This window comes from Planctomycetota bacterium, from assembly GCA_016125255.1.
Lineage (GTDB): Bacteria > Planctomycetota > Phycisphaerae > Phycisphaerales > Zrk34 > RI-421.
The window spans coordinates 57,672-113,812 of the sequence record WGMD01000005.1; the positions used below are offsets into that span (position 1 = coordinate 57,672).

General features: G+C 63.5%; 57 protein-coding genes (1 of these 57 only partly in view). 29 read left to right on the plus strand and 28 right to left on the minus strand.

The window, feature by feature from the left end:
* The 5 genes in view from GC162_06445 to GC162_06465 are tightly spaced (at most 52 nt apart) and all read left to right on the plus strand, a layout consistent with a single transcriptional unit that may run on beyond the window.
* A protein-coding gene (locus GC162_06445; GenBank protein MBI1368276.1) for a hypothetical protein crosses the window boundary here: on the plus strand, nucleotides 1-647 show its 3' end. It extends 652 nt beyond the left edge of the window; the window shows 647 of its 1,299 coding nt (coding positions 653-1,299); the start codon falls outside the window, past its left edge; its stop codon occupies nucleotides 645-647.
* A gap of 45 nt (nucleotides 648-692) precedes the next feature.
* Nucleotides 693-1,994 (plus strand): hypothetical protein, encoded by a 1,302-nt coding sequence (locus GC162_06450; GenBank protein MBI1368277.1) that lies wholly within the window; start codon nucleotides 693-695, stop codon nucleotides 1,992-1,994.
* A 52-nt stretch (nucleotides 1,995-2,046) separates the two neighbouring features.
* On the plus strand, nucleotides 2,047-2,619 hold the full coding sequence (locus tag GC162_06455; protein ID MBI1368278.1) for a BMC domain-containing protein: 573 nt from the start codon (nucleotides 2,047-2,049) through the stop codon (nucleotides 2,617-2,619).
* 21 nt (nucleotides 2,620-2,640) lie between these two features.
* A complete protein-coding gene (locus tag GC162_06460; protein MBI1368279.1) occupies nucleotides 2,641-3,321 on the plus strand; it encodes a metal-dependent hydrolase in 681 nt (226 codons plus the stop codon).
* Nucleotides 3,322-4,050, plus strand: coding sequence for an HAD-IA family hydrolase (locus GC162_06465; protein ID MBI1368280.1), 729 nt, complete (start codon nucleotides 3,322-3,324; stop codon nucleotides 4,048-4,050). It abuts the gene before it with no gap.
* Nucleotides 4,051-4,094: 44 nt separating this feature from the next.
* Here the strand turns inward: GC162_06465 and GC162_06470 are convergent, their stop codons facing one another.
* From GC162_06470 to serS, 3 genes are all read right to left on the minus strand, one after another.
* Nucleotides 4,095-5,075, minus strand: a complete 981-nt coding sequence (locus GC162_06470; protein ID MBI1368281.1) for a hypothetical protein — start codon at nucleotides 5,073-5,075, stop codon at nucleotides 4,095-4,097.
* Between the two features lie 18 nt (nucleotides 5,076-5,093).
* A complete protein-coding gene (locus tag GC162_06475) occupies nucleotides 5,094-8,129 on the minus strand; it encodes a c-type cytochrome (protein MBI1368282.1) in 3,036 nt (1,011 codons plus the stop codon).
* A gap of 147 nt (nucleotides 8,130-8,276) precedes the next feature.
* Nucleotides 8,277-9,629 (minus strand): serine--tRNA ligase, encoded by a 1,353-nt coding sequence (gene serS, locus GC162_06480; GenBank protein ID MBI1368283.1) that lies wholly within the window; start codon nucleotides 9,627-9,629, stop codon nucleotides 8,277-8,279.
* A gap of 162 nt (nucleotides 9,630-9,791) precedes the next feature.
* Here serS and GC162_06485 point away from each other — a divergent pair, with 162 nt between their 5' ends.
* From GC162_06485 to queF, 6 genes are all read left to right on the plus strand, one after another.
* Nucleotides 9,792-10,412, plus strand: coding sequence for a siroheme synthase (locus GC162_06485; GenBank protein MBI1368284.1), 621 nt, complete (start codon nucleotides 9,792-9,794; stop codon nucleotides 10,410-10,412).
* Nucleotides 10,409-11,308: a hypothetical protein gene (locus GC162_06490; protein ID MBI1368285.1), complete on the plus strand. Its 900-nt coding sequence runs from the start codon at nucleotides 10,409-10,411 to the stop codon at nucleotides 11,306-11,308. The genes GC162_06485 and GC162_06490 overlap by 4 nt, the downstream gene beginning before the upstream one ends.
* Nucleotides 11,308-12,618 carry a glutamyl-tRNA reductase gene (locus GC162_06495; GenBank protein MBI1368286.1) on the plus strand — a complete coding sequence of 437 codons (1,311 nt, stop codon included), beginning with the start codon at nucleotides 11,308-11,310 and terminating at the stop codon, nucleotides 12,616-12,618. The genes GC162_06490 and GC162_06495 overlap by 1 nt, the downstream gene beginning before the upstream one ends.
* Nucleotides 12,619-12,753: 135 nt before the next feature.
* The gene (locus tag GC162_06500; GenBank protein MBI1368287.1) at nucleotides 12,754-14,751 is read left to right on the plus strand and encodes a hypothetical protein; all 1,998 of its coding nucleotides are present in this window, start codon (nucleotides 12,754-12,756) and stop codon (nucleotides 14,749-14,751) included.
* A gap of 21 nt (nucleotides 14,752-14,772) precedes the next feature.
* Nucleotides 14,773-15,798 carry a tetratricopeptide repeat protein gene (locus tag GC162_06505; protein MBI1368288.1) on the plus strand — a complete coding sequence of 342 codons (1,026 nt, stop codon included), beginning with the start codon at nucleotides 14,773-14,775 and terminating at the stop codon, nucleotides 15,796-15,798.
* A 100-nt stretch (nucleotides 15,799-15,898) separates the two neighbouring features.
* Entirely contained in the window at nucleotides 15,899-16,255 is a 357-nt protein-coding gene (gene queF / locus GC162_06510; protein ID MBI1368289.1) for an NADPH-dependent 7-cyano-7-deazaguanine reductase QueF, read from the plus strand.
* A 7-nt stretch (nucleotides 16,256-16,262) separates the two neighbouring features.
* On the opposite strand, the gene GC162_06515 is transcribed toward queF, so the two are convergent.
* Together GC162_06515 and GC162_06520 are read right to left on the minus strand one after the other, a co-directional pair.
* The gene (locus GC162_06515; GenBank protein MBI1368290.1) at nucleotides 16,263-17,675 is read right to left on the minus strand and encodes a sulfatase-like hydrolase/transferase; all 1,413 of its coding nucleotides are present in this window, start codon (nucleotides 17,673-17,675) and stop codon (nucleotides 16,263-16,265) included.
* A gap of 92 nt (nucleotides 17,676-17,767) precedes the next feature.
* The gene (locus tag GC162_06520; GenBank protein ID MBI1368291.1) at nucleotides 17,768-18,574 is read right to left on the minus strand and encodes a DUF1080 domain-containing protein; all 807 of its coding nucleotides are present in this window, start codon (nucleotides 18,572-18,574) and stop codon (nucleotides 17,768-17,770) included.
* Between GC162_06520 and GC162_06525 the strand changes: the two genes are divergently transcribed.
* The 3 genes from GC162_06525 (at nucleotide 18,540) to gor (ending at nucleotide 22,289) form a co-directional block, all read left to right on the plus strand.
* Nucleotides 18,540-20,108, plus strand: coding sequence for a hypothetical protein (locus GC162_06525; GenBank protein MBI1368292.1), 1,569 nt, complete (start codon nucleotides 18,540-18,542; stop codon nucleotides 20,106-20,108). The two genes, GC162_06520 and GC162_06525, sit on opposite strands and share 35 nt — an antisense overlap.
* A 47-nt stretch (nucleotides 20,109-20,155) precedes the next feature.
* Nucleotides 20,156-20,842, plus strand: a complete 687-nt coding sequence (locus tag GC162_06530; protein ID MBI1368293.1) for a methyltransferase domain-containing protein — start codon at nucleotides 20,156-20,158, stop codon at nucleotides 20,840-20,842.
* Between the two features lie 94 nt (nucleotides 20,843-20,936).
* Nucleotides 20,937-22,289 (plus strand): glutathione-disulfide reductase, encoded by a 1,353-nt coding sequence (gor, locus tag GC162_06535; GenBank protein ID MBI1368294.1) that lies wholly within the window; start codon nucleotides 20,937-20,939, stop codon nucleotides 22,287-22,289.
* Between the two features lie 12 nt (nucleotides 22,290-22,301).
* On the opposite strand, the gene GC162_06540 is transcribed toward gor, so the two are convergent.
* From GC162_06540 to GC162_06570, 7 genes are all read right to left on the minus strand, one after another.
* Entirely contained in the window at nucleotides 22,302-22,868 is a 567-nt protein-coding gene (locus tag GC162_06540) for a hypothetical protein (protein ID MBI1368295.1), read from the minus strand.
* A 250-nt stretch (nucleotides 22,869-23,118) separates the two neighbouring features.
* Complete coding sequence (locus GC162_06545) at nucleotides 23,119-23,412, minus strand: hypothetical protein (protein MBI1368296.1); 294 nt, start codon at nucleotides 23,410-23,412, stop codon at nucleotides 23,119-23,121.
* Nucleotides 23,413-23,604: 192 nt separating this feature from the next.
* Complete coding sequence (locus tag GC162_06550) at nucleotides 23,605-23,880, minus strand: hypothetical protein (GenBank protein ID MBI1368297.1); 276 nt, start codon at nucleotides 23,878-23,880, stop codon at nucleotides 23,605-23,607.
* Nucleotides 23,881-23,903: 23 nt separating this feature from the next.
* Nucleotides 23,904-24,710: an rRNA methyltransferase gene (locus tag GC162_06555; GenBank protein MBI1368298.1), complete on the minus strand. Its 807-nt coding sequence runs from the start codon at nucleotides 24,708-24,710 to the stop codon at nucleotides 23,904-23,906.
* Between the two features lie 18 nt (nucleotides 24,711-24,728).
* A complete protein-coding gene (locus tag GC162_06560) occupies nucleotides 24,729-25,397 on the minus strand; it encodes an RluA family pseudouridine synthase (GenBank protein MBI1368299.1) in 669 nt (222 codons plus the stop codon).
* Nucleotides 25,357-25,623, minus strand: coding sequence for a glutaredoxin (locus GC162_06565; GenBank protein MBI1368300.1), 267 nt, complete (start codon nucleotides 25,621-25,623; stop codon nucleotides 25,357-25,359). The genes GC162_06560 and GC162_06565 overlap by 41 nt, the downstream gene beginning before the upstream one ends.
* Before the next feature lie 7 nt (nucleotides 25,624-25,630).
* A complete protein-coding gene (locus GC162_06570) occupies nucleotides 25,631-25,837 on the minus strand; it encodes a hypothetical protein (protein ID MBI1368301.1) in 207 nt (68 codons plus the stop codon).
* 383 nt (nucleotides 25,838-26,220) lie between these two features.
* Between GC162_06570 and GC162_06575 the strand changes: the two genes are divergently transcribed.
* Complete coding sequence (locus tag GC162_06575; protein MBI1368302.1) at nucleotides 26,221-26,871, plus strand: hypothetical protein; 651 nt, start codon at nucleotides 26,221-26,223, stop codon at nucleotides 26,869-26,871.
* A gap of 150 nt (nucleotides 26,872-27,021) precedes the next feature.
* Here the strand turns inward: GC162_06575 and GC162_06580 are convergent, their stop codons facing one another.
* The 3 genes from GC162_06580 to GC162_06590 form a co-directional block, all read right to left on the minus strand.
* Entirely contained in the window at nucleotides 27,022-27,564 is a 543-nt protein-coding gene (locus GC162_06580; GenBank protein MBI1368303.1) for a carboxymuconolactone decarboxylase family protein, read from the minus strand.
* 188 nt (nucleotides 27,565-27,752) lie between these two features.
* Entirely contained in the window at nucleotides 27,753-28,109 is a 357-nt protein-coding gene (locus GC162_06585; GenBank protein MBI1368304.1) for a hypothetical protein, read from the minus strand.
* 107 nt (nucleotides 28,110-28,216) lie between these two features.
* A complete protein-coding gene (locus GC162_06590) occupies nucleotides 28,217-28,420 on the minus strand; it encodes a hypothetical protein (GenBank protein MBI1368305.1) in 204 nt (67 codons plus the stop codon).
* Between the two features lie 117 nt (nucleotides 28,421-28,537).
* Here GC162_06590 and GC162_06595 point away from each other — a divergent pair, with 117 nt between their 5' ends.
* The gene (locus GC162_06595; protein ID MBI1368306.1) at nucleotides 28,538-28,855 is read left to right on the plus strand and encodes a hypothetical protein; all 318 of its coding nucleotides are present in this window, start codon (nucleotides 28,538-28,540) and stop codon (nucleotides 28,853-28,855) included.
* 15 nt (nucleotides 28,856-28,870) lie between these two features.
* Here GC162_06595 and trpS read toward each other — a convergent pair whose 3' ends face one another.
* Entirely contained in the window at nucleotides 28,871-29,935 is a 1,065-nt protein-coding gene (gene trpS, locus GC162_06600; GenBank protein MBI1368307.1) for a tryptophan--tRNA ligase, read from the minus strand.
* Between trpS and GC162_06605 the strand changes: the two genes are divergently transcribed.
* The 3 genes from GC162_06605 to GC162_06615 all read left to right on the plus strand — a co-directional run bounded on the left by GC162_06605 (nucleotide 29,934) and on the right by GC162_06615 (nucleotide 34,401).
* A complete protein-coding gene (locus tag GC162_06605) occupies nucleotides 29,934-31,055 on the plus strand; it encodes a methyltransferase domain-containing protein (GenBank protein MBI1368308.1) in 1,122 nt (373 codons plus the stop codon). The two genes, trpS and GC162_06605, sit on opposite strands and share 2 nt — an antisense overlap.
* Nucleotides 31,052-32,518, plus strand: coding sequence for a hypothetical protein (locus tag GC162_06610; protein MBI1368309.1), 1,467 nt, complete (start codon nucleotides 31,052-31,054; stop codon nucleotides 32,516-32,518). Before GC162_06605 ends, GC162_06610 begins: the two co-directional genes overlap by 4 nt.
* 389 nt (nucleotides 32,519-32,907) lie before the next feature.
* Entirely contained in the window at nucleotides 32,908-34,401 is a 1,494-nt protein-coding gene (locus GC162_06615) for a hypothetical protein (protein MBI1368310.1), read from the plus strand.
* Between the two features lie 28 nt (nucleotides 34,402-34,429).
* Here the strand turns inward: GC162_06615 and GC162_06620 are convergent, their stop codons facing one another.
* Together GC162_06620 and GC162_06625 are read right to left on the minus strand one after the other, a co-directional pair.
* Nucleotides 34,430-35,050, minus strand: coding sequence for a hypothetical protein (locus tag GC162_06620; protein MBI1368311.1), 621 nt, complete (start codon nucleotides 35,048-35,050; stop codon nucleotides 34,430-34,432).
* Nucleotides 35,051-35,102: 52 nt separating this feature from the next.
* On the minus strand, nucleotides 35,103-36,413 hold the full coding sequence (locus tag GC162_06625; GenBank protein MBI1368312.1) for a PQQ-binding-like beta-propeller repeat protein: 1,311 nt from the start codon (nucleotides 36,411-36,413) through the stop codon (nucleotides 35,103-35,105).
* A gap of 150 nt (nucleotides 36,414-36,563) precedes the next feature.
* Between GC162_06625 and GC162_06630 the strand changes: the two genes are divergently transcribed.
* Entirely contained in the window at nucleotides 36,564-37,064 is a 501-nt protein-coding gene (locus tag GC162_06630; protein MBI1368313.1) for a CDP-paratose 2-epimerase, read from the plus strand.
* A gap of 5 nt (nucleotides 37,065-37,069) precedes the next feature.
* On the opposite strand, the gene GC162_06635 is transcribed toward GC162_06630, so the two are convergent.
* Nucleotides 37,070-37,462, minus strand: coding sequence for a Dabb family protein (locus GC162_06635; protein ID MBI1368314.1), 393 nt, complete (start codon nucleotides 37,460-37,462; stop codon nucleotides 37,070-37,072).
* Nucleotides 37,463-38,117: 655 nt separating this feature from the next.
* On the opposite strand from GC162_06635, the gene GC162_06640 reads away from it, so the two are divergent.
* Nucleotides 38,118-38,729 carry an inorganic pyrophosphatase gene (locus tag GC162_06640; protein MBI1368315.1) on the plus strand — a complete coding sequence of 204 codons (612 nt, stop codon included), beginning with the start codon at nucleotides 38,118-38,120 and terminating at the stop codon, nucleotides 38,727-38,729.
* The gene (locus GC162_06645; protein MBI1368316.1) at nucleotides 38,713-39,333 is read left to right on the plus strand and encodes a hypothetical protein; all 621 of its coding nucleotides are present in this window, start codon (nucleotides 38,713-38,715) and stop codon (nucleotides 39,331-39,333) included. Before GC162_06640 ends, GC162_06645 begins: the two co-directional genes overlap by 17 nt.
* Nucleotides 39,334-39,382: 49 nt before the next feature.
* Here the strand turns inward: GC162_06645 and GC162_06650 are convergent, their stop codons facing one another.
* A complete protein-coding gene (locus tag GC162_06650) occupies nucleotides 39,383-39,976 on the minus strand; it encodes a hypothetical protein (GenBank protein ID MBI1368317.1) in 594 nt (197 codons plus the stop codon).
* Nucleotides 39,977-40,093: 117 nt separating this feature from the next.
* On the opposite strand from GC162_06650, the gene GC162_06655 reads away from it, so the two are divergent.
* Nucleotides 40,094-40,990: a leucine-rich repeat domain-containing protein gene (locus GC162_06655; GenBank protein MBI1368318.1), complete on the plus strand. Its 897-nt coding sequence runs from the start codon at nucleotides 40,094-40,096 to the stop codon at nucleotides 40,988-40,990.
* Here GC162_06655 and GC162_06660 read toward each other — a convergent pair.
* The 4 genes from GC162_06660 to GC162_06675 form a co-directional block, all read right to left on the minus strand.
* The gene (locus GC162_06660; GenBank protein ID MBI1368319.1) at nucleotides 40,926-41,741 is read right to left on the minus strand and encodes a DNA methylase; all 816 of its coding nucleotides are present in this window, start codon (nucleotides 41,739-41,741) and stop codon (nucleotides 40,926-40,928) included. The genes GC162_06655 and GC162_06660 overlap by 65 nt on opposite strands.
* Before the next feature lie 123 nt (nucleotides 41,742-41,864).
* A complete protein-coding gene (locus GC162_06665; GenBank protein MBI1368320.1) occupies nucleotides 41,865-42,665 on the minus strand; it encodes a tryptophan synthase subunit alpha in 801 nt (266 codons plus the stop codon).
* 89 nt (nucleotides 42,666-42,754) lie between these two features.
* Nucleotides 42,755-43,762, minus strand: a complete 1,008-nt coding sequence (locus GC162_06670; protein ID MBI1368321.1) for a glycosyltransferase — start codon at nucleotides 43,760-43,762, stop codon at nucleotides 42,755-42,757.
* 180 nt (nucleotides 43,763-43,942) lie between these two features.
* Nucleotides 43,943-46,444, minus strand: a complete 2,502-nt coding sequence (locus GC162_06675) for a glycosyltransferase (GenBank protein ID MBI1368322.1) — start codon at nucleotides 46,442-46,444, stop codon at nucleotides 43,943-43,945.
* Here GC162_06675 and GC162_06680 point away from each other — a divergent pair.
* From GC162_06680 to GC162_06690, 3 genes are all read left to right on the plus strand, one after another.
* Nucleotides 46,443-47,078, plus strand: a complete 636-nt coding sequence (locus GC162_06680; protein MBI1368323.1) for an AAA family ATPase — start codon at nucleotides 46,443-46,445, stop codon at nucleotides 47,076-47,078. The genes GC162_06675 and GC162_06680 overlap by 2 nt on opposite strands.
* A gap of 170 nt (nucleotides 47,079-47,248) precedes the next feature.
* The gene (locus GC162_06685; GenBank protein ID MBI1368324.1) at nucleotides 47,249-48,769 is read left to right on the plus strand and encodes an NAD-dependent epimerase/dehydratase family protein; all 1,521 of its coding nucleotides are present in this window, start codon (nucleotides 47,249-47,251) and stop codon (nucleotides 48,767-48,769) included.
* A gap of 34 nt (nucleotides 48,770-48,803) precedes the next feature.
* A complete protein-coding gene (locus GC162_06690) occupies nucleotides 48,804-49,082 on the plus strand; it encodes a hypothetical protein (GenBank protein ID MBI1368325.1) in 279 nt (92 codons plus the stop codon).
* 152 nt (nucleotides 49,083-49,234) lie between these two features.
* Here the strand turns inward: GC162_06690 and GC162_06695 are convergent, their stop codons facing one another.
* The 3 genes from GC162_06695 to GC162_06705 form a co-directional block, all read right to left on the minus strand.
* Complete coding sequence (locus GC162_06695) at nucleotides 49,235-49,561, minus strand: DNA-binding protein (GenBank protein MBI1368326.1); 327 nt, start codon at nucleotides 49,559-49,561, stop codon at nucleotides 49,235-49,237.
* Nucleotides 49,562-49,716: 155 nt separating this feature from the next.
* Complete coding sequence (plsY, locus tag GC162_06700) at nucleotides 49,717-50,373, minus strand: glycerol-3-phosphate 1-O-acyltransferase PlsY (GenBank protein MBI1368327.1); 657 nt, start codon at nucleotides 50,371-50,373, stop codon at nucleotides 49,717-49,719.
* A 95-nt stretch (nucleotides 50,374-50,468) separates the two neighbouring features.
* The gene (locus GC162_06705) at nucleotides 50,469-51,587 is read right to left on the minus strand and encodes an endonuclease/exonuclease/phosphatase family protein (GenBank protein ID MBI1368328.1); all 1,119 of its coding nucleotides are present in this window, start codon (nucleotides 51,585-51,587) and stop codon (nucleotides 50,469-50,471) included.
* Nucleotides 51,588-51,848: 261 nt separating this feature from the next.
* Between GC162_06705 and GC162_06710 the strand changes: the two genes are divergently transcribed.
* The 3 genes from GC162_06710 (at nucleotide 51,849) to GC162_06720 (ending at nucleotide 54,920) form a co-directional block, all read left to right on the plus strand.
* Nucleotides 51,849-52,619 carry a hypothetical protein gene (locus GC162_06710; GenBank protein ID MBI1368329.1) on the plus strand — a complete coding sequence of 257 codons (771 nt, stop codon included), beginning with the start codon at nucleotides 51,849-51,851 and terminating at the stop codon, nucleotides 52,617-52,619.
* 174 nt (nucleotides 52,620-52,793) lie between these two features.
* The gene (locus tag GC162_06715) at nucleotides 52,794-54,194 is read left to right on the plus strand and encodes a hypothetical protein (protein MBI1368330.1); all 1,401 of its coding nucleotides are present in this window, start codon (nucleotides 52,794-52,796) and stop codon (nucleotides 54,192-54,194) included.
* 87 nt (nucleotides 54,195-54,281) lie between these two features.
* The gene (locus tag GC162_06720) at nucleotides 54,282-54,920 is read left to right on the plus strand and encodes a hypothetical protein (GenBank protein ID MBI1368331.1); all 639 of its coding nucleotides are present in this window, start codon (nucleotides 54,282-54,284) and stop codon (nucleotides 54,918-54,920) included.
* A 442-nt stretch (nucleotides 54,921-55,362) separates the two neighbouring features.
* Here GC162_06720 and GC162_06725 read toward each other — a convergent pair whose 3' ends face one another.
* Complete coding sequence (locus tag GC162_06725) at nucleotides 55,363-56,028, minus strand: hypothetical protein (protein ID MBI1368332.1); 666 nt, start codon at nucleotides 56,026-56,028, stop codon at nucleotides 55,363-55,365.
* Nucleotides 56,029-56,141: the final 113 nt, after the last annotated feature.

Genomic DNA, 56,141 nt, shown 5'->3' on the forward strand with positions numbered 1-56,141 from the left:
TCCCCGACTCCGTGCACCCGGATCCGAACGGGCACGCCATCATGGCTTTCGAACTGCTTCAGACGATGCACCCCGACCGGGCGGTCAGCAGGCTCACCGCCATCTGTCGCGACGGGACATGGCAGATCAAAGGCGGCGACGTGACGGACGTCAGCGGCGATGCATCGCGCCTCAAGTTCACGTTCACCGCCAAGGCGCTTCCGTGGGTCCTGCCATCCGAAGCGTCGCGCGGGTTTGCGATGACCCATGCCGGTCACAAGATGTCCAACGAGCGGCTCTCCGTCGTCGGCCTCGCGCCCGGCAAGTACAAGCTGACGATCGACGGCGTCGAAATCGGCACCTACACCAACGTTATGCTCGGCGGCAAAGTCGAACTCGAAAACAACGACAAGACCCCGCAGTATCAGCAGGCCCTGGCGGTGGCGATGCTCAACAAAGAGCGGAACGACAAGGCGGTGCACCCCATGCGCGACCGCTTCGGCCAGCTCAAAGGGCAGGTCCACAAGGGCGGGCCGGACGAGGCGTGGATGGCCAAGTTCAAGGACGATGTGGCGGCCTTTCGCAAGGCGGCCGACGATTATGAGTCGAAGATTTACGATTTGGCGCAGCCCAAGCCGCGGGTGTACGAGCTGACGAAAGTCGATTGACTTGCCGGATGATGGACGGGCGGGCGGCTGTTACAATGCCCGTCTATGGCCACGCTCATCGAACAGGTTGAACAATGGGGCGTCGTCGGGGCCGGCGGCGCGGGGTTCCCCACGCACGTCAAGCTCAAGGCGCAGGCGAAGACGATCATTCTCAACGGCGCCGAATGCGAACCATTGCTCCACAAAGACAAGGAGCTGATGAAGGCATACGGCAAGGAAGTGATCGACGGGCTCGAACAGGCCCGCCAGCAGGTTGGGGCTGAGGAAGCGATCGTCGGCATCAAGGGTAAGTACACCGATGTGATCGAAGCGATGCAGGCGATTCTTCCGCCGCAGCATCGCATCGCCGCGCTGAGCGATTCGTATCCCGCCGGCGATGAGTTCATTCTCGTCTATGACACGACCGGCAAGATCATTCAGCCCGGCGGGATTCCTTTGCACGTCGGTTGCGTCGTCATCAATGTCGAAACCGCCATGAACATCGCCCGCGCCAAACCGGTCACGCGCAAGTATCTGACTGTCGCCGGGGCGGTGCATCATCCCGTGACGATCGGCATCCCGATCGGCGCGACCTTCGCCGAGGCGATCGAGCTGGCCGGCGGAGCGACCGTGAGCGATCCGGTCGTGCTCGTCGGCGGAGCGATGATGGGCAAGTACAGCGAAGACCTCACCACGCCGATCACCAAAACGACCGGCGGGCTCATCGTCCTCGGTCGCGACCACCCGCTCGTCGCCCGCTACACCAAAACATGGAAACAGGTCGAGACCATCGGGGCCTCCGGCTGCGATCAATGCTACTTCTGCACGTTCTACTGCCCGCGATATCTGCTGGGTCATCCCATCGAGCCACACCTGGCGATGCGCTCGCTTCAGTTCAACATGGCGGGCGAAGTGAACGTCATCGGCACCGAGTTCTGCTGCGAGTGCAACCTGTGCACGATGATGAGCTGCCCGGAAGACCTCTACCCCGCGCAGGTCTGCGGGGAGAACAAGCACCGCATCCTCGCGTCGGGCAATCGATGGAAGACCGAGGCCGAGGAGCATCGCCCGGAACTGCACCTCGATAATCGCCGCGTGCCGATCGCCCGGCTGATCTTGAAACTCGGCCTGAGCCAGTTCACGAACAAGGGCCCGCTGCATGACAACGGGTTCATGCCCAAGCGCATCGTGCTTCCCCTCAAGCAGCACGCCGGCCCGCCCGCCGAGCCGATCGTCAAAGTCGGCGACCGCGTCAGCGAAGGCGACGTCATCGCCCGTCCCGCCCCCGGCAAACTCGGCGCGCCAATCCACGCCTCCATCACCGGCAAAGTCACCGCCGTCTCCGACAAAGTGATCATCGAGTCCTAACGTTTAGCGGCGGGGCATCGCCCCGCGCTTCCCCGCTTCGGATTGCACCGACATGAACGCCAAAACACAACAGGCCGTGGGCATGATCGAACTGACGAGCGTCGGCATCGGGCATCTGGTGCAGGACGCCATGCTCAAAGCCGCCTCCGTCAAACTCCTGCTCGCCCGCACGATCTGCTCCGGCAAGTACATCATCATCGTCTGCGGCGACGTCGCGCCCGTGCAGGCCAGCGTCACCGCCGGTCTCGACGCCGCCCCCGACGGCATCATCGATCACTTCGTCATCGCCAACGCCCACCCCGATGTCTACGCCGCGCTCGGACAGAGCGTGCAGCTCAACGTCTCGGCCGGCAGCTATCCGTCCGTGGGCATTCTCGAAACGTTCAGCTCCGCCAGCGCGCTCGAAGCCGCCGACGCCGCCGTCAAAGCGGCCAACATCAAAATCTTCAAGATTCATGTCGCCATGGCCTTGGGCGGCAAAGGCCTGGTGATGTTCGCCGGGTCGATCTCCGATTGCCGCGCCGCCCTCGACGCCGCCGTCGCCGTCGTCAAACCCAAGGGCCTGCTCGTCTCGGCCGTGACCATTCCCCGCCCGAGCCGCGAGCTGTTCGTCGATTACATCTGAACCGCAACGGGAAGTGACCCCATGTCCGTCAAGCTCACCTGGCTCGGCCACTCCGCATTTCTCATCGAAGCCGGTCCACACCGTGTCGCCATCGATCCCTTTCTCTCCGGCAATCCCAGCGCTCCCTGCAAGCCCGCCGACCTGAACCCGACGCATATCGTCATGACGCATGGTCACGAAGACCACTTCTCCGACACCATCGACATCGCCAAGCGCACCGGCGCCACGGTCTACGGCGTCTACGAACTGATGGGCTACTGCTCCGCGCATGGCGTCAAACACACCGAACCCATGAACCCCGGCGGAAAAGTCGCCGCGCCCTTCGGTTTCGTCGCCCTCACGCAGGCGTTCCACTCATCTTCCTTCAATGGCGTCTATACCGGCATGCCCGCCGGCACAGTCGTCAATGTTGCCGGCAAGACGTTCTATCACACCGGCGACACCGCGCTGTTCTCCGACATGAAGCTCATCGGCGAAATCTACAAGCCGCAGGTCGCCATGATCTGCGCCGGCGATCGTTTCACGATGGGCCCCGAGCTTGCCGCCAGAGCCGCGGAGTTCATCCAGCCGCGGGTCGCCATCCCGTGCCACTGGGGTACCTGGCCTCCGCTCGCCGACGAAGCGAAGATCCGCGCGGGCTTCACGCCCGCGGGCGTCGAGGCGAAGATCATGAAACCGGGCGAAAGCATGATGGTGGGTTGAATGAGTCTTGACGCCCGTGACATCGACGCCGTGGTGTTCGACTACGGCAACACACTCATCGAGTTCGCCGCGCCGCAGGTTCAGCAGCTTGATCGCGCCATCGCCAGCGCGATCGCCCAAGCGATCGGTCCTTTCGATCTCGATCTGTTCATCGCCCTCCGCAAATACGCCTATCGCGCCGCCTACGGGCATCCCGAGCTGCGCGAAGTCACGATGCACGAGCAGATGAGCGACATCCTCACCAAACTTTTCGGCCGCGCCCCCGCCGCAGCGCAGCTCGAATCGGTGCTCGAAGTGCATGACCGGGTGTTCGTCGATACGGTTCAAGCGCCGGACTACGTGCATGACTTGTTGGCGAAGCTGGCCGCGCGGTACACGCTGGCGATGATCAGCAATTATCCTTGCGGCAAGTCGATCCGCGCGAGTCTGGAGCGGACGGGCATCGCCCCGCATCTCAAGGCCGTCGTTGTCAGCGGGGAGGTCGGGCATGTCAAACCGCACCCGCTGCCGTTCAAACGGGTGCTGCGAGAGGTCGGCGTCGCGCCGGACCGCGCGGTTTACATCGGCGACAACTGGCTGGGCGACATCCAGGGCGCCAAGCGGGCCGGTCTTTTCGCCGTGCACATCACTCAGTTCGACACGCTCGAAGTCTTCGACCGCGAGGACGGCCACCATGATGCGGATCTGACGATCGCCCATCTGAGCGAGCTGGCGGATCATCTGCTTTGAGCGAGGAAACAGGCCGCAAGCGGCCTCGCTAAACGGCTTGCTGTTTAGAGCAGCTTCTTGCGCCGCAGGACGATGACCTGCGCGGTGACGATGCCGAGGATGACGAGCCAGGCGGCGAGGTAGCCGTAGCGCCATTCGATTTCGGGCATGAACTTGAAGTTCATGCCCCACAGGCCGCAGAGGAAGGTCAGCGGGAGGAAGATGATGCTCACCACGGTGAGGCGCTTGACGACTTCGTTGGTGTGATGCGCCACGATCGACATGCGCAGGTTCAGCGTCTCGGAGAGAATCTCGCGGTCGGCGAGGGCGTCGGCCATGAGCCGCTCGACATGCCCGATCATGTTCGCGAGGGCGGTCTGGGTCGCGGGGGAGATCAGCGTGGTGCGCCGGGTGGAAAGCTCGTTGAGGGCCGCCTGAGCGGGGACGAGCATCGTGCGGAAGTTGACGAGGTTCGCGCCGAGGCGCGAGACGTGCTCGAAGACCGAATCGTCGACGCGGTGCATCAGTTCCGCCTGCACCCGCTGGACCTGCTCCTCGAGCTTGAGCTGTGCGGCGGAGTAGCTTTCGAGCAGATGATCCCAGAGTTCATAGAGCAGGAAGCTGCCGGTCTGCGCGTGCTGGACGAAGTCGGTGTGGTAATCGCGGCGGAGGGTTTCGATGAAATGCACGGTGCCGCGGTGAACGGTGACGATCGATTTTTCGGTGACGATGACGTCGACGCGCTGCATGCGCACTTCGTCATCGAGAATGGTGCACCCGGCGAGGGCCAGGTGAAGACTCGATTCGTAACGGGCGTATTCGGTGAAAGCGCGGCCGAGCACGACGCGTTCGGCCACTTCCGGCCCGACGAACGACGAAGCCGCCAATACAGGCGCTGCGGCTTCGACATCGTCGATGCGGATATCGATCCATGCGAAGGGCGCCCCTGCCGCCTCCGACAGCGTGATCGGGCGCTCGACCTTGGTGTTAAAGTCCAGGGCGATGGCGCTGACGGCGCAGCCGGCGAGGGTGTGGGCGTCGACCATGCCCGATAGTTTAGCGGCTCAGAGCGATTCCAGATACGCCAACAGCGACGCGAGCTGCTCGGGCGTCAGCGCGTTGACGAGGCCCTGCGGCATCATCGACTGCTCGAGTACGGTGCGGCTGGCGATGTCGGACTTCTTCACCGTGGCGGACTGGCCGGCGATATTTCGAAGCTCGATCGTGTCGGCGCCTTCGTTGACGACGAAACCGGTCTGCACGGTGTTGTCCTTGAGGGTGATGACATGCGTGTCGAAGCCCTGGGCGATGACGGCGCTGGGCGTCAGGATCGACGAAAGCAGCTCTTCGCGGCTGTAGCGTTTGCCGATCGCGGCCAGGTGCGGACCCTTGGGGGTCTGGCCGTCGGCGGTGGTGTGACAGGCGATGCAGCCCTGCTGCGTGAAGAGCGTCTTGCCGAGGTTGGAATCGCCTTCGAACTTCAGCGCCTCGGCCTTGGCCTTGTCGAAGCCGATCGCGCCGACGGTGTTCGCCCCGCCGGTCGCCGCCAGCACCTTGCTCAGGTCGACTTTCGGTTCGTCTTTCATCTTTTTCTTGTTGTTCTTCTTGCCCGTGTCCGCCGTCGCAACCTCCATGCTCGAAAGTCCGGCGAAAACGACGCGATGCTTGGCGAGCTGGCCTTGAAGGAACTTGAGCATGGACGGATCGAGCTTGGCCGCCTCATCGCGGATCGCCTGCTCGATACGGTCGGACTCGTCCCACTTGGCGCGGACATAGTAAGGCCCGGTCGTGTCCGGACGCGTGCCCCACCAGTCGCCGTTCGTGTACGGCGCTTCGTCATAGTACAGTCGCACCAGATCGGTGAGCACCGCGCGCTTCAGCGCCAGATTGCTCGCCAACAGATGCGCGATCAGACCGTCGACCGCCGCCTTGTCGTGCTTGTATTTGAGCGCCCAGATGGCCGCGTCGCTGTTCGGCCCATCGAGCGCCGCGACGCATGCGGCCGTCGAATCGAGCTTCGCCAGCGTCTGAATCGCCATGTGCGGCTCGACAATGGCCGGGTTGGCCTTGTTGACGTAGTCATCCGACGACTCGCCGGCGGGCAGCTTGTCGACATACAAGGAAAACTGAATCGATCCCTTGCCCTGCGAACCGTCGTCGGGCGACGTCTGCGTCACGAACTTCGTCGCGCCTTTGGGGATGTTGAACGCGATGATCGACGGGGCGTGCGTGCCGATGCCTTCGACGACTTTCCCGCCGACTTTGAGCGGCTTGCCTTCACAATCCTTATTGTTGCCGACGCTGCCCCAGCCCGCTCCGGCGTTGATCCATTTGAGACTCGTGCATTTGACCAAGCCGGCGGGCGATTCGAAGTGCGGATCGATCCACGAAGCATGGTCCATGCCGTTGCCGTCGCCCCCGTCGCCGACCATCAGGTACAGCACCTTCCCGCCGGTCACATCGATCGACATCTCGACCGGCTCGACCTTGCTGACCTTCTCGCCTTCGACCGACCGCGTCTCGGGTTCATCGGTGCTGACCGCCAGACTCTTCATGTGCGCCATCGCAAGCAGATCGCCCGCGGCGTTGGCATCGCCCAGACGGCCGATGCCGATCATCGCCGCCACGCGCACGCGCGGATTCGAATCGTGCAGCGCCTTCTCGTAAAGCGAAGCCGGGACGCCGGCCAATTCGTCCATGCGATCCGTCATCTCGCGCAGGGCGAATTCGCGCACCGCATCATCGTCAGCGAGCTTGACGAGCAGCGACGTCGACGCGGAGCCAAAGGCCTGCTTGAGCGTGAAGATTGCCGCCGCCCGGCCGTAGAGCGGAGCATTATTGTCGGACGCCAGCGCGACCAGCCTGTCGCTGAGCGTGCTGTCGGCCTTGCGGCGGAGAATCGCCCGCTGGGCCGCCATGCGGCGCACCGCCGACCGATCGGCCAGCGCCGCGACAAGCGTGTTGACGTCGGCTTTTTCATAGTCGATGACCGGCGGCGCGGTGTAGCCGGTCGGTTTGTACTGGGCGACGAAGCCGATGTCTTCGCCCTTGTAGGCGAACTGCCCGCCGCGCCAGCTTGTCACATACAGATGCGAGGAGCCGTCGACGTCGATGTCGGTGGGGCGCTCGATGTGGATGAACTCGTCCTGCTGCGGGTCGAAGGTCGCGCCGTCGGCGGGAAGTTTGTGCGAGTACACCCAGCTTCGGCCCCAGTCGCAGGTGAGCAGAATGTCGTCATACGGCTTGGGGAAACCCGGCTCGTGCAGGTACAGCCCGCCGCAGCCCGAGCCGCCGCCGTAGTCGGCGAGCGGCGGGAGAATTTCGGAGCCGAAGTGTGTGAACAGGCGCGGGTAGCCGAGGTTGGCGGACTGGATGATGTGCGCGACGCGGACGTTCCATCCGCCGCCGTCGTTGGTGTTGTCACGCACGAAGGCGTTCATGTAGGGGTCGATGCAGACGTCGAGGATGTTGCGCGTGCCGAAGGCGTAGAGTTCGAGTTGCGTGCCGTCGGGTCGGAAGCGCACGACGCCCCCGCCGTGCACCGTCAGCTTGCGGCCATCGGTGCCGGTCGCATCAACGCAGCCGAAGTCGCCCATCGCGATGTAGATCCATCCGTCGATGCCGAGGCGGATGCCGTTGGTCGTATGATCGGCGCCGCGCTTGTTGACCATGTCGGTGCTGATGCCGGTGATGAGGACCTTCGATTCGTCGGCCACGCCGTCGCCGTTCGTGTCGGTGTACATGGTGACGGTCGGGGGATGGAGGACCCAGAGCGTGTTGTGGTCGTAGACCAAGCCGCGCGGGTGATCCATCACGGCGAAGGTCGTGAACTTGTCGGCCACGCCGTCGCCATCGGTGTCGATGCAGCGGACGACTTTGCCATCGCCTTCCTTCTTACCGAGCGAGCCCTGCTTGTCGACGCCGACGAAGACCGCGCCATCGACCGACGCGGCAATGCAGACGGGGTAGTTGACGGTCGGCGGCTGAGCGAAGACGGTCGCCGTCATGCCTTCGGGCGCTAGGGGCGCCGGAAGATTCTCCGCGATAGCGGGGGCGACGAACACAAGCAGACCCAGACCGACAGTGGCGAGCTTTTTCATGCGTCAATCCTGAATGGGGGTATCGAATGAAAACGGCGGGCGGATCGTGCCTATTGCACGATTGACGGCGGAATCAGGCCCATAAGTATACCCGGATCAAACTGGATCAGCGCAGCAAAAGCCCCTGATGTTCAACCGATTCCGGGGTCACCCGATCTGGGTCGCGCCGTTCATGTAGCTGCGGAGGACTTCGGGGATCGTGATCGAGCCGTCCTCGTTCTGGTACATCTCGACGATCGGAATAAGAATCCGCGGGCTGGCGGCGACGGTGTTGTTGAGCGAATGGGCCACGACGTTCTTTTTCGTTTCCGGGTCCTTGTAGCGGATATTCAGGCGGCGGGTCTGATAGTCGTACAAGCGGCTCGCCGAGTGCGTTTCGCCGAAGCCCTCGCGGCTGGGCATCCAGCATTCGACGTCGATCATGTCCGCATTCTTGGGGCCCAGATCGGCGGTGCAGCACTGAAGCAAACGATGCGGCAACTGCAAACGCTTGAGCAGTGTCTGCACGAAACCGATCATCTTCCTGTGCCACATGCGGCTCTCGGCTTCGTCGGCCTTGCAGATCACGACCTGCTCCACCTTGTCGAACTGGTGAATGCGATAGAGCCCCGCCGTGTCCTTGCCCGCCGCACCGGCTTCGCGGCGGAAGCAGGTGCTGACGGTCGTGTAGCAGAGCGGCAGTTTGTCCGCATCGATCATTTCGTCGGCATGCAGGCCCATCAGGCCGACTTCGCCGGTGCCCGTCAGGTAAAGCTGATAGTCGCCGGTCGGGTTGGCGATGTGATACGTCTGCTCGACGCCATGCGGGAAGAACCCGGTGCCGACCATCATCTGATCGCGCACCAGCACCGGCGCCGACGCGGCGGTGAACCCGTTTTCGTGGGTCATGTAATCGAAGGCGTAGCGGAGGATCGCATTGTGAAGCTGCATGCCGGCGCCGGTGAGGATATAGCTGCGCGAGCCGGCGATTTTCACGCCGCGCTCGAAATCGACCATGCCCAGCTTCGTCATCAGTTCGACGTGCGACCGGGCCTCGAAGCCCTTGTTCTCGACGAACGATTTATTGGTGTCGTACCACACCGGATGCCATCGCTCGATTTCCTTGTTGTCCTCGGCGCTCTCGCCGCGCGGCACATCGTCGTCCGGCGGCTGCGGCACCAGCAGCCACAACTCATTGCGCTGCGGCTCCAACTCGCCGATCTGGTTCGCCAATTCCTGTTCGCGCTGCTTCATCGCTTCGGGCTTGGCCTTGAGTTCCGCCAGCTTCGCCTCCAGCGCGGCCTTCTCATCGCCGGTCGCTTTTTTGATCTGCCCCATGAGCGGGCCGATGTCTTTGCCGATCTTGTTTTTCTCAGCGGTGAGCTGCTCGCGCTCGGTCATGACGGCGCGCAGTTTCGCATCGAGATCGAGCAGGCGGTCGATATCGACGCTGATCTTCTTCGCCGCGGCGCCGGCCTTGTACTTGGCGGGATGGTCACGCAGGTCTTTGAGGTCAATCATGGCAAATTGGGGATCAGGGGTTAGGGGTCAGGGATCGGCCGTTCAGCGACGCCGCTTCTTGCCGTGAGCCCGCCGAACGGGCGGCGTGATCGGTCCACCATGTTAGTCGATCCGCCTTCGCAACGCATCGCGACCGCTTGCCGCGTCGGATAAGATACCGGGATGATGGACTTACCGGTCATGCTCAAAGTCCGCGGTCAGCGGGCGGTGATCGTCGGCGGCGGGAAGGTGGCGGCCCGGCGGGCGCGGTCGCTATTCGATGCCGGCGCGGAAGTCGTCATCATCGCCCCCGCGGTCGAATCGGAGTTGACGCACATGCCCGTGCACGTCGAGCAGCGGGCGTACGAAGCGGGCGACCTGATCGGGGCGAAGATCGTGGTCATCGCCACCGACGACCCGGCGGTCAACGCCGCCGCGGCTCACGAAGCGATCGCCATCGGCGCGATGGTCAACCGTGCGGACGAACCGGATGCCGGCGATTTCATCGTTCCGGCCCACGCCCGCCGCGGACCCATCACCCTCGCCGTCTCAACGAACGGCATCAGCGCCCGATCCGCCGCGGTACTGCGCGATCAGTTGCTCGCATCGATCGACGAAGACTGGGTCACGCTGCTCACGACCGTCGAGCCGTTTCGGGCGGATGTTCAACGAAGCGTCGCCGACCCCGCCCGTCGCACGGCCGCGCTGCACAAGCTGACCGATCCGGCGGCGATGAGCGTACTGAAGGAACAGGGCGCGGCGGCGCTGGCGGAGCATTGCCGCCGCGTGGTGGAGCAGGCATGAACGGACCGCAGGACTGGATCACAACCGGCTCGCTCATCGGCGCGACTCTCGCCGGCGCTGTCGCCTGCGTCGCGGCCGTCAAACGACTGCGCGATGCGAAGACCGCCCCGCCCGATGCGGAACCGCACTGCACCGGCGCGGTGCGCATCGAACGCATCGCCATGCTGCTGGCGACGGTGCTCGCCGCCGGGGTGTTCCTCTATCGCATGACGGCCGTGCATCGAAGCTGGGTCCCGCTTCAGTCGCATGCCGACGGACTGAGTCTGCTGGTGGCGCTCCTGGGCGCGGTGGTGATCTGGTCGCAGTGGATGCGCCGGCTGGGCGGGCTGGCGCTGTTCATGCTGCCGGTCATGACGCTCGCGGCCCTGTGGGCGGTGTGCGCGAGCTGGTGGACGTGGCGGCCGTTTGAGATTCACGATGTCTGGCTCACGCTGCATCTATTGAGCGTTTACATCGGCGCGCTGGCCGTCACCGCGGCGGCGGCGGCCGGGGCGCTGTGGCTCCTTGTCGATCGGCAGCTCCGCGCCAAGGACCACGCCGCCTCGCGCTATCGCATGCTCGAACGCCTGGGCAGTCTCGAAGCCATCGAACGCACCATCACCCTCGCCGCGACGTTCGGCTTCATCCTGCTGACCATGGGCCTCGTCACCGGGCTCGTCATCGTCACCGACGGCAACACGAAACTCGGCGACGGCTGGTGGTATTCGCCGAAGGTGCTGTTGGCGGCGATCGTCTGGGCGATTTACGCATTGGTGATGCACGTGCGCTTCGTGCCGACGTTCCGCGGACGGCGCGCGGCGGTGCTGTCGATCATCGGCCTGATACTCATGCTCGCGGTCCTGGGCATCGCGCAGGCGCTGCCCTCGCTTCCGGGGGCGCTTCCGGGGGGCGGCTGATGCATCTGATCTGCGTGGGCATTTCGCATCAGACCGCATCGGTCGATTTGCGCGAGCGCATCGCCATGAACGAGGACACGGTGCGCAAGACGCTCGCCGATCTGCGCAGCGTATATCCGAACGCGGAGATGGCGATCATGTCCACGTGCAACCGCTCGGAGTTTTACGTGGCGCGCCCGCTGCATGGCCATCCGCGCGTCGAGGAAATGATCGGCTTCATCGCCGACGCGCGGAACATTCCCGCCGGCGACTTCGCCGCGGCGGCGTACCACCACGACAACGAGAAGGCGATCCGACACCTGATGCGCGTCGCCAGCGGGCTCGAGTCGATGGTGCTCGGCGAGGACCAGATCATCGGGCAGGTCCGCGGCGCTTACGACGTGGCGCAGCAGATGGGCACGATCGGCAAGGTGTTGCACAAGGTGTTTCAATCGGCGCTGGCAACGGGCAAGAAAGTGCGGACGCAAACGCAGATCGCGGCGGGGCGGAGGAGCGTGGCGAGCGTCGCGGTCGATTTCGCCCGTCACCTGTTCAGCCATTTCGACGACAAAAACGTGCTGGCGATCGGCGCGGGGAAGATGACGGACCTGACGCTGCGGCAGTTCATGGAGATGCGGCCGGCGAAGCTGACGGTGCTCAACCGGACGATCGAGAAGGCGAAGCCGCTGGCGGAAAAATACGGCGGGACGGCGGCGGGATGGGATCAGCTCGCCGATGCTTTGGTCGAAGCGGACGTGGTGATCAGCTCGACCGGCGCGACGGAGCCGATCGTCACGGAGGCGATGTTCCGCCCGCTGATCAAGCGGCGTCGGTTCCGCCCGCTGTTCATCATCGACATGGCGGTGCCGCGCGATTTTGAGGCGGCGGTCGGTCAGGCGGCCAACGTGTACCTGTACAACATGGACGACCTTCAGCGGGCGATCGCCGATCAGGCATCGGCCCGGAACGGACAGATCGGCGAGTGCGAAGCCATCATCGAACCGAGCGTCGCCGAATGCTACGAGGCCGTGCAGACCAGCGACTTCGCTGACCTGATCCGCCAACTGCGCGAGCAGCTTCACACAATCGGCGCCGCCGAGGCCCAGCGCACGCTCAACAAGCTCAAGGTCGCCAGCGCCGATGATCTGCAAAAGATCATCGACGAGCACACGCATCGCCTCGTCAACAAAATCCTGCACCGGCCCATCAGCGAGCTGGGCAAGGGCCGCGGCACGGCGGCGGCGATGTACGCCACGGCTTTGCGCCGCCTCTTTGAGCTGGAGCCGGACCAGGAAGATATGGAAAACCCCGAACAAAATGAGATGAAGTAAGCGTATAAGCCATCGCGGGGCGATGGTGTTTCTAGTTTCTGGTTTCTGGTTTCTGGTTTCGAGTTTCGAGTTTCGAGTTTCGAGTTTCGAGTTTCGAGTTTCGAGTTTCGAGTTTCGAGTTTCGAGTTTTCAATTATGGCGACCCGGGCTGCATTTGAACCTCCGCGATCGGCGCTGCGGCATCGCCTGCCGGCGGCGGCGGCAGTCGGGCTGTTCGTGCTCGGCCTCATCGTGGTGAGTCAGGGGCTCGACCCGCTGGCGGCGCGCTTCGCCGCCCTTCTCGTCGTGCTCATCGAATCGGCGCTGGCGGTCGGGGCGTGGCTGATCATGGCGGCGGGCTGGGGCTGGCTCGTGCGACGGGTCATCACTGGCGCGCGCGGCGAGTCGTGCGGCGTGGGCATGGTGGTGCAGCTTGCGATGGGCGTCGCGGCGGTGTGCATGCTCGACTGGATCGTCGGCGTAATGGGCGCGCTCAATACGACGAGCGCGTACGCGCTGGCGATCCCCGGCTGGGGCGCGATCGTGTATCAGACGCTCACCGCCAAGCGCCGCCGATGGAACGACCCGTCCACTTGGCCAAGCTGGCCCTGGCCCACGCTCACCGCCGCGCCCGCCGTCGCCCTGCTGCTCGGCGCGGCGTGCATCGCGCCGGGGTGGATCTGGGCCAGCGAATTCGGCGGGTACGATGTGCTCAGCTACCACCTTCAGCTCCCCCGCGAATGGATCGCAAACGGCGCCATCACCGGCCTGACGCACAACGTCTACTCCTACATGCCCAATCTGTTCGAAGCGGCGTTCATGCAGCTTGGCCTCTGGTACGGGTCGATGCAGGCGGCCAGCTATGCGGCGCAGATGCTGCACGCGGCGATGGCGCTGCTCGCGGCCGTGGCGATCGGACGCATCGTGGCGATCTACCTCAGCGACCGGGCGGGCGCACTGGCCGGGGCGATCTACCTGGCGATTCCATGGACCATCGTCACCGGGTCGATGGCGTACAACGAGCAGACGATGATGGCGCTGGGGGCGGCGGCGCTGCTCGCCGTGCTGCGACCGGGCGAGGCGGCGCCGGCGATGATCGATGAAATCCGCCGGGGCATCGTCGTCGGTTTCCTCTGCGGCGCGGCGATTCTCGTGAAGCTCACCGCGGCGGGTTTCATCGCCGCGCCGATCGCGCTGGTCTTGCTCATGCACATGCGCGGCGGAACGAAGCCGGGGCTTGCACGGTGCGCGGCGTTCATCGCGACGATCGCGCTGGTCATGACGCCCTGGTGCATCCGCAACATGATCTGGACGGGCAACCCGGTGTTCCCGATGTTGACGCAGCTTTTTGGCATCGCGCACTGGACCGGCGAGCAGGCGGCCCGCTGGAACGCCGCGCACACGCCGCATGTCCCGCTCGGCGAGGCCATCGCGGCGATGGGGCCGGAGATTCTTGGGCACAAGCAGTTCGCCTTCGTGATCTTCCCGGCGGCGCTGATCAGCGGCGCGAGGACGCTGCGCGATGCGGAGCGGCGGGGCGTTGCGATCAGTCTGCTGATCATGCTCGCGGCGCAGGCGGCGTTCTGGGTGCTCATGACCCATCATCAAAGCCGCTTCGCCATCCCGATGCTCCTGCCCGCCGCCATGCTCATCGGCCTGTCGCTGCGCGGCAAGACCTGCACCACGCTCGCGCTCGTCGGCGTGTGCGGCGTCACCGCCCTGTCGTACGCCCTCTACCTCGGCGAGCGCGGCGGGGACGCCCCGGCGTTCATCGACGGCGTCGAGGTCCATCTGACCCTCGAACCGCAATTGCCCACCGCCGCCATCAACACGCTCAATCTCGACATGAACCTCTACGCCGAGGGCTACGCCACGCCCTTTTACATCACCCGCCCGCTGACTTATCACACCGTCTGGGACGCGAGCCCGCTGGGCGAAGCGCTGACGGCCGGGGGCGTGCACGGGGCGCGGCAATGGCTGCTCGAGCATGGTTATACGCATCTGCTCGTCGATTGGGGCATGATCCATATATGGACCAGCGAAGGGAATTACGGCTATGACCCGAATGTGTCGATAGAGTCACTGAAGTCGCTGGCGACGGTCTTTCCGGTCGTCAAGGACTGGGGCTTGATCACGCTCTACCGCGTCCGGTAAGTCCGACCGCAAGGAATTGCCATGCCCGCGCCGCGGCCATACTCTATGAGGATGCTCATGCGTAACGCCACATGGATAAAGATGCTGCTGCTCGTGTGCGCCCTGGGCCTCTTCGCCGGCTGCGCCACAACGCCCGGCGCCGCGCACCACGGCAACGCCGACAAGGCCGCGGAACTGACCGCCAAGGCCAAGGCAGCGCAGGAAGCGGGGAACCTGCAGGAAGCGATGATGCTCTTCGAGCAGGCGCTGGCTCTGGATCCGCGCAACACCGATGCGTACATCGGCGTGGGCGATGTCAACCAGGTCAGCGGCGACTACGCCAAGGCGGCGACGCAGTACGAAAAAGCACGCGCGATCGCGCCCGAGAACTTCGACGCCAATTACAAGCTCGCCCTGATGTATCACCTGCTCAATCGCCTCCGCGAGGCGATCAGCACGTACCTCTCCGCCTTGTCGATCGATCCGTCGAACTTCGACGCCAACCTCAACCTCGCCACCGCGTACCTCCAGGTCAATCAGCCCCAGCTCGGTCTGCCCTACGCTCAGCGCGCCGTGGAGTTGAATCCCGATTCCGTGCCGGCGCTGGTGAACCTCGGGTCGATCTACTCCGCGCTGGACGATCACGAATCGGCACTGAAGGCGTACGAAAGCGCCATGCAGCACGAAGATGTGTCCACGCCCGTCGCCATCAACTATGTCAACGCCCTGCTCAAGACCGATCACGCCGACAAGGCCGTCCAAGTCCTCCGTAAGATCGTCGCCAAGGACCCCAAGGGCGAATACTTCGAACGCCTCGGCTACGCGCTGTACAAGACCAACGACTACGCCGGCAGCGCCGAAGCGTACGAACAGGCCCTGGCCAAAAACGAAAACGACACTTCCGCGCTCAACGGCCTGGGCGTCAACTTGATGACGACCTACATCCAGAACGATCGCAAGCAGATCACCCTGCGCAACCGGGCCGTCGACATGTGGCGCAAATCCATCCGCCTCAGCCCCGACCAGCCCCGCATCCTCGACCTCATCAGCCGCTACAGCCGGTTGTAACCTCCCGAACGAATCCGCCCGCCCTCCGTTTAGCGACGCCGCTCGCGGCATGCTTCCCCTCCGTCTTTCGTCATTCGCATTTCGCGTTTACTATTGCCTCATGCCTAACCCCAAACTCCTCGAATGTTTCGACAACCCCCAGCCCACCCGCGATTACATCATCGAGCACATCGCGGAGGAGTTCACCAGCGTCTGTCCCAAGACCGGTCACCCCGACTTCGGCTCCGTCACGCTCCGCTACTGCCCCCGCAAGCGCTGCGTCGAGCTCAAAGCCCTCAAACTCTACTACCAGTCCTTCCGCAATGAAGGCATCTTCTACGAAGCCGTGACAAACCGTATCTGCGACGACCTCGTCGCCCTGATGAAACCCCGCTGGCTCGTCCTCGAAACCCACTGGCGCGGCCGCGGCGGCATCCGATCCATCATCACCGCTGCGCACGGCGATCCGCCCAAGTAGTCGCCCCTCACTTATGCAGTAGCGCCTTCATCTTCTCCCGCAATTCCTTCGAGCCCGGGTCGTCCGCGAGGTTGTTCCACTCGTTGGGGTCCATTTCGTAATCGTACAGCTCCGCGCCTTTGTCGCCGTCGTCGCCCCATTCGGTGTAGCGGTAGCGCTCCGTGCGGACGCTGCGGCCGTCGTTCTTGCCGTGCCTGACCTGCGTGTACGCCGGGTGATCCCACGCCGCCGCGGGGTCCGCCAGCAATGGCCGCAGACTCACGCCCTCGATCGCCGCCGGCGCCTTCAGGCCGCACAAATCCGCCACCGTCGGATAAACATCGAGCAGTTCGACCGCGCGCCCGCTCTTGGAGCCGTTGCCCTTCATCCCCGGCGCGACGATGATCATCGGCACTTTCGCCGACATCTCAAAAAGCTGCTGTTTCTCCCATTCGCTGCCGTGCTCGCCGAGCATCCATCCGTGATCGGACACGAAGACGATGACGGTGCTATCCGCCAGCCCCAGTTCGTCCACCGCCTCGATGACCCGCCCGAGCTGCGCATCCATGAACGAAACCGCTGACATATACGCTCGCTTGAACGTCCGAAGCTTGTCCGCATCGATCTTCGTGAACGTCTCCCGCCGGAAGAACGCCGCGGGCGGAATCTTCTTCAAATGCTCCTCCGGCTCCACCGGCAACTTCACCGAATCCATCGGGTAATTGTCCAGATATCCCTTGGGAATCACATCCGGCACATGCGGACGGTAGAACCCGCAGGCGATAAAAAACGGCCCGTCCTTGTGCTCGCGCAGCAGCTTGATCGTCTCGTCCGCCACCTTGCCGTCCGTCTGAAGCGTGTCCGCGCCGTCGTCGGCGCGCCACGACAGGGCCGCCCCGAGGTTGTCGGCCCGCTCGCCCTTCTTGGGCGGCTTCGCGCCGGGCATGTAGTTGATGATTTCGTTCTCGTCCTCGATATCCTTGCCCGCCGGATTGATCCGCACGTTCCACGACTGCGGATCATCCCCCGCCCCGTTCGTCCCGATCTCGCGCGGCACACCGTAGTGGTAAATCTTCCCCACACGCGCCGAGAAGTAGCCGCTCTCCTTGAAGAGCTGCGCCATCGTCACGCAGTCCGGGTGCAGCTCGCGCAGGTTCGGCCCGTTGGTGATGATCCGCGTCGTATCCGGCCGCTGCCCCGCCATGAAACTCGCCCGGCTCGGGTTGCACAAGGGATACTGACAATACGCATGTTCAAACAGCACACCCCGGGCCGCCAGCTTGTCGATCTGCGGCGACTTGAACTCGCCGCCGTAACTGCCGAGACGACAACTCAGATCGTCGGACATGATCAATAGCACATTGAGCTTCTTCGCCTCCGCCCGCGCGACGCTGCCCGCACAAACCACCAGCGCCGCCGCCAGAACAATGACTCGCATCATGGATGACCTCCGATGCTGACTTCAACTCACCCGATTCAAAACTTATTGCGGGCGCCTTCCTCACCCTTCAAGAGCGAGCCGTCGGATGATGCTCACCTCGGCGTCACTACAATATTCCGATACGCGACCGGGCCCTCCGCGCCTTGCAACATCAACGGGCCCGTCGGATGTTCCTCGCCTGTCAGGTTGCTGGGCGTCGGCTCGGCGACCGTAACATTCTCCTGCACGACCTGGCCGTCGATCGAGATCCGCATGAAGCGTGCCTCAGCGATCTTCTTCCCGGCCGCATCGAAGCGCGGGGCGGCGAAGTCGATCACATAATGATGCCACGCGCCGGCTTTGAGGGGCACGAGCGTGCGCGGCGGCGACACGCCGACGATCGCCCCGCTGTCCATGTTCGTCGGGGCGTCCGCCTTCGCCGCCGGGTCGTCGAGCACCTGCACTTCGTATTCGCCCATGACGAAAATCCCGCTGTTGGACTCGGCGGGGATCATGACGTCCAGTTCGATCACGGCGTCGCCGAACGATTGCTCGGTCACGATGTTCGCCCCGACGATGCCGGGCGAGACGAGGTCGCTCCCGCCCGGCGCGGCGACAAGCTTCTTCGGGTCGGCGGGGTCGAGCGATGCGGCGCCGACGGTCCAGTGATTGCGTTTGACGTGCCCGGCGAAGCGCCAGCCGGTGGTATCGCGGCCGTTGAAGGGCATGATCGGCGGTCTGGCCGGGGCGGGGGGCGATCCGCCGGAGCAGCCCGTGAAGAATATGCACGCCGCGAGCGTGAGGGTTCGTATCATGCGGCCATTGTAACCGCCCGCTATAATTGCTGACGATTTCCCGCCAATTCGCCCACAATGGAAGGTCAACATGCGTTCACGCCTCCCCTGCTTCGCCGGCTGCATCGCGCTTGCCCTCGTCTCCGTGTCGCAGGCGTCCGATCATTTCCTGACGCTCGGCGGGGGTTACGCCCCGCGCGGCAATCAGGTCTCGCTCGAACGCAACGTCATCTACTTCCAGCACGTACTCGAGGGCTTCGGCCTCGCCAAGGCGCCGCACACCATCATGTTCGCCGACGGCGACGATCCCGCGCGCGATCTACAGCTTTCCGATCCCAATCAGGCCGCGCCCCCAATCAATCTCATGCTCGCCGACATCCTCGGCTCCACCGAAGGCATGGACCACCAATACCGCTCGCACGACATCCCCGATTGTCATCAGGCCTGCCGCATCGAAAACATCGACCGCTACTTCGATGACGAGGCGTCCAAACTCAAAGACGGCGACCGTTTCTTCCTCTACTTCACGGGCCACGGCGGCGGCAGCCGCGACAAGGGCCAGCAGAACACCATCATGCACCTGTGGGGCGGGCAGGCGCTGACGGAGCGCGAGTTGACGCAGCGCCTCGACAAGGTTCCCGCCGACGTGCCCGTCGTCCTGGTCATGGTGCAGTGCTTCTCCGGCGGATTCGCCAACGTGATTTTCAACGAGGGCGATCCGGCCAAGGGACTTTCCGACCGCAATCGCGTCGGGTTCTTCGCGACCGTGTACGACCGCTACGCGGCCGGCTGCACGTCGGACGTCAACGAGGCGAATTATCAGGAGTATTCGAGCTATTTCTGGGCGGCGCTGTCGGGCGTGAATCGCATGGGTCAGAAGGTCGACAAGCCCGACTACAACCATGACGGGCATGTGAGCTTCGACGAAGCGCACGCCTACGCCCTGCTGACCTCCAACAGCATCGACGTGTCGGTGAAAACCTCCGATGCGCTGATCCGCCAGTATTCGCGCACGAGCAACAAGGACAAGGACAAGCCCGTCGACGACCTGTTCACCGCCGAGACAAGCTACAGCCGCCTGCTCGCCGTCGCGTCGCCGTGCGAACACGCGGTGCTCGAAGGGCTCAGCAAACAGCTCAAGCTCAATGGCGAGGATCGGGCCAAGGACGCCAAGCGCATGGAGACCGAGATCGGCGCGGAGCGGACCGGCTACGAATCGCGCCAGAGCAACATGCGCAAGCAGTACGACCGGCTGCGCGAGCCGATCGCCCGCATGCTGCGCGACCGCTGGCCGGAGCTTTCCAATCCGTGGCACCCGCAGGTCTGCTTCATCGTGCATGACGAAACCGAAAAAATCATCGACGCCATCGAGAAGCATCCCAACTACGACAAGATGCAGAAGCTCGCGGACCAGATGAACGATCTGGACGACCGCAGCGACGAACTGGAGCGCAAGCAGGTCAAGCTCATGCGATTCCGCTACGCCTGCGAGTCGGTCGCGCTGGCGCACAACCTCGACAAGATCGCGACGCCGCAGATCGTCGAGCATTATCACAAGTTGCTCGCCGCCGAGGCCTGCACGCTCGAATGCGCCGCTCCCGCGCCCGCGTCCGCCGAACCCGTTCGCGCCAAGTCGGCCAAGCCCGCCGGCCGGCCGTGATGATTCGATCCTGAAGAAGGAGGCCCGACATGACACGTCGATGGTCGATGCTTTTTGTTTTGGTGTTCGCCGCGCTGGTGATGGGCGAGGACAAGGCGACGCTCCCGCCGCCGCTGACGCAGTACATGGGCCGCACCATTGCGCAGACGATGCACTGGGAGGGCGCGGCCTGGTTGACGCGCGGCGAGCGGGCGCAGGAGGAGAACACCGACCTGATGCTCAGGATGCTCAAGCTCCAGCCGGGCCAAACGGTCTGCGACCTGGGTTGCGGCAACGGGTATCACACGCTGCGCATGGCCGCCGCCGTCGGGCCGACTGGGCGCGTCTTCGGCGAGGACATTCAGCCCGAGATGCTCACGATGCTCAACGACCGCGCCGACGCCGCCAAGATCGCCAACGTCACGCCCATCCTCGGCACGCTCATGGACCCGCGCCTGCCTGATGGTTCGTGCGACATGATCCTCCTCGTCGATGTCTACCACGAAATCTCGTATCCGCAGCAGATGCTCGCCGCGATACGCAAGGCGCTCAAACCCACCGGCCGCGTCGTCCTTGTCGAGTTCCGTGCGGAGGATCCGAAAGTCCCCATCAAGCCGCTGCACAAGATGTCCAAGGCGCAGGTCGACAAGGAATTGACCGCCAACGGATTCAAGCTCGCCGAGTCCTTCGACGACCTCCCCTGGCAACACATGCTCTTTTACGAACGCGACGACGCACCCGCCAAAGACAAATAATCGCGCACTCCCCCGTTTAGCGACGCCGCTCGCGGCGTGCTTTCCATTCCGTTTCAGGTAACACGTCGCACGCCCATCGCATCGAAAGATGATCATGCCCGACTTCGACTATGACATGTTCGTCATCGGCGCCGGCAGCGGCGGCGTGCGCGCCGCACGCATGTCCGCTCAGTTCGGCGCGCGCGTCGCCATCGCCGAGGAGCGATATTTGGGCGGCACGTGCGTGAACGTCGGCTGCGTGCCCAAAAAACTCTTCGTCTACGCCTCGCACATCAGCGAGGAAATGCGCGACGCCAAGGGCTTGGGCTGGTCCCTCCCGCCCGCGACGTTCGATTGGCCGACGCTCATCGCCAACAAAAACACCGAGATCGACCGGCTCAACGGCGTCTACGACAAGCTGCTCAAGGACCGCAACGTCGAAGTTCTCCACGGGCGCGCCCGGCTGATCGATCCGCACGCCGTTGCGATCAACGACCGCACCCTCACCGCGCGCTACATCCTGATCGCCGCCGGCTCCCGGCCCCACGTGCCCGACATCCCCGGCTGCGAGCTGGGCATCACGTCCGACGAGGCGTTCTTCCTAAAGACGCTGCCCAAGCGCGTGCTCATCATCGGCGGGGGCTACATTGCCGTGGAATTCGCCGGGATTTTTCATGGATTGGGTGCACACGTGACGCAGACCTATCGCGGCCCGCTGTTCCTGCGCGGGTTCGATGATGATGTGCGGCAAGCGCTTGCCGAGGCGATGGCCGCACGCGGGATCGACCTGCGGCTCGATCGGAATGTGACGCGCCTCGAAAAATCCAATGATGCGATCATCGTCACGCTCACCGATGGCTCGACCGTCGAAACGGACTGCGTCCTGTTCGCCACCGGGCGCGAGCCGTATACGCGCGATCTGGGCCTCGAGGCGGCGGGCGTCGAAGCGGACCCGCGCGGGGCAATTCGCGTCGATGCGCATTCCAAGACGAACATCGACAGCGTGTATGCGGTCGGCGATGTGACGAATCGGATGAACCTGACGCCGGTCGCGCTGGCGGAAGGCATGGCGGTGGCCAAGACGCTCTTCGGTAATCAGCCCACGGCCATGCACTATCACAACATTCCCACGGCCGTGTTCAGTCAGCCGCCGATCGCGACCGTCGGGCTGACCGAAAAGCACGCCCGGCAGGCGTATGACGATGTCAACGTCTACCGCTCGAGCTTTTATCCGCTCAAGTCCGCGCTCGCCGGCCGGCGGGAAAAGACGCTGATGAAAATCATCGTCGATGCGGCGACGGATCGCGTATTGGGCGTGCACATCATGGGCCCCGACGCGGCGGAGATGATTCAGGGCGTCGCCATCGCCCTCCAGTGCGGCGCGACCAAGTCGCAGTTCGACGCCACGATCGGCGTGCATCCCACCTCGGCGGAGGAATTGGTCACGATGCGGACACGGGCGGACTAAAGTCCGCCCGCCTCAGGCGATTTCGCTGGTGATCATGTCGGCCGCGGGAGCGACGACGATGTTCTTGAGCGGTTTGTCGGCGAGGGCGCGCGTCACGTTGTCCGCCTCCTCGTTGTACTTGCCGCGGCGCTGAAGCAGCTTGTAGTAGAGCCCCGCGTCCGGCGGATTGACCTTCCAGCGCGGGTTACCTTCCTTGTCATAATCGATTTCGCCCGTGTAGACGACCCGGCCCAGTTCGTCCTTGACGACTTCCTTTTTGCCGTTGATCTCCATCGTCTGCGGCACGTACCGCACGCCGCAGCGGCAAAGCGCCTCGTCGAGCGCGATCTCGCGCGCCGCATCGGGCATTGTCGCCCATGCCTCCATCATGATCACGATCTTGAAGTCGTTGCCCGTCGAAAGCTTCTCGGTCTGCGTGCATTTTTTCGTCTGCGTCACGACGATGTGATTGTCGCGCACGCTCTTGCCGTCGGAGCAGAGGACCCACACGCCGGCCATCGCCAGATGCACGTGATGCTCCTCCTTGAGTTCATTCACCTGCCTGCGGATTTCCTCGGGGGCCTGCCAGATGCTCGCCATGTTTTTTCACCTCGTAGGGGCCACGGTGGACAAACGACCGAGCATACCCAAGCGGCGCGGCAAAGTCGATGATGTGCACGGGATGGGGAAAAGTTGTCGGAAGTTCCCACCTCTCCCTACGGGAGAGGTCGGCCCGAAGGCCGGGTGAGGGTGCGTTCAATCACTGACTGCTTCCGATTTCGAGCGCACCCTACTCCGTGGCCACCCTCACCCCAGCCCTCTCCCGGAGGGAGAGGGGGGCGGACAATATTCAGGACTCGGTCAATTCGTAGAACCCTTTGCCCGTGGCGCGGAGTTTGCCTTGACGGGCGAGTTCGATCCAGACTTCCGGCGGAAACTGGTCGGGGGGGATGATGCTTGAAATCTCCGACGCCTTGCCGCCGGTGAGCGGGCGGACGGTGAGCTGCGATTCATCGTCGAGCTTGGTGAGCTTGAGCCGGCGGCGGAAAGCTTTCATCGCCGACTTGAGTGTGGCGTCATCGATCTGCGGGCCCGAATCGGTCGCCGCTTCCGGGGGCGAAGGCGGAGCGGCCAGTTCGTCGATCAGGGCGGCGAACACGTTGACGTCCCGCCGGGCGATCACATTGGCGACGTGATTGGCGTTAAGCTTGGTCTTCTTCAGCTCGTTGAACGCCGACTTCCACTGCGCCGATGCACGGCGGGGATCATCGAACGTGCGCATCTCCGCCAGCAGTCCGCGCAATTTGCCCGCGATTTCGTTGAGGTCAGCCATGATTCACTTCCCCGGCACGGTCAGTTCGTTCACGAGCCGCGCTAATTCTTCGATATTCTTTTTCTGCAAAAGGATTTTGACGCGCAGCGGATTGGCCGACGTCTTGGCGAGCGCCTCTTCGACGCGCTTCCACAGCGTCGCCGCCTTCTTTTCCGACTCGCACAGGTACAGATCGCTGACGATTTCGCTCAGGCGTGTCAGGACGATCGTGTCCTGATGCTCGTAGTAGCGATTGATGATCTTCTTCTGATGGGCGGAATAGTCCTGACCTTTGGCCATGCGCTGTCTGCTCCTGTCGTGGCTCACATGATAGGCGGAATCAACTGATAACAGAACACCGCCGAGGCAGTCACGACGTTGAGCGAATCGGTCCCGCGTTGCATGGGGATCACCACGCGCTGTTGACACAGCGCCAGCACCTCCGTGCTGATGCCGTCCACTTCATGGCCCAGCACGAGGCCGAGCCGATCGGGCGACGTCGGGCGGGTCGTCAGTTGTAGCGGCTGATCGCCGTCGAGCGTGGCGGCGATGAGCGTCATGCCCCATTGTCCGCGCAGCCGGGCGAGGTCGGCGGCGATGTCGCCGCTCCGCAGGATCGGCAGGTCAAACACCGCGCCCATCGACACGCGCACGCTCCGCCGATAGAACGGATCGCAGCATGTCGGCCCGAGCAACAGACCCGTCACACCCATCGCCGCCGCCACGCGCACGATCGCCCCGAGATTCGCCTGCTCCGTGAGCCGGGGCGCGATGAGCAGCGTCATCGGCTCGCCGGCCTGCTGCATGAACTCATCAAGCGCCGGCATCTTCGGCCGGCACGCGACGGCGAGGACGCCCGTGTGAATGGCGAACCCCGCGAGCTGCGTCATGGCCTCCGCCGGCAGCACATACAGCGGCACGTCGGCGGGGACGCGCTGCGCCATCGCCTCACACCGGGCGTCATCGCACAGGACGGACACGGTCGTGAACGCACTGGCGAGCAGGCGCTCGACGAGGCGTTTGCTTTCAACGATGAACAGGCCCGATGACTCGGCGAGCCGGCGGTCCTTGAGCGAAGCGTACGGCTCGAGGCGCGGGTCATGGATGTCGCGAAGTTCGATGAGCGGCATGGGAACAGATTAGCCGATTCAAAACGGCGCCGGGGACTCGAAGCTCATGTCGCGATCGGTGGCGGGATGACGGAAGGCGAGCATCGAAGCGTGCAGTGCGAGGCGCGGGGACAGGGCCTGCACCGCCGGCCGGGCGTACAACGGGTCGCCGAGGATCGGGTGACCGATCGACATGAGGTGCACGCGCAATTGATGCGAGCGGCCGGTGCGCGGTTCGAGCTGCAAGCGCGTGCGATCGGCGAAGCGCTCCAACACATGCCAGTCCGTCACGGCGGGTTTGCCGGCGACGCGATCGACGCAATGGCGCGGCGGGTGATCGAAATCCTTGCGGAGGGGCAGATCGATCCGCCCCGCTTCGCCCTCGACCGCCCCGGCGACGAGCGCGGCGTAGAGCTTGCCGACGAGCCGGTCGTGGAACTGCCGACTGAGGAATCGGTGCGTATCGGCGTCGAGGGCCAGGACGATGAGGCCGGATGTGTCGCGGTCGAGACGGTGCACGATCCGCGCCGCGGCGTACTGATGTTGAAGCCGATGCAGAAGGCAATCGAGCTTGTCGGGGCCGAGGCCCGGCTGCGTGAGGAGCCCGCTGGGCTTGTCCGCCACGACGAGCTGCGCATCGTGATACACGATCGGAATCGGCGGCAGTTCAGTGGGATTGGAGATAGGCGATGATGTCGAGTGATTCATAGAGCCAGCTCACGGACCCGTCCGGTGACGCGATGCGCAGGCACGGCACCTGACCTTTGCCTCCGCCCTGCACCAGATCATAGTAATGCGCCCGGTCGGCGTTGATGTTCCGCAACTCGATCACGCGGCCCATGTCCTCCAGCGCCTCCAGCACGCGGATGCAATACGGACACGTCGGCTTGTAGTAAAGCGCCAGTGCGGGCGAATTCACATCGGACGGATTCATGGCCAACTCAATAATGCGGGGGCGGCGGCTCATCTTCGGGTCGCGGCGTCTGGGCGGGCGAATCGATCTGGCGGCGAAGCTTGTGCAACTGCTGTTCGATGAGCTCGAGCCGCGCCTGCTGCTCGATGACGATGGCGTTGAGCGCGTCGAGCGTGTGCTCCACGTAGGCGATTTTCGATTCGAGTTCGACAAGCCGTTGATGCATGAGGCCCATTGTAGGCGGGCGAGGCCCCGGCCATGCCCGCGCGGGTTTGTGCGGATATGGAACACGATTCACCGGGGCCTGGGTCCAATATGGGGCGCGCCGGCGACGGATCGCCCCGTTGAATCAACTTTTAATTATCATATTTTGGCCCGCATTTGACGGGTATATCGCGATTTACTGTTTTTTCCCAGATTCGCGCCTCGCTGGCACGGGCATTGTTTTGGTGATTTTCGAGATTCGTGAACATGGGAGTGTTCACGGGACGGGAGCCCGCAACGGGCCTCGTCGAAAAAAGCACGAGCGCCGGATGGTCCGGTCAAAAACACAAGCGTTGGTCTGGTCGGCTGGAGGGCCGCTCTAGGGTATCGCTGCAGAAAAGAAAGGGAGATCCCATGATCTCGATCCGCAAGTCCTCCATCGTCCGTAACGTCCTCGCTCTCACCCTCACCGCCGCGATGTTCGCCTTCGCCGCCTCGTCCGCACGAGCCGACATCCGCACCTACCAGATCGGCACCGGCTCCAACGTCGACACCAGCGCCTCCTCCGCCGGCCTGACCGTCAGCACCAGTCTCTTCAACATTGCCGGGCACACCTTCAACCTCGACGACGGTCAGTACCACAGCTTCAACTTCTTCAGCATCTGGACCGACGAAGGTCAGGTCAACGGCTCCGACACCACGCCCCAGGACATCATCGCCACCCTCGACTTCGACCTGCCCGTCAATCAGGATGTCAACGTCACCGGCGAAACCGTCGGCGTCATCAGCGGCAGCTACCAGTACGGCAGTCTCTCGTGGGACGCCCCGGTCATCATCGACGCCCTCGGCGTCAAGTTCGAAGTCCGTCTCTACGACGTGACCTTCAACTGGGGACGGCACGGCCTCAACGATTCCTGGTGCTACGGCGCCGACGTGAAGGCCAAGGTCAAGCAGCTTGATTCGTGGACCCCCAACGTCACGCCCGTCCCCACCCCCGCCGCCCTGCCCGCCGGACTGGCGCTGATGAGTCTCGGCGTCCTGCGTCGCCGCCGCAGCAACGGATGATGGATTTGACAAACTACTGATCCCCCCGCCCCCGATGATGCACTCCATCATCGGGGGTCTTTCATTTTGCGCGCCGCGCCGCCCCATCATGCACCTGAAAACCCCCTCCCGTGAAGGGAGGGGTTGGGGGAGGGGTTTACACATGCGTGCTCACGCATGGGCCGGTTCGACCTTCGGGAAATCCAGCGGCGTCTGGTGAATGTGGTTGAACAGGTTCGTGAACGTCGCCAGCGCGATGACGGCCGGGACCTCGGTGATCTGCGCATCGGAGTAGCCCGCGTCGCGCATCGCCGCCAGTTCCTCGTCGCCGACGTAGCCCTTGCTCTCGACGACGCGGCGGGTGAAGTCGGCGAGCACCTGCTGTTTGGGGTCATCGAGTTGGCCGTTGCGGATGCCGGCGACCTGGTCGGGCGTGAAGCCCACCGCCTTCGCCGCGGCGGAGTGAGCGGCGACGCAGTATTCGCAGTGGTTGAGCACGTCCGTCGTGAGGTGCACGATCTCGCGCTCTTTGGCGTTCAAGGCACCGGCCTTGAGCGTGCCGGCGAACTGGAGATACGCATCGAGCGCGACGGGGCTGTTGGCCATGCCCTTGAGCAGATTCACCACCCGGCCGAGCTTCTTTTTGGCCAGGTCATAAAGGGGCTGAACCTTCTCGTTGGCCTGTTCGACTTCGATGACGGGGAGACGAGGCATCGCTGGACTCCTTCTTGAAAAGAGCGGTGGCCCCAGAGTGGATGATTCGGGTTTCCCGGTCCGCGGGCAACGATGCCAGCAGTCCCGACAATGATTTGGATGCCGGTGTCCAGAATGGGTTACGCTCAGTGCAAAAAAAAAAGACCCCGGGTTGAGCCGGGGTCTTCCGATCCGCGGTCGAGCGGAGATTATTTGGCCTTCTTCTCGGCGCCCTTGTGATGGTCCTTCATGAACGCTTCGAACTCGGTCAGGGTCACGGAGCCGTCGCCGTCGGTGTCCATCTTCTTGAACGCCTTGTCCGCCTTGGCGGCCTTGTCGGCGGGGAGCCCGGCCTTGTATTCGTCGAGCGAGAGCTTGCCGTCGTTGTTGGTGTCCTTGTCCTTGAACATCGCCTCCGGGCTGTGCTTCTTGCCGCCCTTGTTGCCGGCGAAGCTCGTGCTCGCCGCGCCGATGCAGACCGACAACGCCAGAATCGCCATGATCCAGTTACGCATGACCAACCTCATTTTTGTTGGGGGATTCATCCGACCGGGCCTCGGAACCATTCCGCCGCACCGGCCTTCACCAGTACGAACGAACGACCGGACCGCCTATTGCACGGCGTGCGACGAAGCCGCCCCCGCGTTTGTATGGAAAGCTCTCTTTCCGGAGATCAAATGAAGAACGGAACCGCCGTCAGGGCCAAGCCGATGGTGAACATCAATAGCGCCCCCGGCACGAAGTAGGGATAGACCATCAGCAGGATGCCGATGATGACGTAGTTGAGTTCGACGCGTTGTTTGCCGTAGAGGAACATGCCCATGCCGATCGATCCGAAGAGCAGGGACACGAGAATCGAATTCATGTCGAAGTTCATGGCGAGTCCTCCCGGCGGTCCGGCGGGGCCGCGATCTTCGACATTCATCGGCGCAAACGCCTCGCCGAATCACCCGCCCCCTTCCCCTGTCCCCGCTTTTACCCCTATCATGCCCGCATGATCCGCAAACTCGTCAGCACCGTCATCCTCCTCGCCCTCGGCGCCGCCGCCATGTACTGGGCCCTGGGCCACTACATCGTCGTCACCGCCGACAAACGCCTCATCGTCCCCAAAGCCACGATGACGCTGACCGACACCTATGTGGACATCAAGGACTGGACCCCCGACGACTTTAAGAAACACGAAGCGCTGACCCAGGCCCTCATCGACAACGACCACGAAGACCTCGTCCTCAAAACCGCCGGCCAGTCGATCCTCGACGCCGTCAAGGAAAAGGCCGGCGAACTGCTCAAGAAAAAGAGCGATGAGAAATGACGCTACGATCCGCGCTTAACCCAGCGTGATCTTCCGCTCGAAAAAGTCGAACTTCGCCGCCTGCTTCGCCTGCCACAAGGTCGCCTCGGCCGTGGCATTCGCCCGGGCGCAGCCGTCCTTGAGAATATCAATCACATCATCATCGCTGAACTTGGCGTGCCGCTCGCGCACCGGTTCGAGAAACAGATTGATCGCCGCGGAGACTTCCTTCTTAAGGTGCCCGTCGCCGATCTTCCCGGCGGCGTACTCGGCGATCAACGCCTCCACCTTCCGGGGGTCCTTCTCGAAAGCCGTCAGGTATTCGATGATCGTGTTGTTTTCCAGAACCGGCGGATCGTCCATCGACCCGCGCCCCGTGAAGATCTTGTTGCACTTCTTCTGCACGGTCTTCGGATCGTCGCTCAAAAAGATGGCGTTATCGAGCGACTTGCTCATCTTGTTCTTGCCATCGATGCCCGTCAGCCGGGCGATGCGGCCGGTCTTGGCTTCGGGAATCGGAAACACGCCGCCGAGCTTTGCGTAGTCCGCGTCGGCGGCATGGGGATCGACTCCGCAGTAAAGCTGATCGAATTTCCGAGCGACTTCGCGCGTCATCTCGATGTGCGGAATCTGATCCTCACCCACCGGCACGAACGCCGGCCGAAACGCCAGAATGTCCGCGATCTGGCCGACGGGGTACATCAGAAATCCGAACGAGTAGTTGTCGCCGAGGTTCTTGACGCGGATTTCGTCCTTGATGGTCGGGTTCTTCATCAGCCGGCCGTACCCGAGCAGCATGGCGAAATACCATGTCAGCTCCGCCACCGCCGGAATCTCCGACTGCACGAACAGCGTCGCCTTCTTCGGGTCGATCCCGCAGGCGAGCCAGTCTTTGACGATGCTGATCGTCGCCGCTCGGATGCCGACCGTGTCCTCGACGCGCGTCGTCAGCGCGTGCAGGTTCGCCACGAAAAAATAGCTCTCGTACAGCTCCTGCATCGCCAGTCGATTCTCGATCGAGCCCACATAATGGCCCAGATGCAACGAAGCCGTGGGCGTATCGCCCGTCAGCACACGCGGTTTGTCGCTCGTCAAAGTCATGGGACGGGTATTATGCGGAAAAATCGCACGTGACGCCATGCGAGCCCCACGCACGCCGCACGCGGCGTCGCTAAACTGGCGATTCGACCCGCCGATTTGCGACCGCGCCCGTATCCGTCTACGATTTCGGCCCCAACTGAGATACGCAATGACCGCATCGTTCGACTATCGCAACCTCCCCAAAGAGCCCGTCCCCTGCCCCATCTGCGCCTCGACGCAGTTCACCACGCTCTGCGACACCGATCGCTATCTCATGGGCCTGTCCACCTCGCGCTGCGACGGCTGCGGTCTGATCATGACCAATCCCCTGCCGACCACCGAGACGCTCAACGAGTTCTACCACCACCACTACCGCAAGTACTACCGCAAACTCGAGCACCCCGACCTTTCGTACATCCGACGCTACTCCCTCGACGCACGCGCGGCCCACACCGTCCGCTTCCTTCAGTCCGCCGGCCTGCTCCCGCAAAACGCCCGCGTCCTGGACGTGGGCTGCGGCGAAGGGTCCATCCTTCGACAGATTCATGTGACCCGCCCCGATATCCATGCCGTCGGCGTCGAGATGTACAAGCCCTTCGCCGACTTCGCCCGCACATACGCCCAAGTGCCGATCTATCCGGTGCTCGATGAACTACCCGAGGGCGAAGCCGGGCCGACGTATGACCTGGTCATCCTGAGTCACGTCCTCGAGCACGTTCCCGATCCGCCCAAGTTCATGGCCGAGCTGGCGACCTACCTCAAGCCGACCGGCCGGCTGTTCATCGACGTGCCCGATGTGACCAAGTATCACTGGCTCGCCGATCTGCACATCGCGCACATTTACCACTTCTCGCGCGCGACGCTCGCCCGCACCGCTGAGAAGGCCGGCCTGCACACCACGCAGATCGAGATTCACAAGCCGCCGAAACTGCCGAGCTGCATCCGCGCCGTCTTCGCCGGCGCGCCGGTCGGCGAGCGCGTCACCGTTGAGCCGGACCCCGCCGAGGATGCCGCCACCGCCGAGCATATTCGCGCGATGAAGAAGAACGCCTGGCTCTTCAACAAGTGCTTCAGCTTCTCGATGTGGTTCTACGAAACCATGTGGGCGGTCAAATCCAAGCTGCCCGGGGCGAGCAAATGAAAGCGGCGATGGGCTGGCTCCTGGCGGCGGTCGCGCTGACCACGGTCACGCTGCGAATCCTCGGCCCAAGCGACCTGAACACCAAAGATCAGCCCCGCACCGTCGCCTACACCGTCGACATGTTGCAGAACCATCGCTGGCTCTGGCCCCTGGACATGGAGGGCGTGCCGACCTACAAGCCCCCGCTATACAACTACCTCGACGCCGCCGTCGTCGGTACGACCGGCGTCTATGATGACTGGACCTTCAAACTCCCCTCCCTCCTCGCCGGCCTCGCCACGACGCTGATCGTCATCGTCATGGCCAAACGCATGACCCCCGCAAGTGACAAATACATCGTCACGTGCGCATCGCTCCTCGCCGGCATCCTATGGCTCGCTAACTTCTCGACGATCCGCCTCATCTACATCGCCCGACCTGACATGCTCCTGTGCTTCTTCCTCGTCGCATCATGGGCGCTGGCGACGATCCTGCTCAGTGAACCGCGCGATGACACAAGTCCGCCGAATCCAAATCGCCGGCGTGCGATCGCTCTGCTTCTGTGGATCTGTGTGGGACTGGCTGCACTGACGAAAGGGCCGCCCGCCTTTTTGCCGGTGATCTTCATTCTCGTCAACGCCCCGCTCACGCGTGGCCGAATCGGAGCCGTGCGCGACACCGGCATCCTTTGGGGCCTGCCCCTGGCCGTGGGCATCTTCGCCCTCTGGGGACTCCCCGCTTACTTGACCATCCCCGCCGGCTTCGGCCAGACGCTCGCCAACATCGAATACGTCCGACTCACCAACCAGCAATCCGGCAATCCCTACTGGCTCAACTTCATCCTCACGCTCTGGCAAAACCCCTTCTACTTCCTCGCCCGCTTCGCCGTGTGGGCGGTGCTGTTCATCTGGGCGCTGGTGCACATCAAGCCCGCCCGCTGGATGCGGCACCCGATGGGCCCGGCCATTCTGTGGGTCTTTCTTGTATTGATTTTCTATCTGGTGCCATCGCTGAAGCGTGATGACTATCTCATCCCCGCCTTCGCCCCCGCCGCCATCGTCGCCGCATGGTTCTGCGTCATCGAACTGGGCAAAGCCCGACCCGCCGCCGCCGTCCTCGCCGGTTGCGTCGGGCTGGCCATCTGCCTCGGCTCCGCCGTCAACGACCTGGCCCTCCGCCCGCAACACGGCGAACCCTTCGGCGACAACGTCCGCAATTTCGCGTTAGAAGTCCGCCAGCACGTCGCCCCCGATGAGTCCATCGCCTTCATCCACACCGGCTACCATCCCCTCCAGTCCTACCTCGCCCGCAACCAACCCAGCCGCGAACCGACCGACGAGCAGCGCGCCAGCGCGAAGTGGATCATCCAACCGATCGTCGATGCGCCGAACCTGACGCCCATCGTGACCAGCGCCCCGCTCCCGCAGGTCATCGACCGCCGCGAACCAGCAAGGTTGGGCCTGTATTCAACCCCTTCCCCTTGAGGGGGACGGCTGCTTGCGGTGAGCGATGTCGAACCGGGTGGGCGTGAATCACATCCGTACACGCCCGCAACCGTTTCGATGCGGAACGCAATTGACCTGATACGATTCACCCTCCCCTAGCCCCTCCCTCGGAGGGAGAGGGATAAATGCGAACTCCTCCCCCGCGAGGGGGCGGTGGGGTGGGGGCGAATCGCATCCGCCCAAGGCCGCGCCCGCTTCGATGCGGAGCCGTTTCGAACTGATACGATTCACCCTCCCCTAGCCCCTCCCTCGGAGGGAGGGGGACAAGGCCCGGAGCGCGCCCGTTGAGTGATGAAGTGTCGACAATTGGAAATCCCTCCCCCAGCCCCTCCCTTCAAGGGAGGGGGATACCGAGTCCACGCGCGATCATGATTCTGCTGATCATCGCAGCGCTGGCGATGCTCGCCGTGCGCATTTGTGGTCCGAGTGACATTTATGATGAAGAGCAGCCGCGGACGCTTTCGTACACGGCGGACATGCTGCTGAACGGGCGGTGGTTTTTGCCGCTGGATGGCGACGGCATCCCGGCGACGAAGCCGGTGCTTTACAACTGGATCGGCGCGGCGGCCGTCAGCGCGTTTGGCTGGCATGAATGGGCGTTCAAGCTGCCGTCGATTTTGAGTGCGGTGACGATTCTGGTGCTGCTGGTCATCGCGGCGCGACGGATGATTCCCCCGGAAATGGTTCCCTCGATCGAGGATCGCACGGCTCTGGGGTTTGCCGCGGGGTTGCTGTGGCTTTGCTGCCCGGGGCAACTGAAGATGATTTATCTGGGGCGCACGGATCTGCTCCTCACGGCTTGTCTGACGGGGGCGTGGGTTTGCGGGGCGATGGCGCTGGCGGAGGAAGGCGATTCTCAAAACGAAGCGAGCCATACTTCGGATCCACCCTCACCCCAGCCCTCTCCCGAAGGGAGAGGGAGTCGGAAGTGGGCGCTGGCGTGTTGGTTGTTTGCGGGGGGGGCGGCGCTGGCGAAGGGGACGTTGGTGCTGTTGATCTTTCTGTTTCTCATCGCGTCGGCGAAGTTGCTGCATGGCCGGTTCAGCGCGATGAGGCGGACGGGTTGGTGGTGGGGCGTGCCGCTGATGCTGGGGATTTTTCTGGTGTGGGTGGCGCCGGCGTATTTGGAGAATCCCGAGTTTTTCGTGAAGTATCTGATCGGGCGGCAGGTGGTCGAGCGTGTCGGGGACCATGGGTTTATCGACATGATCAAATCGGCGTGGCGCGGGCCGTTTTTTGTCGTGACGCGGATGGCGCCGTGGTCGGTGATCGCGGTGTTGGGGTTGGTGTATTTATTTGAAGGGGCGGAGCGGCGTTGGAGGCGGAGCGCGATGGGGCCGGTGGTGATGTGGGTGTTGGTGGTGACGGCGTTTTTCATCGTGGTGCCGGCGCGTCGGGCGGATCATGTGACGCCGATCTATCCGGCGATGGCGCTGCTCGCGGCGTACGGGCTCGTGACGGTGACGTGGGCATGGGGCTTGACGGTGGGTCGCGGGGTCGGGCTGGCGATGATCATGCTCGGCGCGCTTTGCGTGCATCAGCTCACCAACTCCGCCGCGGCGAAGCAGCGCTACGGCGAGAACGTGTATGAATTCGCCCGGCGGGCTGAGTATCTGACGCACGGCGAGGCGATCGCGTTTGTCGATATTCGCGCGCGCAATCTGCCAATCCCGCTGTTGCTTCACGTTGCCCGCGGCGCGGACGACGCGACACCGGCACAGATCGCGGCGGCGAAGTGGATCATCCGGCCGGTGAAAGAGGGCGAGCAGCCAGTACTCGTGTCGGGCGACGTGCCGTCCGGCCCGACGGGCGAAGTCGGGCGGATCGGGTTGTTTCATGCGGAACGGAGCCCGCCGCGCTGAAGCGCGGCAGGCCGGGTGATGCGGGGCGTTATTTGAAGATCGACGCCGCTTCGCCGAACTTGGAGCCGAAGACCCATTCGGGCAGCGGCTTTCGGGGGCGCGGCGTCTGATCGCGACCGGCCAGTTCTTTGTCAGCGAACGTCGCCGGGTCGGCGGCGTAGCCGATGGCGATGGCGGTCATGGGATCGTGACCCTCGGGGACTTTGTAGGTCATGCGGACTTTCTGCAGGTCGACGCCGGCCATCTGGTGCACGGCGAGGCCGAGCGCGGTGGCCTGCGCGCAGAGGTTCCCGGCGGCGAGGCCCAGGTCGTGTTCGCAGACGCGATTGGGCGTGTTGTTGCGGGAGAAGGTGCGCTTGGTGGTGGTGAGGATCAGCACGCCGGCGTGTTTGGCCCAGGCCTGATTGGCTTCGGTGAGGCAGCTCATGGCGGTCGCGAACGCCGGGGCGTCGGTGCGTTCGGCGACGATGTAGGACCAGGGCTGCTCATTGAACGACGAGGCGGCCCATCGGGCGGCTTCGAGGCAGGCGATCAGCTTCGTGCGCTCGACGGGCTTGCCGTCGAAGGCGTACGGGCTGAATCGGTCGGCGATGATGGGCAGAATGTCGTGATCGGGCTGGGCGATTTTGGTGGTGTTGCGGTACGTCATGGTTCACTTCCTGAAAACTGGCCGCGAGCGCCTCGCTGAACGGGCGGGCGCGTCAGCGGCCGACGCAGAACAGCTTGCTGTTGGTGCGGACGAAGAGGTTGCCGTTGGCGACGGCGATGGAGGCGCAGATGCCGTCGTCATCTTCCTTGCCGAGCATGTTGTGTGCGACGATCTTCCCGTCGGCGGGGTCGACGACGATGACTTCGCCATGATGGTTGACGCAGTAGATATGCCCATCGGCGCCGGTCGGCGAGGCGCGCCAGAGGTATCGGCCGGGCAGTTCGATGGACCATTCGATCTTGCCCGTCGCCGGCTCGACGCGCGAAAGCGCCTTCCGCACGTCGGACATGATGAAGAAGCGCCCCTGATAAAACAGCGGCGTGGGCACGTCGCTCGTCAGCGGCCCGCGGTCCTCGCTCTGCCACGCCAGCGTTCCGTCCGCCGCCCGCACCGCGAAGATCGGCGCCTTCTTGGGGGCGCACGCCAGAATGATCCCGTCGCCGATGACCGGCGAGGGCACGACGCGCCACCACTGCTCGCGGTGGTCCGGGTTGTATGTGCCCCAGCGCCAAAGCTCCTTGCCCGTGTCGGCTTCGTGGCTCGTCACCACGTCCCCGCCGAGCACGATGTACTGCTTGACGCCGTCCTTCTCAAATGGCATCGGCGTGGAGTACGCCTCGTGCGACTCCATCTTCGCGTCGCTAGGGCGGACATGGCGATAGATCGTCTTGCCCGTCGCCGGTTCGAGGGCGAGGATGTACGACTCGTTGCCGTCCTTGCCGATGTCGTGCACCGGCTGATCGCGCTGAAGGACCTGCACCAGAAGCTGGCCGTAGAGAATCGTCGGGCTCGCCGAGAAGGTCCACTGGTAGGTGAACTGGCCGTAGTCGTCCTGCAGATTGCGCTGCCAGAGTTTTTTCCCCTCCACCGTGAACCCCGCCAGGTCGCCGTTGCCGTAGAGGAAGATGACGACCTTGCCATCGGTGACGGGCGAGGGCGTGGCGAAGGTCGAGCGGTTGTCATAGGGATGCTGATAGCCGGTGCCGACCTGCTGTTGCCAGAGCAGCTTGCCACTGGTGCGGTCGAAGCACATGGCAAAAAGCTTTTTGTCCGCGGGGCTGGAGCTGGTGATGAACACGCGATCGCCGGTGATGATCGGCGTCGCGGCCGAGGGCCCGGGCAGATCGACCGCCCACTTGACGTTCTGGGTCTGCGAAAACTCGACGGGCAGATCCGTCTCCGGGCTCGACCCGTCGTGATTGGGCCCGCGCCAGTTGGCCCAGTCCGCTCCCCGGGCCGCCGGCGAAAGCGTCAGGGCCCACACACACACCATCCCGATCGTGATTTTCGCCAGTTGCCGCATGAGATGAACCTTTCTGCAACAGGTCAAAACGGACTGATTATAGAGGAACTTCGCTGCGATACCGGGCAGGACGCGGATTTTCCCATGATCATTGCATTAGGGCAACCCCTTACCGGCACGACCCGCGGGGCGCTGTAGATTTCCTAGTCCATGAAAGATGTCACTTTGGAAATCTATCGGCGCACCAACGGCGCGTACCGGCTGAGCGTTCGACAATGGGTCGATCAGCCCGTCGATGTCGCGTTCGCCTTTTTCGCCGACGCCGCCAATCTGCGGAAGATCACGCCCCCCTGGCTGCATTTTCACATCCTCACCCCCCTGCCCATCGCCATGTTCGCCGGGCAGACCATCGACTACCGCCTGCGATTGCACGGCATCCCCGTCCGATGGCACACCAAAATCACCGAGTGGGACCCGCCCTACGGGTTCGTCGACGAGCAGGAGCGCGGCCCGTATCACCAATGGGTCCATCGCCACCGCTTCATCGAACACGACGGCGGCACGCGCCTCGAAGACGACGTCGACTACCGAAGCCCCGGCGGACGACTGCTGCACGCCCTGTTCATCAAGCGCGACCTGACGAAAATCTTCGCCTACCGAAGCCGCGTCATCGCCGACCACTTCGCCAACGCCGAATCCTTCTCCGCCTGATTGGATCAGCGGGCGATGTAGTCGATCACGAACGCCTTCTCAAGCTGCGGCTTGAGCATCGAGACGAACTGCAGATGGGCCGGGTGCGTCAGGTACGTCTTGAGCCCCGCCGGGTCGTCGAACGTCACGATGTAACAATGCGTGAACCCGTCCGCCAGATTCTCCGGCGAGACGTTCGTGCCCCATTCGAATCCGCGGATGGTGTCGATCTTCTTGGGCAGTTCGGCGAAGGCGGCGTTGATCTTGTCGATCTGCTCGGGCGTCGTCGAGGGGGTGAACTTGAACGACACGACGTGGCGATACAGGCCGGTCGTCTGGCAGGTCCCGTCCATCTTGCAGCACGAGTTGGATGCACAGCCCGCCAGAAGCGCGAGCGTCATCACACACACCAGCATCATTTGAAACATCGCAGACCTCCGCGGTGAATGGGTGAACGAAGCGGAGGGCAGTCTACCGAACAGGCCATCGGACGCAACCTTCGCGCAACAGAAAAGGCCCGGTGAACGGGCCAACTCTGCTTCCGAATCTTTCCGCTGACTGATCCCCTGGGTTGCAACAGGTTCAGTCGACGGGTGGTTGATTTTTTCCGACTTCGCCGCCGCTCACATGCCGGTCAGGCCGTGGCTCAGGTAAGCGATGGTCAGGAGCACGATCATGCCCGCCATGGCTGCGTGACGAATCTGGATGCGATCGTAAGTCATCGGATCATCCCTTCAATGCGAGGCCGTTTCCGATCCGGCCCGCCGTCAGGCCGGTGTTCATCTTCGGGAGACACTTAAGCGAAGTGCGTGCCAAACTCGGCGGCTATCCGAAGGTCGTCGTAAGTGGCGATTTCGCGGCAAGCTATGGCGACAGGGCCTGATTAACAGCGTTATCGATTGTGCCGATTGTAGTACCACGATGCGCCAGTGCGGCGAGGCAAGTGTACCGGAACAACACAACCGGCCGGTCGGGGCGCACTCATCCATCCCCAACATGCCGGCGGCTTGTCATTTTCCGGGGGCGCGTGTACAAACGGTCGCTCGCCAGGTGATTTAGAAAGTCGAGGTCCACATGGGTTTTCCAGAGCCGTTCTTCCGCTGGCGTCCGCATCCGTGGCACGGGCTTGACGCCGGGCCCGAAGCCCCGGCGGTGGTGCAGGCGTACATCGAGCTGACGCCGTTCGATTTCGTCAAGTATGAAATCGATAAGTCGACCGGCTATCTGCGCGTCGATCGCCCCCAGCGCTCCAGCTCCCAGCCGCCGACGCTCTACGGATTCATCCCCCGCACTTACTGCGGCACGCGCGTCGGGAAGCTCAACCCCAACGCCGAACGCGGCGACCATGACCCCTTGGATATCTGCGTCATGTCCGAACGGCCGATCAACCGCTCGGAAATCCTTCTGCACGCGCGCGTCATCGGCGGGCTTCAAGCCACCGACCACGGCGAGGCCGACGACAAGATCATCGCCGTGCTCAACAACGATCAGGTCATGAAGGGCATCCGTGAAATCAAGCATCTGCCCCAGCCGCTCGTCGAACGCCTCCGCCACTATTTCCTCACGTACAAAATGGTCCCCGGCGAGCGGTCGCAGATGACGATCGAAGCGACCTACGGCCGGGAGGAGGCGATGGCGGTCGTCGAGGCGGCGATGGCGGATTATCAGGATGAATTCGGACAGTGAGCCGATTCGGCGACTATACTCGTGCAGGATGTTGACTCATGCATGGAGGTCGCCGATGCTTCGCCACATTTCACTGATCGCGTTGGGTCTGTTGGTCATCGCCGGCGGGACGGGTTGTTCGACCGCCCCCAAGTCCGCCGCCGAGCGCAGCACGCTCGTCGCCGAGGCCGGGGATACGATCAAGCTTTTTGAAGCGAAAGACCCGGGGCTCCAGCAGGTCATGGACCGGGCCGCCGGTTACGCGGTGTTCCCGTCCGTGGGCAAAGGCGGGGTCGGCGTCGGCGGGGCCTACGGGCGCGGCATCCTCTATGAACGCGGCAAGATGACCGGCTACTGCGACCTCTCGCAGGGCACGATCGGATTCCAGCTCGGCGGGCAGTCCTACCGCGAGATGATCCTCTTCCAGACCGACGCGGCCGTGCGACAGTTCAAGAGCGGCGAATTCGCCCTCGCCGCACAGGCCTCCGCCGTCGCCGCCACCGAAGGCGCCGCCCGACACGCCGACTACGCCAACAGCGTCCTGGTCTTCACCATCGAACGCGGCGGCCTCATGTACGAAGCCACCGTCGGCGGCCAGAACTTCTCCTTCCAGGCCATCCCATAAACACCCCCCCGCGCCCCCCATTTAGCGGCGGGGCTTGCCCCGCGCGGCGTTAACCTTCGTAATCCCGAACAAACGACCACCGCTGCGCCGGCTTCCCCTCTTTGACCGGGTTGTCCTGCACATATCGAACCGCCCGACGCACCGCCTCATGCGAATCCAGATATACGTCCCATGATTTCCTCGCCCAAGGGGACGGCGTCGAGCCATCGTTTGTCATCTGACCGTTCAAAGGATGCCGCCGATCTTCGTGCAGTTGATGCGTGGCGGCGCCCTTGAGGTGGCCGACGATGCGCTTGATGTTGCGCGGATGACGCGCGATGACCAGATGCACATGACGCGGCAGGATCGAACAGGCGTGAAGCACATAACCGCTGTCTTCCATTGCCTTGACGAAACCGCGGGAGATCGAAAGGGCTTGTTCGCCCGTGAATGTCACGGGTGGGTACATCAGCGCTTCTTTGGCGGCTTCACGGGCGTTTTGATCATGCGGTCGATGCGCGACGGAGCGGCGGGTGTCGATGGTGGTCGCCTTGCCGTGCAGGAACAGTTCCCATTGGCGCACGAAGTCGGACCACGTTCCGCGCGGGTCATTGGGGAGCCAGAATCCGTAAGCGGTGAAGATGCTGTGGAAGGCGAGGATCATGGCGCGGATATTGTAATCGGCGGCCGCGCGGGGCAAGCCCCGCCGCTAAATGGTTTTTTCGTGATGTAAAAAAGAACCGCGCGATTCGGGGCGGCGTTACAACTGATTGATCGCGCGATGCGTGTCGCGCTTGCGTCTTTGTGTCACGATGAACAAGGAGCGTCGCCCATGTCACGAATCACCGCATTTTTCACGCTGTTTGCCGCCCTTTTCGCGCCCGTCGTGCCCGTTCTCGCGGGTAATCCGGGGGCCCCGGCGAGCATCTTTCCCGATCCGCAGCTCGAAGCCGCCGTCCGCAAGGAGGTTTACGCCAAGCGCGACAACGCCGAGCCGCTGACCGCTGAGGATGTGGCGCACATCGCCCGGCTCGACGGGAAGGGGATGAACATTCACGACCTGCGCGGCCTGGAAAATTGCCGGGCGCTCGCCGAGATCGATCTGTCGGGCAACGCCATCGCCGACCTTTCGCCGCTGACGGATCTGAAGATGCTCCAGTCGTTGACGCTCGCGCACAACCAGATCGTCGACGCCTCGCCGCTGGCGAAGATCGATTCGCTTCAGTATCTGGATCTGTCGGCCAATCACGTGGCGAATGTCGAAGCGCTTGCGAAGCTGACGAATCTGCGGACGCTGCGGCTGAGCGACAATCGCATCAGCGATCTTTCGCCGCTGGGTTCGCTCACGAAGCTCTGGTCGCTGTATGTGGGTCGCAATCCGCTGCATTCGATCGACGTGGTGAGCAAGCTGCACGATCTGTCGACGTTCGAGGCGGCGGGCAGCGAACTGAAGGACCTCTCGCCGCTCACATCGCTGACGGAGCTGCGCCTGGTGCTCCTGCAGGACAACCAGATCAAGGACCTGAACGCACTGGCGACGGCGGCGGAAAAAGACGCGGCGGGACCGAAGCGATTCGCGCCGTTCCTGCGGCTGTACCTGTCGGGCAACCCGCTTACCGTCGAGGCGCGGGGCGTGCAGATGAACCGCCTGCGCGCGGCGGGCGTCCGGGTCGAGTAGCGCCCCGACTCCGCGCGGCTTTCTTGACGGGTTTCCCGCCGGGCTTGGGCGAGCCGCCTTTGCGCAGGATGAACAGGTAGTTGAAGCCGCGGAGGAAGAAGTTGCCTTCCTCCGCGGCTTTTCGGTAGTTGCCCATCTCCAGCGTCTTGTTGTGACGCACGACGCTGATGATGTCCACGGGCACGAACAGCCGGCGCAGCCGGCGAAACAACTCGAAGCCCAGCGGGTGAAATCCCTTGCCCGGCCCTTTGCCGTGCTCGTACGAATCGCTCACATACAGCGCCATGTGCCGCCCCGGCTTGAGGACGCGATTGATCTCGCTGAACACCTGCTCCATCGCCTCGTAGTACCCGTCCTTGACATGCAGCTTGCCGATGCAGCGCGGATCGTCGGAGTACTCCAGGTGCGTCGAATACGGCGGATCAATGAACACGAAATCGGCCAGGCCGCTGTTCATCGGAAGCTGCCGCGCATCGGCGAAGACGATGTCGTCGCGCTGCGGGCTCAGATCGAACCCGACGCCGCGGCGGTCCAGATCCTTGCACACATCGAGCGTCGTCCCCGACCCGCAGCACGGATCGACCACGAGATTGCCCGGCCGCGTGTAGCGCTGCAGAAGATTCCAGATGACGTAGCTGGGCGTGGCGCCGCGGTAGTTGGGGTCGCCCTGCGTGGTGTCGCCGTAGTGTTGGGAGGGGTAATCCCAAAGCGTGGTCGGCTCGATGCGAACAGGCGGCTTGTTGAATTTCATGCTGATGAGTGTACCGCAAGACCCCTCGTTCATTCACCCATCACCCAAGACCATGGACCCACGCAATGGTCAATCGGCATCAGACATTTGCCATGGGTCAGGTGAAGGCGGGGATCAATGCAATCACTTAAGTCCGCCGGCGAGATCCTTGACGAACGCCGCCGCTTCGCGAGCGATCACTTGCGGGGCGGCGTCCTTGTGTTTGCCCATGCACTTGACGAGCGCCGAGCCGACGATGGCGGCGTCGGCGACTTGTGTGACGCTGCGGACATGCGCCGGCGTCGAGATGCCGAAGCCCACGGTCAGCGGAAGGTCGGTGACTTTGCGAAGCCGCTTGAGCCGATCGGTCAGATCGGGCGGCAGTTCGGCCCGCTCGCCGGTGATGCCGGTGCGGGCGACGATGTAGACGAAGCCGGTCGATGCTTTGGCGATGGCGGCGGCGCGGTCGTCGGGTGTGGTCGGCGCGATGAGGAGCGAACTGATCATGCCCGCTTCCGTCACCGGCTCGCGCACGACCGCCGCTTCCTCCAGCGGCAGATCGGGGAAGATGAACCCATCCATGCCCGCATCGTGCGCGAGCTGCACGAACTTCGACACGCCGATGCGATGCACGATCGTGTAGCTGACCATGGCGACGAGGCCCATGTTGAGCTTGGGCCGAACCGTTTTGACCATGGCGAAGATGTCAGCGGGGTGGAGCTTGTGTTTGAGGGCTTCGGTCATGGACGCGGCGATGACCGGGCCGTCGGCGATCGGATCGGAAAAGGGAATGCCCAGCTCGCAGATGCTCGCCCCGGCGGTTTGGAGCGCCGGGAGCGTCAGGGCCGTCGCTTCCAGCGTCGGGTAACCGGCCGTGAGAAAGGGCATCAGGGCGGTGCGGCCGGTCTTGCGCAGGTCGGCGAAAATGGATTCGATCCGATTCATGGTCGAACAGGATAGCGTGCGGGGCGGTCAATGACGAATCCGCGCCTGCGACTCCGCTTAGCGACGCCGCTCGCGGCGTGCTTTCCCCGTCACCTCTGAATCGGCGCCAGATAATTCTCAAACTGCTTGACCAGCCGCGACCACGGCAGCGACTCGGCGTACCGTCGGCAGGCCGCCCGATCGTTCAGCGCCAATGCCCCCATCGCCGCGCGCTTCAGGTCTTCGTCCAGTACGCCGGTCTGCCCATTGCTCACCACATCGACCGGCCCCGTCACCGGGTACGCCGCCACCGGCGTCCCGCTCGCCATCGCTTCGAGCATCACATTCCCGAACGTATCGGTGCGCGAGGGGAACACGAACACGTCCGCCGCGGCGTAATACTCCGCGAGCTTCTCGTCTTCCAGAAACCCCAGGAACATCACATCGGGATAGCGCTCCTGAAGCTTCGGGCGCACGGGGCCTTCGCCGATGATGATCTTCGTGCCGGGCAGGTCCAGCTTCGCGAACGCATCGAGGTTCTTCTCCCCGCTGACGCGACCGACATTGAGGAACAAGGGGCGCGGCACATTGATGTGTCCGTTCGCGCCGGGATGGAACATGCTCAGATCGACGCCGCGGCCCCAGATGACCAGCTCGTTGGCGAAACCCCAACCTTTCAGTTCCGCGCGCATCGACTCGGTGGGGACAAGCGTCCGCACCGCCCGGCCGTGGAACCACTTGAGGTACTTGTACCCCGGCGACTCGGGCAGGCCCATGTAGATGTTGAGGTACTTGGGGAACTGCGTGTGATAGCTGGTCGTGAAGATCAGCTTGCGTCGCCGGCAGTAGCGGCGCGCGGCCAGCCCGCACGGACCTTCGGTGGCGATGTGGATCGCATCGGGCTTGAATTCATCGAGCATCCGCGCGGTCTTGCGATAAGGCGCGATCGCCAGATGAATCGACGGATACTTGGGGCAGGGGAATGTGCGGAACAGGTCCGGGTGAATGACGAGCATCTCGTGCCCGAGCTGTTCGAGCAGGCGCGTCAGATTCGTCAGCGTCCGAACGACGCCATTGACCTGCGGCCGCCATGCGTCGGAGATGAGTGCGATTTTCATAGGGTTTCAGTTCGTGCGGATGGTTTTGACACAAAGACACGAAGACGCAGAGACACGAAGGAGGAACCGCAGTTCAGTTAAAACATCGGATTTACACCTCATCATTTGAGGATCAATCTTCGTGCCTTCGTGCCTTTGTGCCTTTGTGTCTTTGTGTCTTCGTGTCAAGAGTCATACGAATCAGACAATGGACTCCATCGCCGCCGGCTTGGTCGAGCGTGTTTCGCCGCAGGCCCAGAGGGTTTCGAGCACGCTGGGCCAGCTCATCTGCGACGCCGTGCGCAGCGCCCGTTCACGAAGCTGCAACCGGAGGGCGGCGTCGTTCGCGAGCTTGTCCATCGCCTCCGCGAGCCGGTCGACGGAGCGATGCGCGTCGGACACGTCGAGGATCAGTCCCGAGTCGTGCATGCCGACGATCTCCTGCGGGCCTCCGCGGTCGGAGACGATGGCGGGCAATCCCGACGCGGCGGCTTCGAGCACGACATTGCCGAACGTGTCGGTCGTCGAGGGGAAAACCATCACATCCGACGACGCATACGCCCGGGCCAATTCCGCGCCTTCCATGTAACCGGGCAGCAGCACGCTCCTGATCCCCCGGCAGCGCTGGCGCAGCGGCTCGAGCAGCGGGCCGTCGCCGACGATGGCGAGCTGAACCTGGTCATTCGTCGCGGCGAGCTTGGCGAATGCTTCGACGATGAGGTTGACGTTCTTTTCCGTCGAGACGCGCCCGGTGTAGAGCAGCGTCGTGGCGTCGGCGCGCCCGCCGCGGTCGGTCCAGAACTGGTCATCCCGCTGGTGCGGATGGAACCGGCGGGTCTCGACGCCCCGGCGGAGGATCTTGATCTTCGATGCGGTGAACCCGTGCTCGATGAGATACCGGCGGTAGTATTCGCTGGGCACGAGAATCGTGTCGCACTGATCGTAGAACCAGGTCATGTACCGCCAGGTCAGCGATTCGAGCCCCAGGTCGTCGGTCATGTGACGGATGTAGTTGGGGAAGTCGGTGTGGTAGATGCCGATCGTGCGAAGCTGCAGGAGCTTGGCGGCGGCGAGACCGATGAGCCCCATCGGGCCGGGCGTTGAAAGGATGAGCTGACCGAAGCGGCGGCGCTCGATGTACTCGATGATCTGCATGAACGGCGGGAAGGCCACCTTCTGCTGCGGATACTCCGGCAGCGAGAAGCGATCGATCGGCTTGAAGTTCACCAGCTCGAAGTCCGCCGCGGGTTCATCATTGACGCTGGTGAGCACGGTGAGCGGGCGGCCCTGCTGATGCGCCACGCCGGCGAGCGTGCGGATCGTGCGGCTCACGCCATTGACATCATCGAACGTGTCGGTGATCCAAGCCCGTCCCGGCCCGCGCGCATCGAGCGATTCGTCCAGGTCGAAGTGGCGCGTCACCTTGCGGATGAACATCTCGTCCTTGTGCTGGGTCTTGAAGGCGGCGAGATAGGGCGTGATGGCGGCGGCGACGGGGCCCAGCGCGGCGACGGCTTCGAGACTCTTGACCAGATCGCCGCTGCTGACTTTGTCCACGAAACGCTTGAGGAACGCGTAGCCAAGCTGATGCGCCAGGGCGCACGAGGTTTCGAATGCTTCGGTGGCGGAGGACGGACGCGCGACGCCATTGGCGAGCATGCCGGGGGCGGCGGGGGAGCGTTTGCCGTTGATCGAGAAGAGCGTGGCGAATTCCTCGGCGAGCATGACTTCGGTTTCGCTGAGCTTCTTTTTCTTGCGTCGCCAGACCCATCCGCCGACGTACCCGCGGACGAGCGCCGCCGGTCCGGTGGCGGGCGTCGCCGGCGGCTCGAGCAGACGCTTGAACAGTTCGCCCAGCAGACTCGCCCCGCCGGCGCCCGAGCCATTGCCGAGGATGCGATTCTTGTAGTACCCGTAGGCGATCTGATAGAAGCAGTGCGCCAGATGCACGCTCGATCCGCTTCGGCCCGCCGGCTCGTGGCGACCCTGACGCAGATGCTCGATGAACTGCTGCACGTTGTCGGCGTGCGGCGTGACGGTGTGGGCGCTCGACACGTACAGACCCGAGTGATCGTCGGACCCGCCGGTCAGCAGCTTGCGGTGCGGCGTCGGACCCAGCGGCTCGATGTCATGCTTCGTCGCCAGATCGTCGATCATCTGCGGCGTGAGCTGGTTCAAGAGCGCCTCGACCACCTGCGTCGCCCGCGGATCGCGCGTGCCGTTGATCAGCTCAAACCGATTGAAGAGCACGAGGAGCTTTTCGAACTGATCGAGCGTCAGCCGATCGTTGACGAGGAACAGCGGATGCGCCACCGTCGTGACGATGTTCTCGCCGACGACGAAGCGGCGGAAGGCGTAGATGTCCGTGCGCAGGTCCTGAATGACCTTGAACTGCTCTTCGGTGATGCCCGAGACGAGGATGTGCATCTTCGCATCGTTCTCGGGGAAGTAGGTCGTCACTTCGCAGGAGATGAACGTGTTGGGCAGATGCGCGATGTCCAGGGCGCCGTCGATCTTGTTATGGTCGGAGATCGTGACATAGTCCATGCCCGCCGCCACAGCCCGCTGATAAACCTCCATCGGCTCGACGAAACACTCGGGCGCGCCGACGCGTCGGAGCAGCCATTCGCTGGGCCGGTCGGAGTAGCGGCTGTGCACATGCAGGTCGGCTCGACTCGTGAACGGGTCCGTGGCGTTGGTCATGACGATTCCCCAAAGGGCCGGGCGGGACAGGTCCGATATAGAATCAATTATCGAACCGGACCTGCGACCGGACGGTCAGTTCGGCGTGAGCAATGTGTTAATTGTGAGGACCATGAACATCGTTCTGCTCGGATATCGCGGGTCTGGGAAAACCACGGTCGGCAAGAAGCTGGCCAACGCCCTCTGGCGCGACTTCGTCGATACCGATGCGGTCGTCGTCAAGCGGTTTGGCGACCTGACGATCCGCCAAATCTGGGAAAAACACGGGGAACCGGCGTTCCGGGATATGGAATGCACGGTCGCCGCCGAACTGCTCGCCAAGGATAATCAGGTCATCGCGCTGGGCGGGGGAACGGTGATGCAGCCGGCCGCCCGAACGGCGCTCGAGTCGGCCCGGGCGATCAAGGTGTACCTGTACTGCGAGCCGCAGGTGCTCGCCGCACGCATCGCCGCCGACGCCGACACGGCCGCCACGCGTCCGAATCTGACGCCGCTGGCGGGGGGCGTCGACGAGGTGACCGCCGTTCTGGCCCAGCGCGACCCGGTGTACCGCGCGGTCGCCGATCACGTCTTGGACGTCACCACCATGAGCCCCGAAGACGCCGTCCGCCACCTGATCCAGCGCTGTTTGTGACCGGCGTTTAGCGGCTGGGCATCGCCCCGCGCTTCGATCCGTCAAAGCGCGGGGCGATGCCCCGCCGCTAAACACCGCAACCTCGCGTCTTCCATTCATCCGACCCCCCCGATTTCGCCGATAGCGAATAAGCCGTTTGTAGCGAATCCACCGCGTCATGGAGGGCGCCTGTGTCGATTCTGTCGAGTCTTTTCGGTTCTCCCGAGCCCGTGCCGCCGACCGCGCCCGCGCGCGTGCTGCTCATCGGTCCCGCCGATGCCGTGCGCCAGATGCGTCGCGTCCTTCGCGGGACGCCGATTGCCGCGCAGGTCGTCGGTTGCGCCCTCGCCCCCGTGCAGCATCACGCCGGCGCGATCGGCATCCCCGTCCTCGGGTCCGCCGAGGACCTGGACATGATTGTTCGGCTCCACCATATCGACCTCGCCTGCGTGTCGATCCCCGTCGCCATGTATCGCCTCGCGCAGCGCCTCATCGCGCAGCTCGATGAACTGGGCGTCACCGTTCGCCGCATGCCGACGCTCGCCGATCAGCTTGACGGCCGCATCGGCCAGCACGTGGGCCCGATCGACACGACCCGCCTCCTCGATCGCCCCGCACGCCCGCTCGACGAAGCGGCCATCGACCGCACGCTCCGCGACCGCTGCGTCATGATCAGCGGCGCCGGCGGAAGCATCGGCTCGCATATCGCCCGCATCGTCGCCCGATTCAATCCGTCAAAAATCGTGCTCATGGACCGCAGCGAGAACGGCCTGTTCGAAATCGACCGCGTTCTGCGGGCCGAAGCGCCGCAGGTCTCGCGCGTCGTGCTGCTGCATGACGTGACGGATGCACGACGGTGCATGGACCTGTGCCTGCTGCACGAGCCGCATGTCATCTTCCACGCCGCGGCGCACAAGCATGTGCCCATGATGGAGGACCACCCGCGCGAGGCGATGATCAACAACTTCTTCGGCACGCGCGCGATTCTCGACGCCGCCGTCGCCTGCGGAGCCGAGCGCTTCGTGATGATCAGCACGGACAAGGCCGTCAACCCGACGAGCGTCATGGGCGCGACCAAGCGCGCCGCCGAGTTGTACGTGCAGCACATCGCGCAGACGACCGACACGATCTGCTCGATGGTGCGTTTCGGCAATGTGCTCGGGTCGGCGTGCAGCGTGGTGCCCATCTGGAGCCAGCAGCTTGCCGAGGGCGGGCCGCTCACCGTGACCGACCCGGCGATGACACGCTATTTCATGACGATTCCCGAGGCGGCGGCGCTGGTGATCCAGTCCGCTTCGCTCGATCGCGCGCAGGGCTGCGTCTTCGTGCTCGATATGGGCGAACCCGTGAAAATCGTCGACATGGCCGACCGTTTCATCCGCCTGCATGGCCTCGAACCCGGGCGCGATGTGCGGATCGAATTCATCGGCGTCCGCCCCGGCGAAAAGCTCTACGAGGAACTGAGCTACGACTCGGAGGACATGCTGCCGACCGCGCACGACTCCGTGCGCATCGTCCGCACGCGCCCGCCGGAAAAGAGCCACGTGCAATGGATGCTCAAGCAGTTTGAGCGTCTGCGTCACAGCGATGACCGCGCGGCGATTCTCGAAGCGCTGAAGCGCGCGGTGCCGCAGATGCAGCCCCGACTCGAAGTTTCGCCGACGATCGCCGGCGAGGTACGGACGCCCGAGCCGCTGATCCGATCGGCGTGAGAAGCAAGAAAGCGGACGACGAGGAGAGAAACCCATGGACATGAACGCAAGGACGATCAGGAAGCTTCAGCGCAACCTCGCGCGCGACAAGGCGGAGGCGCTGCTGGAGCGCCTGCACGCGGCGCGCCATCAGAGCCAGCGCCACCGTTGTCGCGCCAACGCACAGATCGACGCGGCCCTCGACAAGGCGATCGCCTCGACGAAGCTCGCCATTGAAAGATTGACGCGCACCATCGAGCCGCGCGACCCCGAGCCGATCATCGAAGCCGACGCGACGCCGCTGATGCCCGACGCGAAAAAACGCGCGGCGTAAGATGACAATCTCCTCGTTCTCGTTCTCGTTCTCGTTCTCGTTCTCGTTCTCGTCATCGATCACGAGGACCGAACACGATTGATAAAGCAAAACACCCCGACGCTCGCGCATCGGGGTGTTTGTGTTTGATCGATGATGTAAGCGCTGGAAGCTTAGACCATGTCCTTGAGGGCCTTCAAGGGGCGGATCTTGACGACCGTGCGGGCCGGCTTGGCCTTGAAGGTGGTCGGTTCCTTGGTGAAGGGGTTGATGCCCTTGCGCGCCGGGACGGCGGGCATGCGCTTGGCGACGATCTTCGCCAGGCCGGGCACCGCGAACACGCCCGGGCCCGTCTTCTTGAGGTTCTTGCCGATGAGGTTGCTCAGCTCATCGAAAATCGCCTTCACGTCCTTGCGGGCCACGCCCGTCTTGTCACTGAGGTGCTTGAACACTTCGCCCTTGGTCGGGGCCTTCTTTGCCGCTGCGCTGGTCTTGGCCATAGCATGCTCCATTGCTCTAAATAGCAGAGACTTTTTTCGCTTCGCCATCCAATAGCGAAGCTTCCGCGAGTCTTATACCCACAAACTTCCCGGAAAAAAAGGGGGTTTGAACCCAAAATGCAAAAATTTTTCGGGAAAAAGGCGACTTTCCGCCTTCACGACCCGCCCAATCGGCTCTCCGTCCCCAGCCAGACACGCCACAGATTCCCCCGGTGACGCACCACGATCAGCAAACCCAACAGGCACGCCACCGTCACAAACGGCCAAGTCTGCGCCTCCGTCCAACCCATGCAACGACTCGCCACCACCAAATACACCGGCAACAAGATGGCCGCCATCACACTCGCCAACCCCACATACCGAAACACCCCCGCGAACAAAAGCCACGTCGCCAACGCCCCCAGACCCCCGATCGTCATGTACGGCCAGATCCCCATCACCGCACCGAACCCCGTCGCCACACCCTTGCCCCCCCGGAACTTGAGCCACACCGGAAACACGTGACCCAACACCGTCGCCCCCGCCACGCCCATCCACCGCCCCGCCTCCTGCATCGTTAAATCACCCTTGCCCATCACCCCGAACCACAACCCCGCCGCCATCACCGGCCCGGCACCCTTGAGCATGTCCAGCACGAAACAGATCAGCCCCCACTTCCTCCCCAGCACACGACCGCAGTTCGTCGCCCCGATGTTCTTGGACCCGTGCTGACGGATGTCCACGCCCCGGCTCAGCCCAATGAGCAACCCGAACGGAATCGTCCCGCACAAATACCCCAACCCGATCGCGATCCACCAAGCCGTATCGTTCATCCCCGCATTTTACCGTTTCGCGATCCCCCCGTTGAGTGCCGCCTTCCCGTTTAGCGGCGGGGCATCGCCCCGCGCTTCCCCCCCCGACGCTCCACTCACTCCCCAACCAAAAAATCCACCAACACCCCCTTATGATCCGTCGGCCAATCCCGCTCGGGCATCACAAACGCATCCTCCCCCTCCGAGGCCATCACCTTGTCCCGAACCCAGTACGTCACCGGCCCAACCAGCCACGCGCTCTTCACCCGCAGCCCCACCTTGTTGAAATACACATAGTCCACCCGATCCCGCTCGTCCGCCAAAGGGGTCCAGGTCGTCTTCTTCCCGCTACAAACCGTCGAGGGCCAGGTCATCCCCGGATGCGTCGCCGGATTCGGATACATCACGCGCCATGCATCGCCGAACCCCGCCTCCGCGAGCATCCGACTGCAATCCCACGGCACGACAAGCCCGTGATGATCGAAAAGGTCGCGCGTCCCCTCCGTCCAGTCCAGGTGCGACGCCTCATTGAAATCCCCCATCAGCAGCACCGGCTGATCCGTCAGCTTGTTCGCCTTGAGGTATGCGAGAAACGCCCCGATGCTTTCCCGCCGTTTGGATTTGCGATCTTCGCTCAGCACATGCGCCGCATCCTTCGCCGCGTCCGGTTGCCCATCGCCGTCCGCATCGATGAGCTTGAACGAATTGGCCCCGTATCCCCGCGGCTCGTACGCCCCGTAGTGACGGTAATCCAGATGCGCGCTGCACACGAAAAGCATCCTGCCCCCCGGAAGTTCAAGCCGATACCCCGCCATGCTTCCGTTGTCCGTCGCCAGATGCGTGTCCACCAGTGCGCTGGCCTTAAGCGGCAGGCGCGTGATCAACCCCGCATCCGTCTGCGGCACGTACTGCCCGAAATACGTCTTGCCCTTCGCCGCCAGCGCTTCGACGAGGCGCTGGTGCAGATCGGTCTTTTTGTAATTGCGCACTTCGCTCAGCGCGACGATGTCCGCATCGGACGCGTCGATGATGTCCGCAAGCTTGTCGAACCCGCCCGGCACCTGCGTCCCTTCCTGCCAGATATTCAATTGCATCACGCGCAGCGTCCCCGGCGATTTTGCCGGCAGTTCCGCCGCCCCGCCCAAGCAAACGGCGCTCGCCGCACCGATCATCAACAATATCAAACAGCGCATCCAGGTTGACATGAATGAAACCTCAATCCATTCGCGACGCATCGATCCGGCGGGTCATCAACATTAGGTTCAACACCGCGCATGCGGCAAGTACGCATCCATCACGCGCGACAATTCAAAAAAACATCAAAATTTCAGCCCAATTCACCCCTTTTTTCAAATTTCCTCTGTTAATCAACCCCCGATCCCGCTAAGCTGACGTGTTCGCGTTGTGCGTTCTGTTCGTGCGTTCATCGCGGCGGTCGTTCGGAACCGCGGCCCGAGGCGCTGCCGATCCGTGCGTCATACGGAGCCACACGCACGATGAAAGCACCCGCCGGTTTTCGACGTTTCATCAGCCGTACCCGAAGTGCGCCCGTGCATCTGCTCGTCGCCTGCTTCCCCAAATCCGGCTCGACCTACCTCACCACCCTCCTCCAGCTCGCCACCGGATTCGCCCGCACGCGCCTCGTCCAATGCTACGGGCACAACGAGCAGAACTTCGACCGACACGAAATGTCCCGCAAACTCCCCGGCCGCGACACTGTCACCCAACAGCACGTCAAAGGCACCGACAACAACCTCGACCTCATCGAGCAGTTCGACCTCAAACCCATCGTCCTCGTCCGCAATCTCTACGATGTCGTCGTCTCCCTGCTCGACCACATCGAACAGCGCCGCGACGACGGCCCCGCCTCGCCCGTCTGCTATATCCACCAGAACTTCGACGCCATGACCCGCGCCCAACGCACCGACTACATCATCCGCATGGCTCTCCCCTGGTACTTTCAGTTCCTGATCTCCTGGCACGAAGCGTCCGCGCGACTCGACGCCTGCTGGCTCACCTACGAGGAACTCTTCGCCGACCAGCACGCCGCCCTGTCGCGCATCAGCGACTTCGCCCAGCTCGACCTCGCCCCCGACCGCATCGACCGCGCCATCGAAGAAGCCCGCGGCAAAGCCACCCGCTTCAACCGAGGCATCACCGGCCGCGGCCGCGCCCTCGCCGACGACCACCACTCCCAAATCCAAACCCTCGCCCACGCCTGCCGCGTCGACCCCCAACTTCTCCACCGCATCGGCATCGAACTCTGACGCCCGAAGCGACGGAATCGCCTTTGATAAATTTAGGTGAAATCCCGGAAAAACCATTGACGCCCGCAGCGACATCTTCTAAAAGCAACTTCTGATTCGAAGTTCTCCGTACCGAAGGGATGGTCAGTGATGGTGGATTTCCGGGCGAGGCATTTTTTTGCTGCCGTCGTTTTGATGTTGATCACGCACGCTGCGGCCAGCGCACAACTTCTCGATCTTCGCACGCTGTCGGTGGAGCAGTCCGCATGGGACGGCTTTGACGCGGGTTTCGCCCCGACATGGATCGGCGATACACAGACGATCTTTCCCTCCGACTGGAACGGCGGCGGCGGCACCGCGAACAACCCCGGTGGGTCGGGCTCGGATTCCGGGGGCTTTGTAGTAGACTTCACCGGGGGCGGTCCCTCTGACCCGTCCATCGTCAAACCGAAGATTTACCACCAGCACATCGACAGCGTCCTACTCATCGATCAACTGCAATGGTCGGTCGCCAGTGCGCGGGCGGAGGCGGCGGATCACGTGGCGGACTCGATCAATGCTTCGGCCGACCCCGGTGAACTGAGCCAATTCGCGCAGATCGTGCTGGGCGAAGGCCCCGCCGTCAATCCGTATCTGCCCAGTCAGTATGCCGTCGCGCTGAGTGAAGCGGTGGCGCACCTGACCGCCAGCACCACCGACAGCCGCTTCGCCGCATCGGGCAAAGTCGGCGTCTATTTGAGCGCCAACGCGCAATCGGCGGGCGGAGCGCCGCCGGCCGGGACGCCGCCGATCTCTGACGATCCGTCCGTGACGTCGCAGGTCAAACCCTTCGGCCTGCCGCCGCTGTTGGATACATTGGTGCTTCCCCCCGCAAGCAGCGCCCATAGCTCGGCGAGTGTGGTGAGCCAGGCAATGTTCGATCTCAAGACGGTGACGCAGTTCGATCTGACGACGACGATCGCCAAGGCCGGGGCGATGGGGCTCGATGTGGCGATCTATCAGGAAGGCAACGCCGACGCCCTGATGATCTGGAATTCGCGTGACGCGAAGGAAATCGATCTTCACACCTATGGCGTCCTCGATGCGGGTCGATACCTGCTCCGCATCGAAGCTCGCGCCGACGCCGATGCCGCCGCCGATGCGTCGGCGCTTCCGTCGTCCCCGATCACCCAAAACGTCAGCGACATCGCGGCGCAGACCGGTCAGTTCGATGTGCAGTTCGATCTGGGCGCGCTTCAATACTGGTACTACACGCTCGCAGAAGACGGCTCGGGCCCGCGCCTGCTGCCCGACAGTCTCATCACTGTGCAGGTCTACGATCCGAGCATGAATCGCTACATCGATGCGCAGATGACGCTCGCCGACGCGTACAGGGATCTGGAACCGACCGGCTGGTTCGACGTGGCGGGCGATCAGTGGATCGACTCCCCGCTGGAGGCGCTGCAGTTCGACCTGCCGACAGGCATCACCGAAGCGCAGTTCCTGGCCCAGACGCAGCGCCTGCTCTCCCTCACTCCCGTCCCCGAACCAACCGCCGCCCTGATCTTCGCCGCCCCCCTCGCCCTGCTCCGCCGCCGGCGTCGCCCCGGCCTGTAGCTACGGGTTCGGCTCCGCGCGACTTCGTTTTGACCGTCGCCTCTCAGGAGTACGCCCATCTCGATCATCCTTCGCGGCGTCTGCGTCTTGTACCTCGGGCAGGTGACGGCGATCCTTTGCTTCGCCGCCGCGGCGCTGACTTTTGTAAGCGTGGTCGGCGTGCCGGTCCGAAGCATCAAACTCGGCATCCTCCAGCTGGTTCGCTTCCGCGTGGCCGGGACGCCGACGCAGATCGGACTGCTGCCGCTGATATGCAGCGTCACGCTCGGGGATGGCGATCCTGAGTATCGTCTGGCTCCGCAATATCAGATCATGTTCATGCTCGCAGGCGTGATCGGGCTGACGCTCGCGGCGCTCCTGATCGGCCCTGCGGAGTTCGCGACGCATTTTGGGCAGGTCGCTGTGAATCTGTACGAGGGGGCCCTGAGCCCGCGTCACCGCGGCGCTCAGATCGTGCGTGCCGGCTGGGACATGCTGATCAATGCGCCGATCCCGACAACGATGGGATGGATCGCGATGGTGAATCTAGTCATCAATTGCCTGCCCATCCCACCGACGCCCGGCGGCTGCATTCTACTTGCCGTCTTTCAAGCGATGACAGGTCCTCACCGCAGGCCCGGCCCCTTCAGTCAACTGGCGCTCCTCGCCGGCCTGGTCTTCTGCATTGCACTGCTGATCCTTTGGACCATCGCGGTCGGATACGCAATGTTCGCTTCGGCAGTCTGACCGCGCCGACTCGCAACTCCTGAGCCGCATCGGCATCGAACTTTGACGCCATCCCCAACCAACCCCAAAGGGGTCGGCGATATAGAGCGGTTTCACAAATCAAATCGCGTTCCCAACGCGAGCCGCGACCGTGAGGGAGCGGTCAAGGAACGTGATTGGACGCGGGCTTGACCGCTTGCTGACGCGCGCGGCTCGTTAGGATGCGTGGCGACACATTTGTTGAAACCGCACTGGCCGAACCCTCCGGGTTCGATTCCCGCGTCACGCCCCATCCCTCGCCCCGGCGGGGCGGCGGAGTCCTTCGCCTTGCCGGGGCGAAAAGATCATGTACGAATCAACCCCACGGGTTCCGCTCCGCCCGGCTTGGCCGGGTGTCGCTGCACCCGTGGCGACATGCGGCCGCCCCTTCGGGGCGAAGCGGCGCAAGTCCAGACTGACTGGCTCATGACGCGTGATACGTTCGTGTTTTCAAGAGTGCGATCGTTAGGGCGCCATCTTGAGGCGGGTCGGGCAAGGGGCGGTACATGGGCTGATATCGACGGTAGGAAAAGTTCTCCAGGCAGGACGCAACGGTTTCGGGGATTTGCCATTCCGGGATGTCGTGGCTGTAGGTCATGACGAAGTCCAACATGCTTTGAATCTGCTCATCGTTCATGGTGTTGACGCGCAGTTCGATCGGCGGGTCGTTGCGCGGGTCGTAGTCGATGGGCTTGAAGCGATTGCGGAGTCGAAGATGCTTGATGAGTTCCGCGCGATCGAACACGGCTGAGCCGGCGGCATCAGTGACGTGCGGCATGCACAGCGCGACAATCTGATCGCACACCTTCACGACGAGATTCACAAGCACGCCGGGGACGGGCTCGCGCGTGTGAAGGTCGATGAATCGAACGCAGAGTCCTCGCGGGGGAATGCGCGCATCGATGAGCCCGCGAATCACCGGTTGCTGGTTCGCCACGGCCGCGATGTGTTCATGGAGCACCGCTGCGCACGTGTTCAGGCACGCAGTCAGTTCGCCGTGCGTCATCTCGGCGCGAGGGATCGTGTTGACCGCCGCGGCTCGGAACGGCGGACCGACGACGGCGATGCGAACCGTGTCATCGGGATCCATGCAGCGAGGTAGCGTGGGTCAAGCGAAGCGGACCCGCCACGATAGACGAATAGATGTTTAATTTTGCAGCCGCGCGTATGCATGTGGATCGTCCATTCATACCAAGCCCGCCT

Coding starts and splice junctions, on each gene's coding strand:
- GC162_06580 (MBI1368303.1), bottom strand. CDS start 27,564: ATGCCTCGTCTCCCCGTCATCGAAGTCGAACAGGCCAACGAGAAGGTT.
- GC162_06575 (MBI1368302.1), top strand. CDS start 26,221: ATGATCTCGATCCGCAAGTCCTCCATCGTCCGTAACGTCCTCGCTCTC.
- GC162_06650 (MBI1368317.1), bottom strand. CDS start 39,976: ATGATCCTCGCCTTCCACAGCATCTTCACCGCTTACGGATTCTGGCTC.
- GC162_06525 (MBI1368292.1), top strand. CDS start 18,540: ATGCGTTCACGCCTCCCCTGCTTCGCCGGCTGCATCGCGCTTGCCCTC.
- GC162_06645 (MBI1368316.1), top strand. CDS start 38,713: ATGAATTCGGACAGTGAGCCGATTCGGCGACTATACTCGTGCAGGATG.
- gor (MBI1368294.1), top strand. CDS start 20,937: ATGCCCGACTTCGACTATGACATGTTCGTCATCGGCGCCGGCAGCGGC.
- serS (MBI1368283.1), bottom strand. CDS start 9,629: ATGATTGACCTCAAAGACCTGCGTGACCATCCCGCCAAGTACAAGGCC.
- queF (MBI1368289.1), top strand. CDS start 15,899: ATGCCTAACCCCAAACTCCTCGAATGTTTCGACAACCCCCAGCCCACC.
- plsY (MBI1368327.1), bottom strand. CDS start 50,373: ATGAACGATACGGCTTGGTGGATCGCGATCGGGTTGGGGTATTTGTGC.
- GC162_06590 (MBI1368305.1), bottom strand. CDS start 28,420: ATGAACTTCGACATGAATTCGATTCTCGTGTCCCTGCTCTTCGGATCG.
- GC162_06680 (MBI1368323.1), top strand. CDS start 46,443: ATGACGATTCCCCAAAGGGCCGGGCGGGACAGGTCCGATATAGAATCA.
- GC162_06640 (MBI1368315.1), top strand. CDS start 38,118: ATGGGTTTTCCAGAGCCGTTCTTCCGCTGGCGTCCGCATCCGTGGCAC.
- GC162_06725 (MBI1368332.1), bottom strand. CDS start 56,028: ATGGATCCCGATGACACGGTTCGCATCGCCGTCGTCGGTCCGCCGTTC.
- GC162_06630 (MBI1368313.1), top strand. CDS start 36,564: ATGAAAGATGTCACTTTGGAAATCTATCGGCGCACCAACGGCGCGTAC.
- GC162_06605 (MBI1368308.1), top strand. CDS start 29,934: ATGGGACGGGTATTATGCGGAAAAATCGCACGTGACGCCATGCGAGCC.
- GC162_06670 (MBI1368321.1), bottom strand. CDS start 43,762: ATGAAAATCGCACTCATCTCCGACGCATGGCGGCCGCAGGTCAATGGC.
- GC162_06485 (MBI1368284.1), top strand. CDS start 9,792: ATGATGGACTTACCGGTCATGCTCAAAGTCCGCGGTCAGCGGGCGGTG.
- GC162_06595 (MBI1368306.1), top strand. CDS start 28,538: ATGATCCGCAAACTCGTCAGCACCGTCATCCTCCTCGCCCTCGGCGCC.
- GC162_06540 (MBI1368295.1), bottom strand. CDS start 22,868: ATGGCGAGCATCTGGCAGGCCCCCGAGGAAATCCGCAGGCAGGTGAAT.
- GC162_06625 (MBI1368312.1), bottom strand. CDS start 36,413: ATGCGGCAACTGGCGAAAATCACGATCGGGATGGTGTGTGTGTGGGCC.
- GC162_06530 (MBI1368293.1), top strand. CDS start 20,156: ATGCTTTTTGTTTTGGTGTTCGCCGCGCTGGTGATGGGCGAGGACAAG.
- GC162_06515 (MBI1368290.1), bottom strand. CDS start 17,675: ATGATGCGAGTCATTGTTCTGGCGGCGGCGCTGGTGGTTTGTGCGGGC.
- GC162_06560 (MBI1368299.1), bottom strand. CDS start 25,397: ATGAATCACTCGACATCATCGCCTATCTCCAATCCCACTGAACTGCCG.
- GC162_06695 (MBI1368326.1), bottom strand. CDS start 49,561: ATGGCCAAGACCAGCGCAGCGGCAAAGAAGGCCCCGACCAAGGGCGAA.
- GC162_06475 (MBI1368282.1), bottom strand. CDS start 8,129: ATGAAAAAGCTCGCCACTGTCGGTCTGGGTCTGCTTGTGTTCGTCGCC.
- GC162_06490 (MBI1368285.1), top strand. CDS start 10,409: ATGAACGGACCGCAGGACTGGATCACAACCGGCTCGCTCATCGGCGCG.
- GC162_06500 (MBI1368287.1), top strand. CDS start 12,754: ATGGCGACCCGGGCTGCATTTGAACCTCCGCGATCGGCGCTGCGGCAT.
- GC162_06465 (MBI1368280.1), top strand. CDS start 3,322: ATGAGTCTTGACGCCCGTGACATCGACGCCGTGGTGTTCGACTACGGC.
- GC162_06585 (MBI1368304.1), bottom strand. CDS start 28,109: ATGGTTCCGAGGCCCGGTCGGATGAATCCCCCAACAAAAATGAGGTTG.
- GC162_06460 (MBI1368279.1), top strand. CDS start 2,641: ATGTCCGTCAAGCTCACCTGGCTCGGCCACTCCGCATTTCTCATCGAA.
- GC162_06505 (MBI1368288.1), top strand. CDS start 14,773: ATGCCCGCGCCGCGGCCATACTCTATGAGGATGCTCATGCGTAACGCC.
- GC162_06710 (MBI1368329.1), top strand. CDS start 51,849: ATGAAAGCACCCGCCGGTTTTCGACGTTTCATCAGCCGTACCCGAAGT.
- GC162_06660 (MBI1368319.1), bottom strand. CDS start 41,741: ATGAAATTCAACAAGCCGCCTGTTCGCATCGAGCCGACCACGCTTTGG.
- GC162_06615 (MBI1368310.1), top strand. CDS start 32,908: ATGATTCTGCTGATCATCGCAGCGCTGGCGATGCTCGCCGTGCGCATT.
- GC162_06550 (MBI1368297.1), bottom strand. CDS start 23,880: ATGGCCAAAGGTCAGGACTATTCCGCCCATCAGAAGAAGATCATCAAT.
- GC162_06470 (MBI1368281.1), bottom strand. CDS start 5,075: ATGGTCGACGCCCACACCCTCGCCGGCTGCGCCGTCAGCGCCATCGCC.
- GC162_06610 (MBI1368309.1), top strand. CDS start 31,052: ATGAAAGCGGCGATGGGCTGGCTCCTGGCGGCGGTCGCGCTGACCACG.
- GC162_06555 (MBI1368298.1), bottom strand. CDS start 24,710: ATGCCGCTCATCGAACTTCGCGACATCCATGACCCGCGCCTCGAGCCG.
- GC162_06665 (MBI1368320.1), bottom strand. CDS start 42,665: ATGAATCGGATCGAATCCATTTTCGCCGACCTGCGCAAGACCGGCCGC.
- GC162_06450 (MBI1368277.1), top strand. CDS start 693: ATGGCCACGCTCATCGAACAGGTTGAACAATGGGGCGTCGTCGGGGCC.
- GC162_06705 (MBI1368328.1), bottom strand. CDS start 51,587: ATGCGTCGCGAATGGATTGAGGTTTCATTCATGTCAACCTGGATGCGC.
- GC162_06715 (MBI1368330.1), top strand. CDS start 52,794: ATGTTGATCACGCACGCTGCGGCCAGCGCACAACTTCTCGATCTTCGC.
- GC162_06495 (MBI1368286.1), top strand. CDS start 11,308: ATGCATCTGATCTGCGTGGGCATTTCGCATCAGACCGCATCGGTCGAT.
- GC162_06655 (MBI1368318.1), top strand. CDS start 40,094: ATGCGTGTCGCGCTTGCGTCTTTGTGTCACGATGAACAAGGAGCGTCG.
- GC162_06570 (MBI1368301.1), bottom strand. CDS start 25,837: ATGGGCCTCATGCATCAACGGCTTGTCGAACTCGAATCGAAAATCGCC.
- GC162_06635 (MBI1368314.1), bottom strand. CDS start 37,462: ATGATGCTGGTGTGTGTGATGACGCTCGCGCTTCTGGCGGGCTGTGCA.
- GC162_06620 (MBI1368311.1), bottom strand. CDS start 35,050: ATGACGTACCGCAACACCACCAAAATCGCCCAGCCCGATCACGACATT.
- GC162_06565 (MBI1368300.1), bottom strand. CDS start 25,623: ATGAATCCGTCCGATGTGAATTCGCCCGCACTGGCGCTTTACTACAAG.
- GC162_06520 (MBI1368291.1), bottom strand. CDS start 18,574: ATGCAGCCGGCGAAGCAGGGGAGGCGTGAACGCATGTTGACCTTCCAT.
- GC162_06455 (MBI1368278.1), top strand. CDS start 2,047: ATGAACGCCAAAACACAACAGGCCGTGGGCATGATCGAACTGACGAGC.
- GC162_06675 (MBI1368322.1), bottom strand. CDS start 46,444: ATGACCAACGCCACGGACCCGTTCACGAGTCGAGCCGACCTGCATGTG.
- GC162_06690 (MBI1368325.1), top strand. CDS start 48,804: ATGGACATGAACGCAAGGACGATCAGGAAGCTTCAGCGCAACCTCGCG.
- trpS (MBI1368307.1), bottom strand. CDS start 29,935: ATGACTTTGACGAGCGACAAACCGCGTGTGCTGACGGGCGATACGCCC.